The sequence below is a fragment of the Nitrososphaerota archaeon genome (assembly GCA_029785825.1).
Classification (GTDB): Archaea; Thermoproteota; Nitrososphaeria; order Nitrososphaerales; family Gagatemarchaeaceae; genus UBA183.
In genome coordinates, this window is sequence record JAFLYY010000001.1 from 114214 (window position 1) to 170658 (window position 56445).

The window sequence follows — 56445 nt, forward strand, 5'->3', positions numbered from 1 at the left end:
ATCTGGCTGTGTCTCCGACGAAGAGTACCTTCGACTCCCTGTCGAGGAGCGAGATGCTCCCTGGGGTGTGACCGGGGGTATGGATGACCGAAAGCCGGCCCACGGCGTCTCCGTCCTTCAGCCTCCTTTCGGGCTCTACGGGCTTGACGCCCATCATCGATGACGCCACCTTGAACGCTAGCCCGACAGCCCCGCCGGGCGAGGGATATTTCGCCTTCCCTGAAACGAAATCTGCGTCTGCCTCATGGACAGCTACGCTCGCCCCAGTCGCAGCCTTCAGGGCAGCCAGCCCCCTGACGTGGTCGATGTGGCAGTGGGTGATGACTATCGTTTTCACGTCCGAAGGCTTCCGATTTGCCGCCGCGAGGAACTCCAGGATCTTCTTCCCGTCTCCCTCCATTGTCGCATCCACAAGCGTCAGGGTGCCCCCTTCCTCTTCCACCAGGTAGGAGTTGGCGTTGGTGCCGTCGACGTACTGGATCCCCTTCACTATCTCGGTCAACGTCTCTCCCTCTCTCGGGTCCGGCCTTCCTATAAACAGAGGGGTGAGTCAGCTGTGCCCGGTCACAGGCTGAGGGAGATACGGCTCCTCGAGGTACTTCGTCTCGCCTTCCGAAAGCTTCACGTCCAGGGCTCCTGCCATCTCTTCCAGGTGCTCCACCTTTGAGGTCCCGACAATGGGGGACGTCACCCCTTTCTGTAACAGCCAGGCCAGGGCGACCTGGTTGGGGGTCGCACCCTTCTGCTTGGCCGTCTCCACAAGTCTTCCCACTATCGTGTCGTTCTGTGGCTTGCCCACATACCTGCTGTGGCCCATGGTGCCGGGGGCGACTCTCCTGCTGTCTCCTTCCTTCGGCGCCAGCTTTCCGTTCTCGAGATACTTCCCCGACAGGAACCCGCCGGCGGTCGGCCCCCAGGGGATGAGGGCGACCCCCTCGGACTTGCAGAGGGGTATCATCTCCCTCTCCTCTTCGCGATAGAGGAGATTGTACAGATTCTGCATGCTGGCGAAGCGCTCGTACCCTTTCATGTCGCTGGTGTAGATCGCCTTCGCGAACTGCCAGGACCACATGCTGGAGGCGCCGATGTAGCGCACCTTCCCGTTCCTTACTAGGTCAGTCAGCGCTGAAAGCGTCTCCTCTATGGGGGTCTCGTAGTCCCATCGGTGTATCTGGTAGAGGTCCACATGATCGGTCTTCAGCCTCCCGAGCGACTCCTCCACCTGCCACATAATGTGGCCTCTGGACAGCCCGCGCCTGTTGGGCCCCTCGCCCATCCCGCCGCGGACCTTCGTCGCCAGCACCGCATCGTCCCTTATCCCCTGGAGGAACTCCCCGACTATCTCCTCAGACCTCCCGTTCGAGTAGACGTTCGCGGTGTCGTAGAAGTTGATCCCCATGTCCCAGGCGCGTTTCAGGACCTTCTTCGCCCCTTCCCCGTCCACCATCCACGCCTCTTCATTCCCGAATGTCATGCACCCGAGACAGATGCGGGAGACTTTGATGCCCGTCTGCCCTAGCCTGACGTATTCCATGATTCTGACACTGCTACCTTTCGTAGGTGCCTACGAGGCGGGCCTGCTCCAGGATGGAGTCGGAGATGGCGTCGAGCAGCTGGGAGCGGGCCAGGCCCGGTCCCAGCTCCATCTCCTTCCCCAGCGCATAGATCCAGAAGTAGTAGTGGTGTACGCCGTGCCCGTTCGGCGGATAGGGCCCCATGTACCCAGCCTTGTGGGTCCCGTTGACGCCTCCCACGAAGGCGTCGGGCCCCTGACCCTCAGAGAGGCGGGTGACGCTAGCCGGAATCCCGTACAACACCCAGTGGGTGAACCCATGGGGGAGCGGCGCGTCGGGGTCGTGACAGACCAACGCGAACTCCTTCGTTCCCTTGGGGGCCCCGCTCCACTCGAGAGGCGGAGACTTGTTGCCTGCGTCACCTCCGTACTTCTTGTCCATCCGTCCGGAAGGCCCGAAGGCGGGGCTCGTAACCCGGAAACTACCAAGTTTGAGGCTCATAGGTCAGGGACGGGGGACCAGAGCGATAAAAGACTAGTTGCCCGGTGCTATAGCGACTTCGGGCCTTCTGGTCCCGATGACTCTCGTCGCGCCGTAATGCAATGGCAGTCGCACTTCGTCCAGGTCAAGCGGCCGAAGGAGACGATACCGGCTTCGACCTTCCAGTGCTTTCCGGCGCTGGCGCAGTTCAGGCAGGCGTCGTTGGTCCCTTCGGTGCGCGACCGCCTAGAGTCCCGCGTCGCGCTCTACGGCCTCTCTCAAGGCTTTCAGAGGGATCGCCCCTCTCCCCAGTACGGAGTCGTGGAACCTCCGCGCGTCGAACTTCGGCCCGAGCCGCTTCCGGGACTCGTCACGGAGCTTGAGGATCTCCAGCTGTCCGGTCTTGTAGGCGAGCGCCTGGCCGGGCCAGGTGATGTACCTGTCCACCTCGTTGACGATGTTGTTCTTGGCCAGCGCTGTGTTTTCCATCATGAACTGGATGGCTCGATCCCTGCTCCAACCCATCGCGTGCATCCCGGTGTCCACGACTAGCCTGCAGGCCCTCCAGGCGTCGTAGGAGAGGATGCCTATGCGGCTGAGGTCTGAAGAATACAGCCCCATCTCGTCCGCGAGTCTCTCCGCATACAGCCCCCACCCCTCTATGAACGCGGTCACCCCGCTGTTCTTCCTGAACTCCGGGACCCCTTCCAGCTCCTGGGCTATGGCGATCTGGAGGTGGTGGCCGGGGACCGACTCGTGAAAGGCGAGCGCCTCAGCCTCATACCTCGGCCTGGTCCGAGGCTCGGAGGTGTTGATGTAATACCTCCCGGGCCTGGAGCCGTCGGCGGCTGGCTGCCGGTAGTACGCTATAGTCGAGTGCTTCTCTTCATGCTCCTCCATCCTGGCGACCTCGCAGGGGGTCTTCGGAAGTCGCCCGAACCACTTTGAAATCGCAGCGTTCGCCCTTGAAAGCGCGTCCACGGCCGCTTCCTCGACCTCGTCTCTGCTGTCAAAGTACAGCGACGGGTCTGTCCGCAGCCTGTCGAGTGTCTCCTTGAGCCCGGATGCCCCGAAGACCATCTTGCCGAGCCGTTCCATCTCCCTGTCAATCCTCTCCACCTCCTTGAGCCCGGTCAGGTGGACCTCCTCCGCGGCCAGGTCCAGCGAAGTGTGGACCCGAATGAGCTTGAGGTATGCCTCCCTCCCTCCGGGGACGTGCATGATGCCGGCGCTCTCCTGCGGCCTGGCCCTGGGGAGTATCTCCGCCTTCAAGAACTCGAGATATCCCGCGAAAGCGGGCCTGGCCTGCCTCCCGACGGCGCTTTCCAGCCCCGCCCTGAACTCGTGCCTCTGCCCCTCGGTCCAGTCGTCATGGGAGACCGAGAGGGGTCTGAGGAGAGCCCAGTCCCTGTCAGGCTTCGTCAGCAGGTCTGCCAGCTCATCCACCACCTTCTCCACTTCCTCCCTGACCGCCGTCTTCCCTGTCGACGCCCCCGCCCTGAGGTTGGCGACGTGCTGAGCGAGGTACGCTCCGATGGCCTGCCACCGCCTTATCATCGAGGTCCCCTCCTCGAAGGTCCGGACGGGCTGATACGACTCGACGTTCAGGAGCTCCACCTGGGGTCCGCCCAGGGGGTCGACGACCCAGTCGTCGAGGCCGCACGAAAGATAGTCTGCCGCGGCTCGGGCATCTACTGCGAGCGCGGTCCTGGTGAGGCTCTCCGCGGCTGGCAGACCGTCTTCGGGGATGGCCTCGCATCTTCGTACCACTTCCTCATACTGCCTGCGGACCCTGTCCCTCCCTTCTGGGGTGATGTCTGGGAGCCTGTCGTCGAACCTGCGGTCGCCGAGGGCGGTCGCCGAAAGCGGCTCGTTGGCTATCCTCTCCTCCCAGTAGCTCTCTGCCAGTCTCGAGAGGGTCTCGCGGGGGTCTTCTTGACGCTCCATCTCACTACCAGGGAGCCACACGTCCTAAACTGTTACCGAAGCAGACACGAGCGACGGCGGAGGGTTGACGGCCTTCGCGCAGGAAACGGCCCCACCAGGGACTCGACGGTCATGCCGAATCGGGGCCCCTCGTCGCTCCGCTAGCTCCTCGCTCTCTGGACCAGTTCGAGCGGCTGCCTCCCACTCGATGCCGGCAGCCCTGTGATCCCTCCGACGAGGCTCTCCGCGGCCACCCCCTTCCTCTCCAGCGCCTTCGCCATCATCAGCGAAGTGCCGCCGGCCATGCACACCAGCAGCAGCGGTTTCCCGTCCTTCGGAAGGAGTTCCTCGAACTCTCCTGAAGGCTCCGACCCGTTGAGGACCGCCTGGACGTCCCTCGCGTCGGCGACCTTCACCGACTCCCTCTTGACCCCCAGCGACGATGCGATGATCTCGACGCCCGCGTCCCTGGGCGTGAAGCTGTTGTGCACCCAGAGCACCGCGCCGTAGTCTCCGATGCACGATACCGCCTCGTTGAGCCTCACCTGGTCCCTCTTCCCCTTCCTGGCCACGGCCTGCACCTCAGAGATGTACTTCGAGGAACCGTCGGCCACCATGACCACGAACTTCTTCCCCACTCCGTAGTTCAGGAGCTGCATCGTGGCGTACAGGGCGAGCGCCCCGCTCTCGCCGACGTCGTACCCCTTCCGGTTGAAGAACCCGAAGACCTTGCTCGCTTCTTCGAAGTCAGCTTCGTGCTCTCCGGCGTAGGCCTCCGGCTCGTAGAACTTCAGCCCGGCCGCCTTCTGCTTCGTCCGGATGCCGGCGACGTCCTGGCCCGAAAGCGGGAAGACTACCCTCGTCCCCTTCCTTCCATGCCGCGAGGCGACATACCTGCTTATCCCGGTGGCCGTCCCTCCGGTGCCGAACGCGCAGACGAAGTCGACCTCTCCGAGGGTGTGCCCTCGCTCCCCCAGCTGGGCATCGACCTCAGGGCCGGTCACCGTCCTGTGGACTTCCACGTTCAGCTCGTTGTCGTACTGCTCGGTGCAGAACCCGCCGTATGCCCGGGCTAGCACCTTGGCGAGCCCTATCGCGTCCTGCCGGGCCAGGAGCGCCTCCGCTTCGCCCCTGACGGCGTCGAAGCGCTTGGGGTCGAACCCCAACTCCCCGAGCTGCTGTCTGACTCCTTGGGCGACGCCCTTAGCCATGGCCATGTCCTCGTCACCGACCATCCCGGGCGCCGGGCATATGTCGATGTCCAGGTTCAGGAGCCTGACCCCTCCCGAGCGCAGCCGCTCCGTGACCCCCTGCTGCAGCCTCCTGGATACTATGGCCACCACGTCCAGGCCGAGCTTCCCGATCTCCCCGAGGGCGAGGCCGAAGTTCCCCGACGTAGCCTCGAAGACCGTCTGGCCCTTCGTCAGCCTCCCGCTGGCTATGGCTTCACGCAGGATCGCGACCGCCGGCCTGACCTTGACCGAACCTCCGGCGAGTCTGGAGTCCATCTTGGCGAACACCCTGACCCCATCGGAGGCGAGGTCCAGCCCGTACTCAGCCTTCGCGCACTCGAGCACTGCGTCGGTCACTTCAAGCAGCGGGGTCGGGTTGGCGGCCTTCCCGCCCGCGAGGTGAGGCACCCGTGCCAGTACCTCCGAGTCGAACCGCCTGAGAAGCTCCATGTCGGAGTCTGCCATCTGCATATGAAAGGGCTTTCCGGGTGCCTCCTTATATAACATATGTTATCCCTCGGCCTGTCGTCGTCCTACCTGTTGGGGTCGCCCTTGCCCGTCGTTATCAGGCTCTTGAGGCTCCCCCTGATGTACGAGCCCCAGGCGTCCGTGCAGACGCCGTAGCACTCGATCCGGGGGACGAGCCCCTGGTGGGTGAACCTTACCTCGGTCTTCTTCCCCTTCCTTGGGATGTCGAAGACGATCTTGGTCCCTGTCCATTCACTCTTGTCCTTTACGAAGTTGAGGTATCCGTCCATGACGTCCCAGACCACCTTCTTCCCCGGGACCATCTCAGTGATCTTCTGGGTGCTGCGATGCACGTCCTCGTAGCGCTACGTCCATACGCTCCCCACCTTGTCTGTGCGGCCCTCTATGTCCCCAGACCACCACCCACGGACGTTGTTGATCGCCACATAGGCTTCCTCGGGGGACTGCTCTACTAGGAAGGCAGTAGTGTAGCTGTCTCCGGCCATGTCCGGCGTCGGCGGGGGCCCGGCCTAAAAGTCGTTCTCAGGACGGCGCAAAGAGGCGGCCTTCCGTCCCGGTACGGGACCGAGCGGTCCCCAGCATCACGCCTCCAACGGACGTCTCGGGACGACCTGAACAGGCGGGTCCGTGCCAGACTGAGGGTCTAGGCTGACCGGGTGAAACCGCTTAAATCGGATTCCGATGCGGTGCGGGCCGTAAATTGAAGGGGATCCCGTGGAGGAAGGGATGAAGGGCCAGTCCTTCCACCGGCGCAAGGTCAGGGTCCAGGAAACCCCGTCGTTGAACTTCGACGAGTTGAGGGCCAGGACCGTCAACGCCCTGGACAAGCTCGGAGGGCAGAGGTTCTCCGCCGAGCCCGGCGGATACTCGCTCGAGAACTGGTCCAGGGGGGTGAACGTCCTTCTCGACGAGTTCGAGGAAAAGGCCGGAGCCGCGAGACTTTCGCCCGAGTACCTGTCGAAGCGCCGCGACCTGAACGCCACGTTGTCAAAGCCGGTCGTAGTCGCATCGATAGATGACCGCATCTCCGAGCTCAGGTCGAGCATCGCTGCCGTCGAAGGGAAGATAGAAACCGAGAGGACCACGAGGGTCAGAAGGGTCGCAGAACTGAAGACGGAGGAGGCGCGATGCTCGGGGGAACTGGAGGAGGAGAGGAGACGGGTCGCTGGCGAGGCTCCGCCCCTACCCAAAGGCTCGCTCTTCAGCCGCCTCCTGGGGAGGTCCAAGACCCCCGCAAAGGTCTCTGAAAACAGGATAAGGGAGCTTGGCGCAAAGCTGGCCGCCCTTTCCGAAGAGATCGCCGAACAGAAGAAGCAGCTGAAGCTGGTCGACCTCCATACGCCTGGGTCGCCTTTCGTCGAGGACTGGACCCAACTCGATTCGATGCAGACCAGGCTGAAGGGCCTTGAGGCGGAGAAGCTCGAGAGGACCCAACTGGTCGCAGAGAGGGCGGAGATGATGGGGTCGATGGCAGAGGCTATCTCAAGGATTGAGTAGCCTGGCTCCGGGCGCGGCCAATGCCTGAACAATGGGCGTCTGCCGCCCTGCGGATTCAGCGGCTGACATCTTCACACGCGGGCCGAGAAACCATCAACTCGCAGGGCTGTTAACAAACGCTAAGAGCCTGGAGCCCTCGAGGCGAACGCGGCTTGGCAGGAGAAACGGCGCCTCTCTGGGTAAGGAACGGCCCCGACTTCCCCTACGACCTCTGCTTTGACTTCGAGAAGAGCCGAGTGCTGGTCCTCAGCGCTGGGAGCCTTGCCCGCGGCCACGGCTACCTAGGCTCCTTCCTCGGGGGAGGGAGGCGCGCGCTGAAGGGGCAGTACGAACTTTTGCAAGAGCTCACGATAGAGGAGAGGCTATCGGCGGACACGGGGAGCCTCCTCATCCCATTCAGTAGCGTCGTCAGGGTCACGCTGGCCAAGCCGTGGGGAAGGGCGCCCGTCCTCATCCTGGCGACAGCGCTCGAGGGACAGTCGAGGCAGACTTCCAACGGAGACCAGTACGTGATGAGACGCGAGTTCAGCCTCTCGAGCAACAGGAAGCTGCAGAGCCAGCAGATTAGCGAGATCAGGGAGGTGCTCTCTCGCTCCGACCTCGGTACGAAGTTCGAAGACAGGACCGGGTGAGCTCGCCAGCCCTACCCCGAGGCAACCTTCGGGGGGCCCGTCAGGGGTGCAAGGTCTAGAGCGTCGGCAGCGAGGTTGGTGTTCTCCCCACGGGTCCAAAGCCTCATTGGGGGGCTGTCCCCACGTCGCGCGATGGCGTCCTATCGCAAGCGGATGGAAGAGAAAGAGCGGCTGAGGGACACGAAAGGGCACAACCACCCTGCCGGCGAGAAATGCGGCCCCCACTGCCCTAGAAACGAGAAGTACAAGGGTCCGGAGAAGAAGCCGAACATACTTTACAGGAACAGGCGGTAGCAGGCCAAAGGCGAGGCGCGGTTCGGTTAGCTATCATGCGTCGCGTCCTCGGCGAGACCCGGGTCTAGGGCGGGTTCAGGGACCTGGAGCATAGGCATCGGGTATAGTGCCGCGGGTCGGATTTATCACTACCTAGGTGGGCTCAAATCTCAACCGCGATATCTATCCCATATCCTATAGTAGTATAGTTTATATGTCTCCAATATCCATCAGATATCTGAAAGCCATGTCAGATTCTGAGCCGCCTAGCTTCGTCCGAGTCACGATAGACGTGCCACAGGATACTCTAAACACACTGGACAGAATCAAGGAATTCGCAGGTTACTCAAGCCGCGGGCGGACGATCCAAGCCCTGATTGACGCAATAGGAGAGATGAGTGTGGATTCTCAGAATATCAACCAGGCAAGACAGGAATTCAGTCAGCTTGGACAGAAAAACCTTCCATCAGCCGAGCAACTCGTAGCGTTCTTTGCCACGTTCGCGAAGTACGCAAACCAAGTGGATAATCTCCTCAGAAGACTGTCACGGTTCGCAAAGGTCTCGTGAACAGAAATTGTCTAGCGAGGAGCAAGAAAGTGAGGACAGGCGTTTTCGAATCATTGTTGGGGGTCCCCCGAACTCAGGGAAAAGCACTTTCGTCGAGGATCTCAAGCGTGCTTTGGAGGATGAAGAAGTCGATGTCGATTCAGTAGATTTCGATGTCTGGTCTCCAACTCTCGATTTAATACAAGGGAAGGAAAGTTCAGAACAGCGAGCATCCCACAAGAAGAGGGAAGTTACTGAGAAGGACATCGATGATGCGAAGTCGAGACTGGAAAGAGCTTCTCTGGTTCACCAAGTTGTCCTTATGGATGGGCCAGGAAAGATATCGGAACAGGGCGCAGTTCTGTACAGAAGTGCTACACATTCGATTATCGTCTGTCAGGAAGCTGCCGAATCAGAAGGGAAAGACTGGGCGAAATTCCTTTCAAGTCTGGAACTGGAACCTGTGGCAGTGGTTCTAACACGCCTTGAAGGAAGTCAGGATGAAGAGAGGCTCGAACCCGGCCCACCTATCACCGCACTTCTAATCGGTCTTAACAGGCAACCTAGGGTCACTCCAGTTATTCGAAGGCTCGCTTCGCTCGTCAGACGCAGGTTAGGCGTCTAATTCTTCCAATTTGCGTATTGCCGCATCTACCTGGCGAAGCTCGTTTCTTCTATCGTTTAGTCTGATGGTGATGGAAAGACCTACATTCTTCTTCAATTCGTTGAACTTTCTGAACGCGCTTGTTTCATCGATTTTGTAGACTTCGGATTCTTTCAGAATCTTAACGACGTCCAAATCGCCTTCGACTCTTACAATTGCATTGAATTCTTTGGCCAGTTTTTCTTCTAGTTCTTTCACACGCCTGTACGATTGATGATTGACTCTATCCCACATCCTAGTGAGTGTTACATGCCCGATTGCATTTCGCGTTGCAGTATCTCTCGTGTAACTTATCGAAAGTGAATCTCTCTTTGCTTCGAAAACCAGAAAATCATCCGTGGCCTTGTCGTAGACGATCTTGAAATTGCGATCCAACACCAGACCACGGACATCACCCAAGTCGAAGTTGCGAAGGTTCTTCCTGATTACGATTTCGGCGTTGTTGTCGAGAATCCTCGTTATCACTTTGACGTTATCTCCTATGTCGACATACACCCTGAACTCTTTTGGTATGTACGCTGCGGCAGATCCTCCACTCTGCACAATCCTTCGCGGATACTCTCTTTCGTACTCTAGAGTCAAACGTTCTGCCTCCTGCCCACAGCTTCCGCATTTGCCATTTCTACCACCTGTGACACTACTGCCATACACTACCAAAATAGTAGTGTATAAGGTCTTGGAAGCTTTCCAAAGGGTTTAAATCATTAGACTTAGAAAGCTTAGAATATGCCGCGCTATAGTAGGCCCGTATGGCAGATGATAAAGGAGGCTGTGGAGGAGCTGGGCGACATCACTGGCCCCACCACCGTTCAATATGTCCATGACCACTTCCCGGACGACAACGTAAACAGCAATACGATTCAGACACAGTTGATCGCATGCTCAGTCAACCATACCTCGGCGGGCAAATTTGACGACCCGAATAGATTTCTGTGGTATCTCGGAAACGGACGCTACAGGGCTTACGACCCTGGATCAGACAGGATTGAGGTGAAGGAGAGGTGGAGAATTGTTGAGGTGAAGCGCAGACCTCCCAGAGTGCCGCCATTCGACGAGGTTCCGTTCAGCAGGGTCGAAGGGGGTAATCGCATCGCCCTGCCGACCGCAGTAATTCAGGGGTTGGGCCTTGGTCCAAACGACATCGTCGTATTCGTCAGTGAGAATGGGGGCTTCCACCTAAAGAAAGGGCGCCTTAGAATCGAAGTCTAGTACTCCGAGAAGACGGACTAGCAGAAAGGCAAGACCAGGGTGTGGTTCGTCGGATTTATCACTACCTAGGTGGGCTCAAATCCGAGTCGCATAAGGCAAAAGCCGAATGATTATGTGGCTACTGACGTATCGATGAGTTCGAGTCAAGGAGCAACTAGCTTTCGAACGCCCAAGTTGAAGGTTGTAATCCTCGAAGTCTGACCCCATTTCTGACCCACCGCTTGATAAATCTCGACTATGGCGTTCGAGATGTGGGTTGGCGCGAATTCATAGGCCTCTCACAGCTGGTGCCGCCTTTGCTCCTTGGATGGTAATTGGCTTGGCGGACTTCCAAATGTGGTAGAACGCTTCTCTGAATGTCCTTACTAAAGCGCCAGCCAAGATGAAGCCCGCTTCGAAATTGGCGTAAAGTGAATTCATTCTCAGCTCGGCGGAACCCACGTAACACAAGCTGCTGTCAGAGATCATTATCTTGGCATGGACCGACTCATAATGGAACCGATCATCCACGGAGGGGAGGGAAGCAGTGACGTCTCCCAACTGAACATGATATTCCCTAAACTGAATCCGCGATGGGTCACCCCAGGATAGATAGATGTCAGAAAGTCTCCTAGCCGCTTTCTGGACCTGAAGATTCGTGTCGTATTCTCTGGTTAGGCAACGCACAAACACGCGATTGCGAGCCAACCGCCTAAGCAAGTCAGCGTAGAGGAGAACGGCGTGCTCCTCAAGGAAAGGCGCTGAAATGAGTAGTTCCTCCTTTGCTGAGTACTGTATGACCCTGAACGCAACGGCCGTTGGGACAACGCCTGGGAACTTCAGCTGAAATCCCGATAGTTGTGCTTCGGGCATGGAAAAGACAGGTACGACGCCCTCTTGCTCGACTCTTCGTATGAGCTCGTCCGCTACCGAATCGGTATTGGACGTGTCAAGCATTAGTACCGACCCTCCATAGTTTGAGCACGTCCTTCCTGCTCAGGAGGTTGTTCGGTGTGTAGAACCGGTCGCCTCCCTCAGCAGGAATCAGCGGGTGACACAATGCGTCTCGAACAAAAAGGCACTTCACGCAGGCGGTTTGGCAATCATAACGACAGTCACTCACCTTGATCTGAGCTGTTGAGAGCCACTCAGTCAGCTTACGCTGTACTATGTAATCTACTCCGCTTGTTTCCACGTCCTCCCTTTCTGCGATTAGGACACCGCAGTCGCGTAGCAGGATCTTTCCAGCAAATGCGCTGTCAGCCAGCCCCGTCACTAGGGATGCTTGCGAAATCAACGCGTGTTCCACCCCATGGAGTATGGGGATCAGTGTGTCCCCTCTCTCTTTGAGCTCACGCGAAGATAGGTTCTTGACGCTGAGGACGCTGTTTGATGCCACGCTGTTGTATTCTGCCGGCTTGATGCCTATCACCTTGGAGACGGCCTCCTTGTTGAGCTTGACGTACAGCCCCTTTCCTTCTGCCCCCACGGCATACGCCTTGTAGGACGGCCTCTTTGTCCTGGGGTCGATGCTTGAATAGAGTCTTACTTTCAAGTCCGGGTCATAGCTTGCGAAAGTGTACCCATAGTTGATTGTGTAGCTCCGGACGCTATCGACCACCCAGATGTCGTCTATGGCATATCGCACCAGTAGTTCACGCTTCTCGTTCCACTCATCTCCCTCCTGGCCGCCTAGTTTCCACGACGCCGCCCCAGCGAGCAACTCCTCCGAGATATCCAAGGTGGACCCCACCCTCATCAGCGAGAGTATTCTCGGGCGCAGGTAATTGGACGACGCCGCTCTGAGCCTCATCATGACTGGCCTTCTTGGCTCCCCGTTCTTCCCCCAGGTCGAGCATTCCGGACAGAACTGGTTCACCCTCCTGCTCTCACTTCGAAGGCATTGGTGTGACGGGTCACTTGAACACTCCCAGCTCCACTTCGTCATCGGGCCGTCGACGTTGAGTCTAAGGGGCTTCCCACACTCTTCGCATTCGAACATTGCTTTGGCGTTTTCGGGCCTCACGAAAGGAGGGCAGATCTCTTCTTGCCTTGCGCAGCGTGGACACACGAAGAGTATGCTCAGCTGATACAGCCTCAGGTTGCCCGTCGGGAACCCACATGCCGCACAGGGGTCTTGCCGGGGGACGGGTCGGTTCTTCCTGGCGCACTTCGGGTTGCGACAGGCGGAGTACTTTCCTCTGCACCAGGGACATTCGAGGCTCTTTAGGACGCCAGGGGAAGCCAGCCGGTAGTATCCGCAGTTCTTGCAGAACCATGTCCTCGGGTATATGTCGACCTTCCCCTCCAGAGGCACCTCGACTAGGACCTCTCCGGCACCCGCGTTCTCCAACTGGGGCAGGACAATCGGGGTAGCCTCCTCTCCGTCGAGTCCGAGGGCCTCGCTCAGCTCGTCCACCTCTTTCGGGAGTGTGGTCGTGTTCAGGCTCCGTTCGACCTCTGCCGTCACTTCGGCTTCCGTCTGCTTGATCACGTTTGAGACGACCGGTCTCAGCAGAAGTGCGTCTTCATCCGAAATAGGCGGGCCCTCCAACTTTGATACTCTGACGCTCCGGTTCCTGTAGTGGAAGGTGATATTGTCAAACCCTCCATAGATTGCCTCGAAACTCGTTTTGTTTATCTTCTCTTCATCTTCACCGAGGGCCGACATCACGCCTTCACCTCGCCAGATGTGTCCTCATCTGATTCAGGAGGCGTCTCTTCGGAGCGTGATTCGTCGATTAGAGCAGTATCTTCCGTCTCGTTGTCAACTTCGATCGAATCCATCACCTGATACTGGATTGTTGGGCTGTACTCGACGAACCGAGATTCGCCCCTCAGACTTGTCAGCAAGAGGCCCTTGTCCCTGAGCATTCTTACGAGGTCCTCGTTCTTCGACTGGCATGACGAGAAGAGAAATTTCAGTCTCTCTCGGATTATGCCTCTTATGTCTGCCATTTCCTGTGCCGTCGCGAAGGATCGCTTGTAGACATCAACTACATCGCCCATTAGAGCTTCGGCATTCCTCTCCTTGACGTAGTACTGGTACGTCTTGTCGCAGTACCTGACAGAAGGAACCTTGTCGCTCCGCGCCAGGATTAGGCCTAGAACGATGTTCAGAGAGGACTGGTAAATCGCGTATCTGTTCAGCGCGTTGATCGGCGTCGGTTCAAAGTGGACCCCTGGTTTCGCCATTATCTGATCGAAAAACTCGTAGACGAAGTTGTCCCGGGGGTTGGGTGGATAGAGGTGTAGGAAGACCAGCGCAGGGAGGCCTGTCCTCCCAATCCTGCCAATTATCTGAATCAAGTCAACAATCGTGTCAGGCACTCCGAAGAATTGGAGCACATTCAGGTCTCCGAAGTCCATTCCGAGTGAGTAGATTTTGGTCGCTATGACTACCGTTGTTCTGTGCTCGATCACTGCTTTGCTCTTTAAGGCGAGTTGCCTGCTCGAGTCGTCTCCGGATACGAAGGTGGTCTGGGGCGGAGCGGAGAACGTCTCTGTAATCGTCTTTTGGAGGGTGGACCCGTCCTTCTTCCGATTGACATAGACGAATTGTTGCTCATATTTCGCCTCGAAGCTGGGATTGGATTCCTTCAACCTCGAGACTAGTGTCTTGATCTCCTCGGATGCAGCTGATTTCACGCTCCTCAGGTATTCGTCGTAGGCTCCGATCCCCCTGGAAACCAAACTTCTCGTCGCTCTGTCCAGAGGCTCGGTAACCACGAACCTGTACTGCAGCTCGTCGGACTCGACAAAATAGTTCCCGAAATCCTCCTCTGAGGGGAAGACCTCTGGCTTGGTGTCCACCAGGTTCAGTAGGAGGGCTGATTCGTTGGCTACAGTGGCTGTCGCCCCGATGACCGCGATGTCGCCGTTCCCGAACTCAGCATTCAGTTTCTTGAGGAGGCTGATGAAGTGAGCGGTCAGGTTGCCCGTCGTAGCATACAGGGAATGGACCTCATCGAAAACTAGGAGGGCTATCGATGATCTCGCAGTTTTGCTTGGAAGTGTAGCGCTGCACTTCCTGCAGACCGCGTCGTCGCCCGCGTATTTGGCGAAAGATTTCAGGTGCCAGGTGCCGCAGTTTCCGCATACGCGGGACTCGGCACCGAAGAGCGTGTATGAGAAGAAGCTTTGCGAGACTTCGTACGCTAACTTGTCAATGGTAGCAATCAGGATATCGGGTGGTCTCTGCTCGGCCGCCGAGTCTGACAGGGCGACGAAATCCAGTTGCGTCCCACAGTTGGAGCACTTGGGGACAACCAAGTCGTCTTCTGGCTTGTGCGCGACTATGTCCTTTGCATGACACTCCGGGCAGCGGGTTATGTGGGGTAACGGATCCCCTTCGGTCACAAACTTGGGGATAACTGACCCCAGTGTTCCTCCCCGGCCCATGTAGAGGGCAACCCGGACCTTCTTTCCGACCTTCATGTTGAGCCTGTAGAGCATTGCGATGAACTCGTTGAGTTGCTGTGCCGTGAGGGCTCTTGTAGGGAAGGTCAGGATCACCTTGGTCCCTTCGCTGCCTGAGAAAAGAGCCGTCATGATGGACGCAAAAGCGAAGACCAGAGTCTTCCCCTTGCCGGTTGGCGCCCTCAAGATGAATGGGGTCGACTCTCCTTTCAGTTGTCTTACAATAATCCGTTGTATGGCATCGAACTGCCATGCATAGAGTTGCTTCACGTGGGGCAGAGCTTCGGACATCGAGGCAAGGATTTGTGATATGCTCTCCACTTGACCCGATCCTTGCAGGTTCCTCTTGTCTCCGGCGCTGAGCGCTGCGAGTTCAGAGAGCAATCCATGGGGAGTCGACAGTTTCTTGAATTCCGGACCGGGGACCGGATCAAGCCTGGGGACATCTAGAATGGCTACCGGGGAGGCGACGAGAGTTTCTCCCTTCATCTTCGCATGAGTGTTCCGGGCCCGCGCGGGGACCTCCACTCCCCCTACCTTGATCGGCATGAAAGTCGCTCCTTCAGTATTGACCACAATGCCCAAGCCATAGATTGTGCCCCCTACGGTTCTGATATTGCTGCTCGATTGGTTACGAAGGACCAACGATACAGTGAATACCGAACCTTCGAACCTGGTCGACGTTATTTCGTATCGAACCTTGACTTCGGGGGTGGTGATTGTCTCCCTACTCGAGGATGTCTCTGTCTCGACTATCTCCTCCTTCGACCTCGTGATCCATCCGGAAGCGGACTCTCCCAACTCCACTTCGAGGGGCTTGTTGGACTTGATCCATCCCATGTAGTGGAATTCCCCAACGGCCCTGGCGGTAGACGGGTACTTCTGCCACTGGTCCACTCCTCGCTTGCTTACCGTCTTCTTGGACGTCATTCCGATCTTCGGGATGGAGAACTCAACGAGGAAAGATACCTTTGCCCCTGGTTTCGCCTTCTTCACCCTGAACGTGATGCTGTGGAAGGATGGGGTGATGATGTTGGGGATATGCTGGCGGTTCTCACTGTAGGAGTCGGTGAACATGCAGCCAACTATTCCCAACTCTTTGAGCGGCTTTCTGATGTCGAACGTCAGTTCTCGAACCACCTCTTCCGTCGCCGAATCCACGAATGGCCGGACCGGCGACTTCAGGCCCGACATCTGGCCTTCAACCAAACCCATCATACCCCGTGCATATCACCTCGCACGGTTAAAGTGCGCGAAATCGATAAACTTATTTCGCTTAAACTAAATAAGTTGATGGGAATCGCGATGGTGACATTCCTCGTCTATGATGGGTCCTTCCCGATGGACCCGGCGCTCCGTATCCTAGAGAGTTATCGAATCAAGGCAGACCTAGGATTGTACGTGGAGAGGAAGGCACCGTTAGACGAAACAGGTACTCAACTCGCTCCAACTCTGACCGTCGATCAAGTCAGACATTCGTTTGGTCTGTCACGCATTCTAGCGGTGGGAGAAAAGGATGTCCAAGAAGCGGGCGATATCCGCGGTGACCTTAACTTCAGCTCGCCTGTAGCTCAGCTTGTTTCGCAAGTACTGGCTACCAGCCAACGAGACTGCGAGCTGGTCTACCTTGTCCCGCCACGCCCTGACAATTTCTATTTGGTTGATATCATGTCTAGGTTGCTAAACGTCTTTGGGATTAACACGGTGGGTTCGCTTGCTTTTAGCATTCAAACAGAAACTGGCATAACTTCAGAGGGTCTTCTTTCCCTCCTGCCTGCTCCAGCCTTCGAGGAGCTCATGACCGACACCGACACCGTGAGTCTCGTCATCTTCTTCGACCTCCTCGGTAGGCTCGCATCGCACGACTGGAACGTGACCGATTACCCGCTTACTATCTCCAAAGTCAGCACGATTGTCCAGCCCGCTCTTCATCCGCAAAGAGGAAAACACAGAGGGTTCCAGGGAACATATCAACGGCTGACTGTACAAGCCGAGGAGCTAAGGAAACAAGGGATATTGTCGCTGACTTTGAAGGATAACTTCGCCTTTTACTCCCTGACCCGCTTCGGTCGCATCGTAGCGCGAGTCCTTCAAAAAGAGACCGTCCTAAAGCACTCAAACGAGCCTGTCCGAGAGATGTTCCTCACCTCGGAGGAAGGAGAAGAGAGGCTAAGAGTAGACAGTATCCTGGACTTGGTCAAGAAGGCGAAGACCCTCGGGTGGATCAAACCTTGAGTGAGGAGAAGATCTATGACTGCTCCTTCGTCTACGGTCCTAACGTTCCTTACGAGGCCGATGTTTGTGAAAGGTTCCGCCTTTGCTTCACGACCCCGAAGTACTTGATTGCAGGACAATACGGGTTCGTCCGCCAGACCTTCGAGAAGTTCGGAGGGGCACAGGAGATGAGAACATGGCGGTTCCCGTACGAAAATGTGGAACCCATGATCGTCGAGTTAGAGCGAGGAGGGTACGCTGTTGATACCATAGCAAAGGCCATCGCATGGCTGAAGAGTATGATGTACAATTCGTCTCTTCGGCGAGACCCTGGCGAGGATGTCTTCACGAAGCTTCCCGATGTCCCGGGCATCGACTGGTTCTATCTCGATCCCGGAAGCAGGTCATGGGGCCCAATCAGGATAGAGAAAAACCCCGAGGAGGGCTCCTTCTGCTTTGTCCCGAGCGGAACCGCACTGAAACATCGCTATGGGGGCGATGATTCGTATTATCGGGTCCAAAAGGGGGTCGACCTTATCCCTGTCAGCAAGAGAGCCGCTATCGTCTTTGCATCAAGAACATTCAAGAGGAGAACAATTGGGTATTCTGTATCAGGGGACTACCTAGCCGTTCGGCGCGACGAAGTCGGCGTCCTCCCTGACGACGTTTTCTCTCTCGCCGTACGCATGAGGCCGACCAAAGAACACAAGAATGACTTGTACCTGTTTCTATCGAAAGATCGCGATATGGTCTCCGAGCTATTCTCTCTCGTGAACCTGTCAATCGAAGAAGGTCCGTTCAGAATGGACAGCAGAAGGAAGTACGCCAAGCGCCGGGGTTTCTCCTATAAGGACGACGAAAGAGAATTTCTTCGGGGGAGAAACTACTAGAAGCGCGTGGTTACGTCCACGTCCCCGTTTCTTCTACCGATTCGCAGTCTGGGTTTGCGACAATCATTCACCGGCTAGACCTCCGCAGAGGCCTTGTGGAACTGATCAGCACCCTCGACAGTAAGGATCATGTGATGTATCCGACCACTAGCCAACGCACGCACTACCTTTGGCTGTGATTTCACGCATGTGTAGTGGTAATGAAGCCCACCGTCACCAAGGTCTCCATAGTACACTGCAGAAGGGCAGTCAGGAAATGAAGCACATTTCGAGTCTAGCTCCTGCAAATTCGAGTTGACAAGATCTATTTTCTGCTTGGAATACTCTTCGATTGTGGTCTTACAATAGAGAATCCATTTGCCGCAAGCAGGGCAGCGGTAGGACGCGTTATTAATTGGAGAATTCACGAGCAGAGTTATGACTGGTGCTCCTGTACTAGCCATGAACGTGTTACCCTGCCCCACTTTCCCTATTCCGCCAGGTCCGGCGCCAACCTCGAAACCAAACAGCCTGCCCCTGCGAATGAGAACGAAATCTGGCGGAGCGATTACATCACCTTGAGGACCACGTACTCTCTGGTAAGTTAACAGAGGTAATACATACCCCCACTGGGAGTTCACCAAGTAAGCGAAGACAAGGAGCTCACTAGCGGTGCCAAGTGATTTCGGCAGCAGAGAGTCGACTACTCTGTATAGAGGCTTGCGTGCCCCATCTACATCAGAGTTTGGTGCAGTTTTTGCCAGGGAGTACTTGCTCTTCCAATCTGAATCTGGACCTTTGAAGAAGTTCCTTTTCCCTTTCGCTTCCATGGAGTCCATGAACTTCTTTCGGAGTGAGGGGTTTCGAATCACATTCTCTTGAATCAAGACTTGATTCGCCATGTGGAAGAGGATCTTCACGTACGATTCGGGTTTGGAGTACCCCGTGTAGAGTAGCCTCCCGGTAATCATATACTCTACAACGTCGCCCAAAATCATCTGTCGGCCATCTTGTCCAAAATAGAGATCAGCCATAAGATCATTGAAACCGGGAATGACTCGTATGGACTCCTCTTCCACCCTGTAGTTGGAGTCATTGAGCATGAAAAAGCGGTCCACTTCCGCCAGATGGTGCACAGATTCGGACATCCTATCTAAGAGCCGACGCATCTCCAACGCTAAGCTGGCTCATCTTATAACCAACTCTTCGGCTTCGGCCCAGTCAAAAGCAACGACTACGCCTGGGCTTCCATAGGAAGACGGTCCTCCATTAAATATCGCGGGCAAAGCCACTCGGCCGCGACATCACTCTTGCAGAGTTCCACGCACAGGGAAGTTGTCCGAATCGTCTCGTCATTCATAGATGGCATTCCCCAAATCGATAGGAGCCAAATCGAGTTCATTCGAAGAGCGTACCCATTCCATGCCGCCATCTTCAGCGAAGAGGCCATCCTTTATTCTAAGCAAGAGCGAAGCATTGTCACACGAATGGGCATGACGCTTTTCCCAACACTAGCTAAGGTCATAGCACTTGACTCGCACAAGGATGTTCAGAGTAATTACAGTATTAGAGGAACTATTGACGCAGGTTCCTTATCGCAAATTGATACCATCATGAACGAATTGAGGGAAGGCGGAGGCAAGAGGAGGCCAAATCATCAGAAGGAGACCGAGTCAATAATTGCCAACAGGACTGGAAAGACAACAGAGGCCCGAGTTATAGCAGACCTTTACATCGGCGACCATGAGGAAGGGCCAGTTTTCATGGAGATCAAGAGCCCCCTTCCTAACATCGATGTAGCAGCGGAGAGCAAGAAGAAGATTCTCATCTTTGAATTGATGAAGGGCAAAGAGAATGGCCGTGGGTATCTCGCTTTTGCCTACAATCCATTCATAACCAGGGAGAAGTATGCTCATTCGTTCACGAAGGCAATTATGGACATGGATGAAGAGGTCCTGATGGGCGTCGAAATGTGGGACAAGATTGGCGGAACAGGCAGTTACGACGAACTAATCAAAGCAGTAGATGAAGCAGGCGAAGAGAAACGAAAGGAGCTACTTGGCAACAATACCGGGGAAGGAAGGCTTAACTAGGGATAACTGTATCCCACGGTGATACTTAAGTGCCAAAGGACACGAGGGCTAACATCAAGATAAAGCGGGAAACCCGCGACGAACTCTCCAGGTATGCGCGCAAGCTTGCCGTCGAACTTGATCGAAGGGTGACGATCGACGAAGCGATTGTTCGTGCGATCAAGGCTGTTGAGGGGAAGCATCAGCATTGACCCAAGTAGTTACGAGGTTCGTAGAAGAGCTCAGTTGGAAAGAGAGGGATCTACCCCAAAAAGAGCGAACAAAACACGTCCATGGGATTCATCCGTACATGGGCAAGTACGTTCCTCAGCTCGTGGATTACTTCCTAGACAGACACTTCAAGATAGGTGACACAATTCTGGATCCATTCGTAGGGTCAGGAACTACTTTGATAGAAGCGAACACGCATTCGATGAATGGTGTTGGAATTGATATCAGCGAATTCAATATCCTGCTCTCTAAAGTCAAGACTGATTCGTATGATCTCCCCCTTCTCAAGAAAGAGTTTGCGGACATAGTTCGCAGGGTTAAGGAGGACATCAAGACAAACAATATTGAGACGAAGATAGATGATTTCTTGTCAGGCAATCCAATTGGCGAAAAGCAACCTTCAGTAAGGATGGAAGAAGCAAGCGAGTATCTTCGAACTTGGTATCACCCCATCGCCCTCTATCCTCTATTGGCTATGAGAAACATGATTCAGGAGTATCACTATCAAGACGCATTGAAGGTCCTGCTCTCAAGAACAGCTAGGTCTTCGCGGCTTGCTCCACATTACCAACTTGACTTCCCAGACCATCCGTTTACCGAAGATTACTACTGTCACAAACACGCGAGGACGTGCCACCCGACAACCAATGCAATGGGCTTCCTTGTTCGATATTCAATCGATACTTACAACAGAATTGCGGCATTTCAGAAACTAAGGACCAACAATAGCGTATCGCTGATACATGGAGATTCTCGAAATGTGGACCTTCCGAAGAGCTCTGGTGTCATCACATCACCACCATACGTTGGGCTAATTGATTACCACGAACAACATAGGTATGCTTACGAACTCCTGGGACTACAGGACAAATCTGAGAAGGAGATAGGTGCCAAGAAGGCCAAGAATGGAAAGAAGGCAACCGAGGCGTATAGGGATTCAATAACAAAAGTAATTTCGAGATTAGGTAGGTCTACCGAAGGGCCAATCGTTTTCGTCGTTAATGACAAGTATGGATTGTATGAAACAATATCTCAAGATGCAGGTGTGCGCATAGTTGAGAGATTGAAACGAAAAGTGGACAGGAGAACAGGACGGCGTTCCAGTGGAGACTTCTTCGAAGATATGATTGTCATGATGCCCCCATAGGATGGCACTCCAGCGAACCTATGGATCCCATGGGCATTACCAGGAAAGTCGAGATAGGAGCAGCTCAGGTGTTGCTTCCCCCATTATTCCCTGATACTTGACGATTCGATATTCCGAACTATCACTGGGCTCAAAGCACTGATCCTGCTCGCTCCATTTCATCTTCGCCCTGAGAAAAGCCCCTGTGACCTTGAGTGCTTTCTTGTTCGCATCCAGTTCATGCTGAGCTGAGACTATCCCGAGTTGCAGATACTCGTGATCGCCATCCAATATGGAGAAGGAGAATAGGAAGTTCTTCATTACAGTAGTAATAAGGACAATTCATTTAACGAACAATGAAGTTATGGACTCTCCACTCTGGGTGATTCTCGAAAGCGGAAAGAACGCTTCGAGAAAGCTGAAAAGGCCTGCTTGTTTCAATGGAAGCGATTCCCTGTGAGGGGAATAGGATGACATGCAGCGAAAGTGATATCGATTCTTAACATATTCAAGAGGCCCCCGCACTAGCAACCAGTGCGTTTGCCTGTCGGCCTCAGTCTCCCCTTTTCTGTCGATGCCCTCTCGCGAGAGTCCGCTTACCGGTTCCTCCCAATTACCGTCGCCCGAACCTGAGATATCGTGGCGTTAATCATTCGTTAGCTCTTTGATAACTAGATCAATATCATTCGTTAAGTGACCTGTTGTGAATGTCGTGGGACGCCATAAGCTTCGTCCTTCGGGGCAAGAACCGGAAGGCGGTCTTAGTCAGCCTCGCCACCCCAAAGACTCCGACGATTCTTGCTTCGGAGCTTCATACAAGTATCCCAAACATTAGCCGGACGCTGCGCGAACTACGGTCTAGACATCTGATTGAATCTCTCACCCCTGACGCACATGCTGGGAAATTATACGTTGTCACAGACCAGGGCAAAGCTGTTTCGCAGAAGGTGGAAGAAATCTCAGGTTCAGGGGGCCGAAGGCAATAACCAAGAAACTCCTTTCACCCTCTGAGATAGAACAACTAGTGCAACTGCTCAAAGGAGTCTTTGCTCACATCGCGGATTTGAAGGCCAAGAATCCCCTTGCAGCCCACATCCAGTACCCAAAGGTGCCCCCTAGTTTGACGGAATCATTGGCGATTTACCTGCTCCAGACAGGAGTGATCAAGGGATTGGGCCAGTGCCAGTTTCAGTTTGGAGGAAACGAGGCCGACATCATTGGCATGAATACGCGAGCCCGATTTAGAATTGAAGTTAAGGGGACAACAAAGGGTTTCGAATACTTTGGAGAGAAAGACGTCAAGTCCGATTATCTAATGTGGTTCGATCTTGCTGACCTCCTAAGAGGGAACGGTAATGATCATCTACGACTTTATCTAATCTCTCATCCAAGCGACCACTTCGACAAACCCGTCAAGATAGTGATTTCTAGGCTGAAGCAAATCGTTCAAGACGATGTGTCTTCGTTCGACTATGGGCTGTCTGCTCTGCTAAATCAGCTGGCTAGTACCCAGACCCCCCAAAGTGGAGAAATGAAGCTACAGAATTGGACCTAAGTCTGCCAGGCTATCCCTCCACTCTAACCAGTCGGCCACAAATTGCGCGTATTTCGACAGAAGGTTGGACCCTAAGGAACTTCTATTGCGCGTCTTGTGGGGCGGGACTATCTTCCTATCCTGTAGGCACCCCTCTTTACGACTTCCATTCTCCGACATGCAAGGAAAGATTTCAACTGAAGGCATCTAGTAGGCAATTTGGTAGATCCGTGTTAGACTCGGAGTACCACACCGCTCTCAACGGAGTCCTCAGAGATGCTTATCCTTCTTTGATTCTTATGCGTTACGACCCTGCAAGATGGGCCGTTTCTGATTTGGAGCTTGTCCACAGGGCGTGTATCACCACGAGTTGCTTGGTCCGTCGAAAGCCGCTTGGCTCCGGAGCCAGGCGTGCAGGGTGGGAAGGGTGCACGATCTCCTTGGCCAGTATCCCATCCCTTGGGCGGATTGGGGTTGTCCGGAATGGGGTGGTTCGTCCGAAATCGGCAGTTCTTGAACAGTGGAATCGCAGCAACCGGCTCTTGGAGACCGAACCTAACGCGAGGGGTTGGGTGGCTGACGTGCTAGTATGCGTCGAACGGCTATATTCGACATTTACCCTGGAGAACGTATACTCGTGCGAAGGCGAGCTTGCTGCAAAACACCCAAGGAATCACTTTGTCAAAGCAAAGATTCGTCAACAGTTGCAAGTTCTTCGTGAGCTTGGCATTATAGAATTCATTTCGCCTGGCGTCTACCGGCGTATCAGATAGAGATGTTCTTCTTCATACTGGCTAATCTCTTCTTCGAAGTCAATGAAGCGTGAGGAGGTTGCAACGGTCCAAAGCCCTACGTTACGACTTCGCCAAGTCGTAAACTCCTACTAGTACCCCGAGGATGAGGAAGACGTTGATGACGTAGAACCACGGGCCAAGGACCCATGAAGGTATCGCGAAATCAAGGATCAACAGGAAGAAGACGATGAACGCTACCGATCCGGCCGTGCTGCTGTCGAGGGCTGATTTCTTGGCTTCCCACTCTCTTTCTTCTTCGCGCCTGGCCGTTTCCTGGTTCAGCCGGTAGAACAGGACCTCCCGCGGGTCGTCATACTTCTCGGGACCAAGCACATCGTACAGCCTGCGCTTCTCGGGATTGGAGAGGACGAAGTAGGCCTCCGAGATCTCCTTGAATCTTGCCTCCGCTTCCGGAGAACTGTTCCGGTCCGGGTGGTACTGGGGTGCCAGCTTCCTGTAAGCTGCTTTGATCTCTACACCCGAAGCCGTCTTCGGGACGCCAAGGATGCCGTAGAAGTCCCTCTCGATCATCCTATGATATACACGAGAGTATAAGCGTACGTATACCTATAACGACCCCCATTCCGTGTACCGAGGTGTTATATCATGAGCCTACGCAAAGCCTTCCCGTGACAGCGCAAGCCAAGGTCAAAATCTACGTGTCCGGGGGGAGGCACAGCATCAACCTCCCCGGCGAGTTCGTCAGGGACAGCGCCTTCCCGTTCAAGCCCTTGGAAGAGCTGATCGCCAGGATAGACGGCAAGCGGATAGTGATTGAAAAGCCGTAGGGTTCACTAGGCCTGCTCCGGGAAATTTCACCCAAATGGCAGCCTGGTAATCACCTGATTTGCCCTTAAATCCAAGGGACTCGCATCCCTCACAATTGAGGATTCTGAGTAGCCGGGGAGGAATCGGCGGCTACCAAGACCGGAACAGGAAGGAAAAGCATCCCCTACGGGACAAGATAATTGTTGCAGTGATTAGCGCCATATTGGGAGCCGGTGCGGTTGGGTTATATTTCACGCAAAATGACTTCTTGGTTACCTCGAACAATTCTAACGTGTTCACGGTGACGAATTCGGGTTCGACTGAGACCATCCGCGAGACTGTCACAGTCACCAATACGACAGAAATCAATCGGTTGAATCAGCAGATTTCAAATCTGCAAAACGAGGTAAACCAGTTGAACCAACAGGTATCGAGTCTAACTCCTGTGGCCATCTTTGGACCAGTTAATGTCACCGGCTGGTTCAATAGCGCGTCTTCAATTAGCTTCTCTTCGCAAGGAATAACCTACACTGTCACAATCGACTCCGGCTCTTTCCAGATCTATTTGCCGAGAGGGCAAGTGTACCAAGTCGTCGTCCATGGGACTGGATGGTTTGGGGTAGGGTGGGACCAACCACCTGCATCTTCACCGCAATTGGACCTTACCAGCTATTCGCTAAGAAGCTACCATGTGTCGTACATCGTTCACAGATAGGTCTCCATTCGAACTGCATGTTTGTCAGTCTCCATGTATCACGAATCAAGAAGTTGGTTTCCTGGTTGGTGGGACGAGTCATAACGCCGGGTATAGGGTTCATTGCGCTCCGCCGGGAAACGCCTTACTTTGGGATGAAGGAGCAGTTTGATGCGCATTTGGCCTAGTCGTCCCTTCGCGCGTAGACTCGTGAATAGTAGACCCAACCCAACACAATCAACAAAGGGTAGCCAATCAATAGTACCAAGCTGATATCGTTCTCCAAAGAGGTTTGGAAAGCGAAGTTCAGCAGAGAACCCAATATCGCGGTTGTAAAAATGAGTTCGATAAAAGCAACAGCTCTCAACGTTTTGAATTTGATGCTGAAGGTCTTGCATATCCGGTCAAAGAGATGGTGTTCCGTGAAGTCAGTAAGCATGTATGATGCGACAGCGCTCAATCCATAAGACCAGAAGAAATAGAACCAGCCGACATTCAAGAGCAACCAAGCGGTCGCAGCTACCAAGCCTATGTATCCAAGGACCACCAGAATCAGAATCAACGGTCCCAGAAAATAACGGCCGGCTCTGGTCCTAGACAAGGAGAACCACCGTTAGTGTGATTACGACAAAGAGGATAGCACGCGCAGACTCGCCAAGCAAAGCCCTGGGCAATCTCCGAACGGGTGGAGTACCTAGCTCAGTCCAAAGAAGAAGGGATGTTAGGGCAAGGCCCCCACCAGTCAAATGAATCATCCAAGAAGGGTTCTGCCACAGGTATCCGTAGAAACCTACAACCAGACCCAGGGTCCCCATTATACTAGTTGCAAGAAATTTGACGAACTCTTTCATACCTGGCCCGCGATCTCCCTTTCGCCTTCGGGACTCGTACAGGTCGGCGAACGCGGTGCATGACAAGGCTGTACAGAAACAGAAACCGATGATTGAAGTTCCGGTGGATGGTAGTGGGGTAACCTTCCATACAACATCAGCCACAATGTATGTCCCAATCACGCTCGCCCCGAATATTGATGGTACAGATACAAACCGCCTTAGGCGGCGCGATAGATTGATGTTGTACAACATCGCAAAGAGCATCATGGCTGATGGGACGAAGAGGTTGTTGATTAGACCCTGAGTGGTTTCCGAAGGGGTTTTTCCGACTGCTTCGATGAAGCTGAAAGGACTTGTAACCAGCATCATGATTCCTGTCTCGTACATGTCCAAAGAACCATAAGGCAGAAGATTGCCCAATTCTATCGCAGCCAAGTAAAGAACCCAGAACAGGACAAATGGGTATACCTCGAAGCCTATTGACCTGAGTGCTCGGACAGATTCCCCTAGGATGGCGTTGCTTTTCAACGGTATCTGTGGGGGTCATCGTTGCCGTACATGGGGTTCATTGCGCCTCCACCGGGAATACCTCATCCTGCATTACGCTAAGCAACTGTGTCGTCGACCCTCTTTGAGTCTTTGATCTCCGGACGATACCTTGGTCTTCATCCGCGGAAGTCACAAGCTAGAACCTCAAGTTTCGGGCAATGGTCATGACGATGAAAATCAACCAGATGACGAAACAGATTATGAAGATAGGCTCTCCAACGGCCGCCATCTGCGACCCTACTGAGTAGTCATATGACTTGATGTAGATTCCTCCGAGCCACGCTAGTAAACTAACGGCGGTGAGGAATGCCAAGAGGCTCCGTGGCTGGTAACTGATCTTTGTCAACTTGGCTTGTCTTGCATATCTCGTGGAACCGATGTATTAAGGACTTGGAGTCATTGAAAATCTGAAATTCATTCGTTCAGAAGGGGGCACCGTGAATAAGGTTCTTTGTACTTCTATTTCTCTCGGCGACTTGGTTCGACGAATGGGCCATATTCTGGAAAGAAGGGGTGGCAGATAAGGAGGTGTGGGTGCGCGGATTGTCGCGAAGCGGAAGGTGGCCAAAAGGAGGCTCTGCTTAATAATAAAGAAGGGTGTGTCACTGGTAGCGGCCGGGCAACATAGGACAGCTTTCGCCTGTCGCGACAATGCCATGACAATGACATGCCGACTTCTCAGAGCAGGTTGAGCGCCATCTGCAGGGTCTCCTTGCAGGTCTTCTCCGCCTGGGGGTCGCCCTCCACCAGCATCGGCGGGGTGGTCTGTCCGGTGAAATCCTTCAGCTCATCCACTGGTATGACCTTGGTCCATATCCTCCCGTTGGTGAAGTTCATGACGAATAGGATCATGGGGACGGCGTACTTCGTCGCCATCCTCAGCTCCGCGAGCACCTTCCTCCTGGGTATGTGCCTCTGCCTCGTCCCGTCTTCTCTCAGTGTCAGCGCCTTGAACGCGCCGACGGCCTTCGCCTTCCGTGACTCGGGAGACCCGGGAGCCCAGAAGATGTAATCAGGGGTCCCTTCCCTTATGCTGTTGTCGTACAGCTTCCCGGCTCCGCGCAGGACCTCCTCGGCGAACTTCAGCTGGGCCTTGTTCCCCCTCTCCCTGTTCGCCATCCCTTGCAACTTGGTCAGCTTGCCATGAATGACCGGAGGAGTCTCGCCGCTGATGGGCGGGTTTGCAGTCTGCCCTTGTGGAGCCCCAGCCTCGGTCTTACCAGCCATCCCCGGCACTGGCGGTTCTGGCTCCACCAGGTCGATGAAGTCGTCCATCTCGTCCATGACGATGTAGCATCTGTTCAGCATTTCATCGGCTTCCAAGATTAGGTCCTTCAGCGCCAGGTCGGCCTCTGCGCGCTTGTTGTACCATTTCTCGTATTGGACCGCGATGTCCCTGTAGGAGGCCTCCCTCATTTGGTACTGCTCGGCAATCTCGTTCGTAGCCTCCGCCTGGGATGACACGGTGGCAGTGAGGGCGTCGGCCGAATTGGACATCTCCTCCACTTTGGGTCTCAGCGCCGAGACCTCAGACAGGCCGTTCTGGACCCCGACTATTGCACCCTCCAACGGCTTCAGGCGGCCCGCCAGCTGCTGGTCGATGTAGTCGGCCACCTTCACCTTGTTGGCTTCTTCTCGCTTCGAGGTGTCGCGGGCAGCACCAAAGGAATCTGACGCCACGATGATGAGGATGATGGTGGAGGCGGGCTGTATGATGAACAGGGCGGACCCTTGGAGGAGCCCCCACGGGACTGAACTGGAGACCTCCGAGACGATCGCGGTCAAAGCCATGGAGTACAACACGACCATGGCGGATACCGTGGCCACCCTCCTTCGGGTCTCGTGGGCGGTTCCCTCCTCCAAGCGAGCTCCGATGTCCTTCGCGATGTACCCGAGTAGGGGGATAATGGTGACAAGAAACAGCAATAGGTCGTTCATGGTCGGTCCTCCAGGTCCTCCCTGAGGACCGTGAGCCAAGTTCCTACCTTCCCCACGATCTCCGTAACCGGGACGAAGTCGGGCTCCACCAGCATCACCTTCCCGATGAGCGAGTGCGACCCGAACTTGCTGGCAACCCATCGCTTCAGCGCCCTGATGTCCACTTCGCGTCTATCGGCCGAGACGCTTGTCTGGCCAGCGACCACGCCTTCCTTCTGCGCCGATTCTCCTGGAGTGGACGCGGACATCAGGAGCCTGCGGCCTACGGGCGTATTTGGTAATGCGTCCGTATGATTTGAGCGTGGGCCGTGCTCAAACTATCCGTATCCACCAATGACCGCGGTGTCCGACCAGTGCGGGGGGGCGAAAGGACCACTGCGCGTCCGCCGGGACAGGCTCATCCAAGTGTTGGGCTATGATCATCCGTCGGGCTGAACTGGATCCCACCAGAGGCGAGCTCTCGGCAAGCGCCGAGCCACCTGGTCGCGGATTCGATCATGGCGTCTCTACAAAGACGCTTTGGAATAAATTCCAAAGTCTTAAGTAGGAGCCCTAGGCCTGGCAGGCAGGTGACTGGAGAATGAAGGTCAAGTACGAAACCGCTGGTCCGTTGTCTTCCGTCTTCACCAGCCCCGAAGCGCGGATCCTAGACCAGGCTTTCCTGGTCGGCAACATGAAGCAGACGATTCCTATGCTCGAGGAGTCGACCGGCTTGAGCTTCAAGACCGTCCAGAAGGTCCTCCAGAGACTCTCTGGAAAGGGCTTCGTGGCTCCCGCAGGGAAGATCGGGAACGCCAAGGCCTACCAGTTCAGGGTCGAGAACGACCTACACGAGCTGATCGAGTGGGCGACGAAGTACCAGTTCGCTAGGACTGACTAGACAGACCCAAGTCGTCCATCATCTTCTTCGTCCTCTCGCGGTACTCCCTGGACCTCTTCTCTTTGTCCGATTCCCGACTAGTAGCCGGCAGCTTCTCCTGGGACAGACTGCGATCCTCCGTGAAGAAGCGGTTCAGAGGGGGAAGGCCTACGCCCTTTCTGTACCTGTTGCATAGCTCCAGGCCTTCCGCGACCGCGTCGTCCTCGTTCAAAGCGCAGATGTGGTCCTCGCCGGTGGAACGGAAGACCAAGACGAGCCTGTTCTTCATCTTCTGGCACGCCGAGTTCACGTGTCCCCTCTTGTCCGGAGGGTAGCCCTTTTGCATGTTGCTCAGCTCCGTGTGCCTCCCATGCCTGAGGTCGTTCCTCTTCGCGAAACACTTCAGTGTGTAGAGTTTGTTGAGGACGAAACCTGCTGCGGTCTCTTCTTCCCTGTCCGAGAAGGCGACAAGTGGGACCAAGATGCGCGCCTTGCCTAGTTGGGAAGCTTCAGCACGACCTTTCCGGTAGGCAACGTCGCCACGTACTCCCACCCCTCCGTCAGATAGGCCTCGACCTCGCTGACTGGTATGGCCCTTTGGTGATTCCCGTTGTTCGCCGTAGCCCCAAGCAGCCTTTCCCGTACCATCTTCTGAATCGTCGTGTCCCCCATTTCTGCAAGGTTGAGCTTATCGATTTCCTCCTTGCTGTACCCACCCACCTTGAGGAGGATCTCCCGCTTGAACTCGGCATTCCTGTCTCCTCTCTCTCCCGACCCGCTGAGGATCGTCAGGTTGGGGATCGCCTTCACATATTCGCTGACCATCTCATCCTGAGTCGGCTTCATGTAGCTCCCAGACACACCGATCGTGTGCCCCATCAGCATCTCCGTAATGATAGGCTTGACCCCGGACATCTCCATCCTTGTCTTGAAGAACTTCCTGAAAGAATGGCACTGTTTCCACTCGTAGCTCCGGTAGTTCTTGGTGTCGGTGAGCTTCTCCCTCATCTTCATCTGGTTCAGGAGCTCCCCCATCTGGTTCTTCAGGGTCCTGACGCCGACCGGCTTCACCTTGCTCTGGTCGAACCGCCTCTTGTTCACTTCTCTGACGAAGACCGGGGACGAAGGGGTGATGACCTCCCCCACTTTCTCGCGGATCTCCCGGTACTTCAGTAGGTAATCGTAGCACTCCGGTGAAGCGAAGCTGTCATACTCCTCCGGTTCGCCCCTGTAGATCGTGACATTGGCGAGCTTCCACCCCTCGAACTCCACCTCCTGTATGTCCCTCCACCGGAGGTACTCCGTCGAACCAATCCTTGCGCCGGATGATGTCAGGAAGAGTATGAGGCACTTCGTCCTGAGGTCTGCGACCGCCACCACCTTGCGGATCTCCTCGAGCGTCGGCGCCCTGTCCTGGCCCGACTTCCTCACCTTCGGGATGAACTGGTTGACGTAGTCCCAATCGACCCCCTTCACCCTGTTGATCTCAAGGAACCTCCGAAGGGAGTCCCGCCAGAACGCGGTGGTGGAAGAAGCCGAGCCCCTGCTCACCTCGGCGATGAACCTGACGAAATCCTCCTCGAACGCCTTCGGGTCTGTACTGACAGTTTGGATGAATTGGTCGGGGGACATCCCCACCCGCCTGAGATACGCCCTTATCCTGAGGATGTAGTTCTCCTTGGTCTGATGCGCGAGCTTCCCCGACGCCCTGAGGGTCGCGACAGACGACTCTTCTAACTGGTCCATGCTCTATAAGCTGAACCGGATATATAACGACCAATGCTTGGACACGCATAGGCGTGCCGCAGGCATCTTTCGATGTCAAGAACCACGCCAAACACGGAAGCTTTTCTCATCCTTTGGAATGGGCATCTTGGAGGACGAATCATGTGCGACTATCATGCAGCAGGAAGGGGGACATTCACTAGTTCGTCATGAGCCGGACTTCGATCACAATCGGGTTCATCGTCGATATCCACGGCAAACCGGAAACGATGACCTGGCTGGAGGAGTCTGTGCATAGATACGACGTGGTCGCAATAGGGGGTGACATAGGAGAGTTGTCCCTCCTCTACAGGATCGTCGATTTCGCCATCTACAAGCCGGTGTTCATTGTGCTGGGCAACCACGACTACCCCGTAAGAGAGATGTTCGCCGCAAAGAAAGTCCTGCACGGGACCTCAACCAGGTTCGGTGGGTATACAATAGGTGGGCTGGGAGGCTCCCTTCCTGTCCAGGGAGGGCCCCTCGAACTGGACGAGACGGAGTACCTCGTCCTGACCAAGAACCTTGGACCTGTAGACGTCCTGATATCGCACCAGCCGCCAATTAACACCAAGACCGACCTCTCTTACGATGGTTCGACCGAAACAGGCACAAGAAACATCGGATCGATTGCCATAAGGAAGTACATCGAGGAGACTCAACCTCTCCTGGCCCTCGTCGGGCATGTCCACGAAAGCCCTGGAGTCGACACGGTAGGGAGGACAACAATTGTCAATCCAGGGCCTTTCATGACCGGCAACTATGCAGAAGTGGTCCTGACGAACCAAGACAAACCCCGGGTAGAATTGAGGAACAAGGGGGCCGGAGCCTCACAAGAACGGCCGAAGTCTTGACAAAGTTAGACGCAGACTGATTAGGGGGTGTCTCTTGCCTTGACCGTGGGCGTTCCTGATTCTAGGGCGGAGCAGGACAAGTTTGACGAGCTCCTCAGGGAGATTAAGACAGGCAACAGGGTTCAGCTTCTGATGTCGCTACTTGCCCTAATCCCTGGCGTAGTCGCAGCAGTCGCGCAATCGGGGATTACCATCGTCGCTCTGGCCTTCGTGCTTCCTGTGGCGGCAGTCACCTCTTACCTCTTCGCCTATCCCTCAGGCTCGCGAGGAACCGGGAACTGGCGCAACCTGACCCTCGCGCGGGAGCGGCTCAGGCTCTTCGATAGATACTACAAGAAGCATCTCGGGGTCGCTGGCTATCACGACGCCTATCTTATGGTTCTCCGCACGCACTATCAATTCGCCCTCGCAGAAGGGAGGAAAGACCTTGCAGAGTATCTGAAGCAGGAACTCGACAAAGAGAAATCTAACTAATCAGAACAGCGGTTGTTTCGATCGGAGGCGACGCCCTAACTGGGAAGTCAGAGGACTCTCCGGTATGCATTTTATAGCAATCCAAGACCCAAAGCAACCTCGTGTACCCCAGGGTTGTCCTGGATCTGGTTGGTTTTTGGTTCCCATTCTTTGTCGCGGCAGATATTGTAATCATACTCGGATACAGAATCAGGCGACACATCAGCCGAATGGGTCTAGCCAAGTATGTAGGTTTGGTCCTTTGGATATCGATGCTCACAGACCTCTTGTTTCTTCGGTCGGGCAATTCTGAAGGGCTCCCGCAGAGTTCCGCGCGACTCCTCATACTTGTTTCCACGCTGTCGTACGGAGTGTTGTTCTACAGGAGCAAGCCCGTAATCTCGTCTGCATTCGAATGTTACGTGGTAGGCGTCTACGCAGAGATTCTCAGTGACTTCGAGGTCATACATAATCCCAGTCGCCTTCTCCCCAGTCTACTGGGGTGGGGCGGGAACCAACGATCTAATCTACCAATTGGGCCTCCTGATGGGTCTCCTCTATCTCCCGAGTGCGTTGATTCCTACCTTCAGCTATGCAATCATAAGGAGGAACGCGAACATCTTCATTGAGAAATTGATTGGGAAGCAGGCACTTGAATGGCTTTTGAGGAAATATCCACATCCCATTCATTGAGCTGACGCCGGAGGTCGCACTCGCGAACTGGCAGAACAAAAGAGCCCGAGAGAGCGCGTTTGTATGTATGAGGAGGAATCAGGCCGCGCCGAATATTTGTCTGTTGACTCTTACATTGTTCAGATAGAAGAGTACGTCGGTGGCCCTTCTTACAGTCCGTGGGATTGTCAAGACAAGAAAGAGGTGGAGGTCCTTCCTCACCCCAAGATGTTCCAACCCATCTTGTATAATCTCTGTTATCCTAATCACGTTCTCTCCGTCCTGATTGGTTGGAACAATAAAGACGAGCTTCGAGATACCTGGACAGAGATACGCCCTGAAGATATCTGCTTCAATCTCTCTGAACTTCCTAGTCTGAGATTCGAGTACCTGAAATGCGACTTTAGTTCTGTCGCTAAGAGTGAATGTCCTGTCTGGTTTGAATGTGATTGGCATTAACGGCTTCGTCCCATGAGCGATTGCGAGTCTCTCGCCTCCCCTTGAAATACTGAGCACGCTCTTGCGCATGTGTAGATTACCGTATTCGGAGATGCCATCTTGGATCACCCTGTGATACGTTAACAAGAGCAAACCACCCCATCAGGATGCAAGGAAGCTTACCTTCTTTCGCCGCTTTCCCCTGCGTTTGACGTAGAAAGTCACCCGTCTGCGCCGGGCCATAACAAGAGTATTCCAAGGCTGGCTCTTATTCCTTCGTGCTTTTCCCCGTCAATGAACCCTTAAGAATCGAGGGCGGTCGAACGGTACGAGGACATGGAGAGCGGGCAGCCGCAGAGACCGATTCCGAAGAAGGTTACATACGTATGCCCGTCTTGTGGCAACGAGCTTGAAGTAGGCCTCGTCAACGGCCTGCTGCCTGGCTCCGCTCAGTGCTCGAAGTGTGGGACAGTCTACGTATTCCCAACGCGTGAGCAGCCAAATCCACAGCAACAGCAGTGGAAGCCCGAAGATGTCGAGAATCTAATCAAACTGATTGACACGCTTGCAGCCAAATATCTTACCTACAAGAAGGACGAAGCAGAAGCAGGCCACAAAGACCTCAGAGCGTTGACAAGATACAACACAATCCTCACATTCACCCTATCAGCTTTCCTTGCTGTAATCATTGGCCTAATGAGCTATTTGACTGTCAGAGGAAGTGTTAGTGGTGATGCCTTGCTATTTCTTGTGGGAACCGTAACGGGGTATATCCTTCTCTTTATTCAGCGGCTCACCAAGAACGCGCTAACCGAAAGAGAGCAGGAGGAAGAGGATTGAACTCTGACGCGCCACAACCTACAGTCGCTGTGTCACCGCCTATGTCCCGTCGCCCCTCCGGCGTCGGGCCCTTTAGAAGGTCTGCAGGACCTCTAGAGTGAACTTGGATGCATAGACGGCGTGAACGAAGGAAACCACCGCGGCGTGAGCAGGGGCATTTCGCCGTGACTTGAGCCCGTGCCTGAACCTGCCTGCAATCAGGGAAGTTTCTGTTTGACTTTCGACAGAATCCTGCCCGCCCTGGTAACGGCGTCTCGTGCCTGAGAGGGCTTCATCAGGTCGGGCTGGTATTCGGCTTCGTTCTTCAGGGCAATCAGACCTCCGAACTGCTTGGACAACTCCTTGAATTCGGACGAATCAACCGCCCCCTTGACGGCACCTACTGCTCCTTCATGTCCTCCGCTGTGGCGTTTCCCAAGATAGAAGACAGAAAGTGCGTCTATGGCATTGATCGCACAGTGGACAGACGCCGTAACTGCGGCATTGTTCTTCGACTGTTTCGCAGCGTACTCCGCGACGTCGAGCATCTCCTCTGCCTTCTGCAGGTAGTTCCTGTAGAGGCTCTTATTGACGGTCTTGGACATCTCCTATCTTCCTCAGGTCTTTGCCCCAGACCATCCTGTAGGACTCGAGTATCGACCTACCCAGATCCTTGTTCTTCTTTCTGGCGAACGTGGCTTCGTCCATGATCAAGGGAGACAACCCAAATCCGAACTTCGAAACAGTTTCGGCGGAGGCGTCCGCAACGCGCTCGCTGGCGAGCTGTCTGTCACCCGCTACGACGAATATGTCGATGTCGCTCTGCTTCCCCTCGAGTCCCTTCGCAGCGCTCCCGAAGACGGCCACCGATCTGATCGACCTGTCTTCAAAGAACGGCCTGATCGTGGACAAGATCGCACTGAGGGTATCTTCCTCGGCTTTGATCGCGGGCCAGACTATCGAATTCAGCACGTAGCTCTCCTCGTTCAGGATGACCTGCTGGGCCCTCCCAACAGGTTGGAGCCTCACAACCCCTCTTTTTTCCAGAGTCCTGGCCACAAGGGCGACTTCGGGGTGCGACAGGCCAGCCGTCCTCGCCAAGTCCCTCATGGTGAACACCTTCCCCCTGTAGCGGACCAAAGTCTTGAGCACTCTAATGCTGGCCTTGCTGCCCAGGACCTCGGTCAGGTAGTCGTGGAGGGACACTATCTCGCAGGGCAGGGATACTGGTAGAAAAACATTCCATATGGTAGGGAATACTGCCATAACGGGCGATTTGAACACGCATAGGCGTGCCGCGGGTCGGATTTGAGCCGACGACACTCCGGTCTTCAGCCGGATGATGAAGGGAGGTTTCAACTCCTCTCTCCATAGCCCAAGAGTGTCAAACTCTAGCCAGGCTGAGCTACCGCGGCACCGAGCACGCTCCTTTCAAGAGCAGAATTAAGAGTTTCATCAGGAACTTGCTTGCGCTCGCCCTGCTCGAGAGGAAGGCCAGAGCGCTGCCGCAGTAGTTTAGCCAGACGAGCCTGACCGTGAACAGATAGCTCTTCGCATCACCATCGCCTTCATGTTTTGAGACGCGGCTCCCGCCCGTCAGACGAGGTTCAAGCCCATCAGGAACGAGCTCGCCTTCTGCGAGCCGAAGACGAAGCAGTGGACAGGGAAGCCGAGGTTTAAGGGGACACCCCATGACCCGTGCGCCTCAGGACAGCCCAAGTTGAAGATCAGGTTCCTCGTGGCCGGAGAGAAGGGGATATTCGAGCGCCTGAAGGGGCTCGCCGAAAAGGCGCGGGAAGAGACACCGCTCGCCACCAGGCTGTTCCGGGAGCGCCTGGACGACCCCAGCGTGCTCGAAAAAATCAAAGCTCTAGAGAAGGAGAGCGACGAGCTGACCTTCAAGCTCAGCGAGGACATCATGAACGGCGCCGTCAACCCGTCAGTCCTCAGGGACCTCCTCCACGTGTCCGACCTGATGGACGGCATTTTCGACGACTACTACTTCGTCGCCCGCGAGGTGAACAGGATCGTGATGAGCGGCATCGAGCTCCCGATGCTCGAAAAGATGGTCCAGACCTTCGTGAAGATGATCGGCCTCGCCGACAGGGAGCTGGAGACGTTCGAGAAGCTCCTGGAGGCCGGAAGCATGGAGGAGGCGAGGTCGCTCAGGAAAGACATCGAAGCTCTGGAGGAGCAGGGGGACGAGCTCAAGGACTCCGGCTTCGACTCCTTGTACGCGAACCGCGGCCTCTTCGACTACTTTTCGTTCCAGCACTACACCGAAGTGATGAGGAAGCTGGACCACATACAGGACGGAGTGGAGGACATGTCCGACCTCGTCATCGCGATCGCTAACGCCATCTCAAGGTGATGGATTGGACGTCCTCGGAGCCCTCCTGCTAGCGGTCGCCACCCTTCTGGTTCTCATCGTCTCGGGGAACAACGCCCAGGCGTGCGTGGGGAACCTCATAGGCGCACGGGTGGTCAGGAGGAAGACGGCGCTGGCCCTGGAGGCGGCCGGGGTGTCTCTCGGGCTCCTGTTCCAGGGGACCAGCATGGCGACCGCCGCCTCTCATCTGGCCAGGGGGCTCTCCGCCGAGGTTCTCCTGGTCGTCTTGGCGCTGAGCCTGGTGCTCTTCACGGCCGCGCAGCTCGTCCGGCTCCCCCTCCCGCTGACGCTCACCCTCCCTGCGCTCCTCGCGGGGGTCTCCCTGGGATTCAGCGAATACTTCTTCCTGATGATACTGGTGTGGGTCGCCGCCCCCGTCGCGGCGCTCCTAGCCACCCCCCTGATCACAAGACTCGCGTCCAGGCTGGGGGCCAACAGCTTCTGGACAAAAGTGGAGGCATACAAGGCGCTCCTTCTCCTGGTATCGTTCGGGTTCGCCTTCACCCTGGGGGCGAACACGATAGGGCTGATAGTCGCGGTCGAAGGTTTCGGCGCGCTTTCGGTCGCGCTCGCGATAATCGGAGTCGTCCTCGGCACCTTCTTCCTCAGCGCCGGGGTGATCAGGAGGGTGAGCACCGAGATGTTCGACCTCGGGTACTCGAACGCGACGTCGTCGATGCTGACTTCTGCTCTCCTGGTGGAGGCTTCCACCCTGGCGGGGATCCCCATGTCCAACACCATGGTCCAGAACGCGGCGGTCTTCGGGGCAGGGCTCTCGTACAAGACCAGGTTCTTCTCTGCCAGGCCGTTCTATCTGGTGGCCCTTGGGTGGCTCGTCTTTCCGGCCGTGGGCATCGCCGCCGGTGTGCTTGTCTCCCTTCTCCTGTGAGCGGGCCCCTCGAGTAATGCGCTTCATCAGTGCGAACCCATAAAAGCCCAGAGATTTGTCAGAGCGAAGGGCAGGGGGATTGGCAGGGGTGTTCTGTCAGAGCTGCGGGAAGGAGATGCCTGACGGCGCCGCTTACTGTCCCGGCTGCGGGGCCCAGGCGAGCGCCTCCTCAGGCGCTTCTCCGACATCCAGGGGCTTCGACGCGCTCACAAAGGACCGGAAGGCCCAGGAGTACTGGTTCGAGAGGCTCCTTGCATACGTCGTGGACGCGATCATCGTCTTCGTGGCTCTCGCCATAGTCGGGGCCATCGTAGCGTTTCCGCTCTTCTTCGCCGGCGTTTCGGTTCGTTCCGCCTTCGGTCCGTACGCCATCGTCGGAGGCCTCATCTTCGTCCTCTACTTCGCCCTGATGGAGTCATCATCGGGGGCGACCTTCGGCAAGAGGCTCTTCCATCTCAAGGTCGTCTCGAAGTCCGGCTCGAACCCCACTCTGGGGGAAGCCTTCGTCAGGAACCTAAGCAAGTTCTATCCGCTCCTGCTCCTCCTGGACGTCATAGCCGGTCTCGCCCTGTCGAAGGGGTACCAGCAGCGCTTCAGCGACCACTTTCTCGGGACGAGCGTGGCCCACGCCTGAGCGTCAGGGAACCGTTTTACGGGGCTCATTTCACGCGCGTCTGGAACCGGGTTTGGGAGCGGAGTTCGGCACCAGGGCGATAGTGGTCACCTACCCCGACGAGTTCGCCAAACGCGAGATACTCGAGCTCGCGAAGGCCGGCGGGTACGAGGTGGCAGAGGTGGTGACCCAGAGGGCGATCATCCGGTCCGAATACGGGGTCGGGTCGGGGAAGGCTCAGGAGCTGGAGGGGAAGGTGGCTGAGAGCAAGGCAGACGTCATCATAATCGACGAGAGCGTCACCTCCGCCCAGGCGAACAACCTGTCGAAGCTGACCCATGCGGCCGTCGTCGACAGGGAGAGGCTGATACTGAACATATTCGCGAAGCGGGCCGCGACCACGGAGGCGAAGCTCCAGGTCCAGCTGGCCGAACTCCGCTACGAGCTCCCCAGGGCGAGGGACGAGGTGCGCCATTCGACCAAGGGAGAGCAGGCGGGGTTCATGGGGATGGGGGAGTACGAGGTCGACGTCAGGTTCAGGACCCTCAAGCGCCAGATGGGGTTCATCAAGCAAAAGCTCGAGAAGACCAGGACGGTCAGGGACCTCCACGCGGCGGAGAGGAAGAAGCTCGGCGTCCCCTTCGTGTCGCTCGCGGGGTACACCAGCAGCGGAAAGACCACCCTCTTCAACCGTCTGACAGCGGAGTCGAAGGAGATTTCACCGGACCTCTTCACAACCCTCACCACCACTATCCGCATGGTCACTTTTCCAAAGTCGAAGAACAAGGTCCTCCTCTCCGACACGGTCGGGTTCATCTCCCGGCTCCCGGCCTACCTCGTCGAGTCGTTCAAGTCGACCCTGGATGAGCTCAGGCACGCTGACCTCGTCCTGCTCATGGTCGACGCGAGCGAGAGCCCTGAGAGCATCGGGATCAAGCTCACCAGCTGCAGGGACACCCTTAGCGAGCTCGAGGTCGACCCGGCAAAGGTGATCCTGGTCTTGAACAAGGTGGACCTGCTGGACTCGAAGACGAGGGCGGGAATCCAGGCAGACCCACTCTTCAGCGACTATACCACCGTCAAGGTGTCTGCGGTGAGAGGGGACGGGATGAGGCAGCTCAGGAACAGGATTCTGGAGCTCGCCGGAGGCCGGCGGGAATCCAGGGCGGCCGTTCAGGGGAAGCGGTGAAGGGCGTGGCAGAGTCTCCCGGGAGCGAAACGGACGACTCCTTCGAGCCCCTGGCTCCCCTGACCGAAGACGTCCCGGCGGCCAAGAGCGTCCCCCGGCCTCCTATCTTCTCGATCCTGGGCTCCATCGACTTCTCGGGGCACTTCGTACTGCTCGGCGATGTCGGGACGGGGAAGAGCACGGTGGTCCCGATACACGAGTTCGAGTCGGCCGGGCGGACGAGGACCATACTCATCCGGGAGCCGTCCAGGGCTTCTTGCAACGCACTCTACTACTCCCTCTCGGCTCTCCACCCGAAGGTCAAAGACGAGCTGGCGGTCATCACCAAGGACACCAAGGTCAACACCGGGGGGAGGGTCAAGATCGTCACCGACGGCGTCCTCCTCAGGATGCTGGCGGAAGGGTCGGTGAAGGGGGCCTCGATCTACTTCGACGAGAGCCATCAGATGACCTCTCAGCTCGAGCTCTGCATGTCCCTTGCAAAGAAGCAGGAGCATGAGGCGGGGAACCTGTTAAGGGTCATGAGCGCCACCATCGACCCGGCCGAGTTCCTCTCGTTCCTGGGGATCAGGAACCTCTACTCGGTCTCAGGGCGGAGGTTCCCGGTCGGCATCGAAACAGTCCATGCTAGGGACCTCGACGGGATGTTCGACGCGCTCGTCAGGTTCCTCCACACCAGGCCCCGGGGGGAGTCCTGGCTGGTCTTCCTTCCCACCAGGCGCGTGGTAGAGAAGTACGCCCGGAGCGGCGACGGGGTCTACATCCACGGGGGGCTCGACGGGTCCGAGGTCAATAAGATACAGAAGCGGGCCGAGACCGACAGGAGCCTCAAGGTCTTCGCGACCAACGTCATAGCTTCGTCAGTGAACATATACCTCGACAACGTCCTGATCTTCAACGACGCCATAGAGAGCAAGGACAGTCTGGGGAGGAAGGCGCTGCGGTACGGGAGCATCGACAACAACACGCTCCTGCAGATGATAGGGAGGATAGGCCGTTTCAAGCCCGGGAGGGCGGTCATCATCTCCGACACCCCGGTCCCGAGGGACATCGCACCCACCGCGGTGAAGAAGGCGCTCGAGTTCGAAACCCCCTTCGACCTGGTCCTCCTCATGTCCAAGTACGGCCTGAAGTTCTCGGAGCTGGAGCTGATGTCGAAGGTGAGCAGCAAGGAGGTCGCCTTCGCCGAAAACTGGCTCGTCGACGTGGGCGCTATCCATCCTCTGACGCAGAACATAACCAGGAAAGGGGTTCTGATGAGCGAGATCCCGTACGACCCGGACTTCGCTCACATGGTCGCTTCGGCCATCGTCAGGAGGGACTATCCAGCCGCCAGGTTCTTCCTCGCCTGCGGGGCGTTCGGCGACTCCCTGAACCACGCCTACAAGATCGACTTCGAGGTCCAGGCCCGCCAGTTCCTCTACGCCTTCGACAACTCCAACGAGCTCAACATCAAGGCCCACCTGCTGAAGAGGTATTCTGAGGACAAAGAGGGCGCCTTCGCCGGCCGCCTGGCGTCCAACGGCATATTTCCGAGGTTCATCGAGGAAGCCCACAAGAACTATAATGCCGCCAGGGACTCGCTGAACGACGTCCTCGAGTCGTCAAATCAGGAGCCTCTCCCCGAGGAGGTGGTCGTGGACCCGGACGTACGGGGCCTGGAGCCCTACTTTGAAGAGTGCCTCTCCTTCGAGAGGTTCAACGAACACGAGAAGAGGGAGCACGACCTCAAGAACCTATACATCGGGGGGCCGTTCTACGCCAGGACGCTCACCGTGAACTTCAGGACGATACTCTACGACGTGGTGGCCCTGGACAGGAAGAAGGACAAGAAAGGGCACAGGTGAGTCCGCGGTCTGCCGCTGGAGCCTCCGTCTAGGCGGCGAGTACGAAGAGCTCAACCTGGAGGCGTGTCGTGGACATAGCGTCTAGCCCGACTTGGCTGCGGACGCGCTCCCGATGGGGCCCGCGTTGCGGCCGAACCGACGTCCTGGAAAAAGAGCGTCCTCCGGTTCAGCCCTTAACCTGCCTCGAGAGCAGGTCGTCCAGCTCCTCGAAGTATGACCGTACCCCCTGAGGCATGGATTCTACGTTCTTCCTGATGGCGTCGACTAGGTAAGGGATCGCGGTCTGAGAGACCTCGACCGCCTGGCCTTTCTTGCCGATGCCGACCCTCGGGACCTTGACCCTCTCCCTCACCTCCGGGGGCGCAGCCTCCCTGGCGTCGTCCTCCACGGTCTTCAGCCACTTCTCCAGTTGGTCCTGGTCAAGCCCCTCGACCATGCCGCTCAGCTCCCGCACCAGCGGTCCGACCGACGCGAGAGTGCCTAGGTCCAGGCTCTGGCTGGAACCCAGGAAGAGGCGGACCCCGGCGGCGGCGACGACGTTAGTGAATACGATCACAAGAGCCGCTATCGGGAGTATCTGTGACGATCCGCTCACGGCGTCGGCGATCAGGGTCGTCGCGAGGAGGGCCGGGGTGAGCCCCTGGGCCATCATGGACACAATGAATCTCCTGTCTCCGACGGCCATCTTACGGTCCACCAGCTCGGTGCTGATGTACCTGGCCACCAGCAGGATGCCGAGCACCGCGAGCGACTCGAAGTAGACGCTGGAGCTCGACAGGACGCTCAGCGGCATCGAAAACCCGAGGAAGAAAAGGAAGAAAGTCCGAAGGAAGAACGAAATCTCGGTCTGGAAGGCCGAAATGTAGTTCAGCGAAAGAGCAGGCATGACGTTAGGCACGGCGAGGGGTCCAGGAAGGTCTGCGAAGTTCTTCATGACCAGCCCTATGGCAAGCGTCGTGATCACGCCGCTCCCTCCGATCTCCCCGACCAGCACGTAGGTCAGGAGGACGTAGCCCACTGTCGCCATGTAAAAGAAGTCCGAGTGGCCGAGGCTCTTGGCGACCCGGACCCATGCGAGCCCCAGCAGCACCCCCCCGACTAGGCCGATGGAGAGCTCCTCGAAGAAGCTCTTGGAGATCACCGAGAGCCCCTGCAGGTCCAGGGGAGCACCCTGGTTGTACCCGTTGAGCAGGACTGTGAAGAGTATGATGAGGACCAGGGAGTCGAACACGGACTCGAGAGCCAGATTGGAGACCAGGCCGCGCTGGGAGATCCGCCTCGCGAGATAGGGGACGATTATCATGGATATCTCCCCGCCGACTATGGACCCGAGGAACAGCGACTGGTAGAGGCTCCAGTGGAGGCCCCCTGCGAAAAAGAGGGTTACCCCCATTATCGAGAGCAGCATATAGAGCGACGAGCGCGTCACCGCCGACCTACCCTCCAACATTATGTCGCGAAGCTTCAGGCTCATGCCGATGTCGAAGACCACCATCGCCAGTGTGAGGTCCGACAGGATCGGGAGCATCGCGTTGACGGCGGTCGTCGGCAGGACGGCGAACCACCGGGTCGCAATGCCCGCCGCGATGAGGAACAGTGTCTGGGGGATGCCCTTCTTACTGAGTAGGATGTTCCCTACGAAGCCGATGAAGATGATGGCTGAGATTACCAGCAGGAATGTCTCCGCGGAGAGCGCCATGGCGCGTCATCCTTCTGGTCCAGTCGGCCGCCCCTCTTTGCCCTCCCTATGACCGGGCCGGTTCCGCGATTCCAAGCACAAAGGCAATCACGGGTTCCGTATTTGAACATGGAGACGTGGGGCTCTGCAGAGGCCCTCGCTTCAAGAGTACGTCCGGGCGAGACACCCTTTCGCGGCAGGCTCTGGTCTCTTCCAGGCAGCGGCATTTGCCGTCCTTCCGATTCAGTACAGGGGGAGAAGAAAACTGCGTTCTCTTTCGGTTCAGAGGCACCAGCAGATGCGGGTACTATGTCGCCAAGGGCAACCTGCCCAAGATGCTCGGCAGCACGGTCGCCGAAGTCCCAGGCCAGGTTGACCCTTCAAGAACCCGTAAATGCAACACATCGCCAGAAGCTAGCTAATGCCCGCTACCCACTTGAAGTGCCCCAACTGCGGAAGGGAGTTCGACTACGTTATGAGCGCCACATCATATCTGGTTCACGCTCCGGGCAACGCGACCATAATAACCTCAGACGGGCAAGAGCACGTGGCCACATCCGGTAAGCTGTGGAACAGGCACCACATCAAATGTCCTTATTGCAACAAGGCCTCCTGGCATCGAGTCAATATCTGACGCACAAACCCTGACGGTACGAACCATGGCTTAAGGCAGAAAGTACATCCATCCGCCGCACAAGAAGAGGACAGAGGAGGTAGGGTGAAAGCCCGGCGATGCGAAAGTATCACGCCTGGTTTGGGGTCTCCTGATTGAAATCAGCTAAACCGTCATGTCTGATTTATGAGGTGATCGACCTGGTCGGAGGGTTCTGTGTATGGCGGATCCCCCCAATCTTGTCGGGGTGCTTTCATGAGCCTCGGGTTCGCTTCCTCCCTGAAGCGGGCCGCCGCGCCCCGGGATGACTCACCAGCGCCTGGTGTCCTTTCAAAACTGATGGAATATATATCCCGGCAAAGATGTCCGTCAGAGACTTGAAGACCACAGTCGTTGCCGCGATAGTCGTAGTTGCCGTCGTGGTCGTCGGGGCAGCCGCCGCAGTCTTCCTGATGGCCCCCAGCGGAAGTCTGATAGTAGGAGTGACAGATGCGCCGTCGACTGGGGCCGTCTCTCACATCTATCTTACAATCACGGATATCACCCTCCAGGGCGCGGGTAACTCCAGCACCACCTTCAAGGTCAACGCGACGACCTTCGACTTGCTGGCGCTGCAGAATGTGACCAAGATGCTAGGGAAGAACAGCATCCCCGTGGGCAACTACACGATGGCCAGGTTTGGAGTCACCGCTGCGATAGCTACGGTGAGCGGGAAGAACGTGACCCTCACAGTCCCAAGCGGCCAGATCAAGGTTCCAATGCACTTCGCAATCGCTGCCGGGAAGACGACTACCATCGTGCTCGATATCACGGCAGACATGACCGCCATCAGCGCCTCGAACAACCTCAGGCCGACGGTCACGGGTGAAGAAACCGTCCCGCCGAGCTGAGGGTCGACCGCAGGTTCCAAAGAGAGAAACAAAGGCGCGCGCTCTCTCCAGTGGGCTGAGAAGTCAACTGCCGCAGAGTCTTCCAGAAAGATCACAGCAGCTGGGTCAGAAGACTAACCCGACTACGGACACGAGCCGGACGTTGAACCTCAGTTTCACCTTCCTGGCGAGGGCCGCCTGCTCTCTGGCCATCGCCGGGTCGGTGTGGGAGAGGGCCACGGCCGACTCGATCAGGAACCTGATAGATGCTGCAGCGTCATCCTTCGCGCCCCTTCTCTGCCTCGCGGGGGCAACACCGGCCCGTCAGGTCTTAACCGTAGTCACTGGAGTTGGGTTGTTCGGAGAACGGGACAGAAGAGGCCCCCGCGGATGGACCCACGGCCGTTCAGCTCTCCACGGAAGAGAACGGCAGTTCACTTTATTAGGTCCCGCGGGTTCGAACGGGGCATGTCGTTCCTGAAGAAGATGAAGGACAAGACTGAGGAAGCCGCGAAGAAGGGCGTCGAGGTAGGGAAGGAAGCGGGAGAGAAGGGCGTAGACGTAGGGAAGAAGGGTGTCAAGAAGACCGACGAAGCCGTCAGAGGAAAGGACGACTAGACAGGCCGCCGCTCGGGCCACGAAAGCCGACCCCTAAGAAACGCCTAATCGTGCTCGGCTGACACAGCATCTGCATTGCTCGACCTCATCTTCTCCGAGTCTGCGCTCGAGCTGACTCCCAGGGAGGTGGCCCGAGAGGGCGCGCGCATGTGTGCATATCAGCATGTGTCTGAGAGAGGACGACTGCGTGGGCCCCCCACAGGCGCTTCAGCGCCCGCTCGCATGTTTCTGATCGCTCGCTAGTACTTGCGTCTGTGCTTGCTCGCCTGCCTGTCCGCCTTCCCTCTTATCCCGTAAGTGGAGGAAGAGAGAGAGGAAACAAAGGTGCGCGCTCTCTCTCTCTCTCTTTGTAGGCTGAACGCGTCAGGGGCGTTGCTGTGTGTTTGTGTGCCTGTGGTGAGAGGTCCAGCCAACTGCTGCAGAATTTTCTGAAAAATTTCAGCACATGTGTCAGGACTGACTGCTGCAAAAAATTACCTGAAAGAAATAACAGGCAGTTGGGTCAGGCTACTAACCTATGCCCCGGAGAGCAACTGTTTGACTCGTCCTCGGATGTTATCTGACACACTTGAGAGCTTCTTCTTCGCTCCTCCCGTCAATAGAGCGGTATGCATTAAGGCGTCGCGTATTGGTTTGTATTCTGCCGCGTCTCTGGAAAGCGCAGCTTCTTTCGTTGGACTCCGGGTCTTGTCAACCAGATTCGCCAGGCCATCCATTGAGAGGTAGCTCGTGTCGTCCGGCTTTGTTCTGATTTGGATACTGATATTGCCTTTCTCCATGTTCGCTTTCTCTTTCCCTCTCATTTCCTCGATGTCTCGAACGGCTTCCTTGCTGCTAAGACCTTTGTCAGAGATGTGTTTTCTTATCAAGTCCGAAGGCATGGTCAAAGGAAAGAGGGTCGGAAGGCAGAACCAGTGGATGTTGACTGACGAAGGAAGACGGGTTAGACTAACCAGCTAGTCTTGGTATTCGCGAATTGTTGCCGACGCAATGAATTACTTAAAGAAGCGAAGTTGATTGCCGCGTCCGCCATAGGATGAAGAAGAAGCAGATTGGGTTGCTAGTAACGGAGATCGGCTTACCCATAGGTATGGGGACCTTAATCTGGGCAGTCTTCAACGAACCTGTTATCGCTGTTACTTTCGGCTTCCTGTTATCCATACTGTCACTCCAAGTGAACTCTGTTTTCAATGAAGAGCGGAGTAACATTACTTTTGCGACACCATCGCTCAGGAATGTTAACGACCATGTGACCAGATTACTGAAGGATTCCTCGGGTAACAAACTCTTCAGCGAAGTAATGGGTGCCAAGCTGAGCAAGTTGGACTCTGAAATAGGTTCGTCGTCCATCGAGTTTGCCCAAGCAGACATAGAGCCGAAGGCAAAGCTAATGATTGAGCGGTGCGAAAAGGGGGGAAGAGCTACTTCTCTTGTGAATCTTGGAGAATACTGGACAACAGTGGGAGATTACTTCGAGCTATGTAGAAAGGCTACAAAAGAGGGCAAGAAAATCACAAGAATGTTCATACTTCAAAAATCTGTTCTTGCGGAACAAACGCAAAAGAAAACTAGAGAAGCCCTTCTAAAGCAGATTAGTGAAGACAGCCAAGCTGGCATCGAAGTCTATGTTATAGATTCAGACATGGTAGGGGACGCGGAAGCAATCCAAGATTTCGGGATTTGGGACGAAAAAGTACTCTGCCATGTTCAGCCAACGGGCCGAAGAAGCAAGGAGGTCAAAGCGACATACTCCGCAATTCAAGAAGACTTGGACAAAGCTAACAGATGGTGGGAAGTCTTGGTCAGAGCCAGAGTTGCCCCAATGCAAGCGTTAGATTCATTCGTTGATTCCAACTTGAAAGGTTCGGGCTCTTTCTTATCGAAGGACGCAGCCATTGAACTTCGAGATACGGCGAAGAAAACGGAAGAACTATCGAAGGGTTGCCGAAGCACTTTCCTGAGTGGCGGGAAAAGCGAGAGTTGCTCATGGTATCACGGTGCCTGGCAATACCTAAGACTCTTGGACATGGTATCGACACCAGACTGGCACGCCGAGTTCTATCACAATGCATTAACAACTGTCATGCAAACGAAGCCAGGTGCAAGTATACTGATTTCTGGACTTGCAGATTATGCTATGCTTGGACACGTTAGACAGGCGGTGCGATATGTGAATGCCAACCCGAGCATAGTGGTCACAGACATCTGTTCTACCCCGCTACGAATGTCCGAATGGTACGCAAACAAGTACGGCTTCACCATTCAGACAGTGGAAGGTCACATAGTCAATACACCTGCACTCAAGAACTCCTCATTCGATGTAATTGTTACAGACGCGTTTGTGACGCGGTTCCGGCAAGACGAAACTGAAGATGTAATCAAACGCTGGAAGAACCTACTCGTTCACCATGGCAAGGTAATCACTACAATAAGGATATCAGATGAGAGCCGTTCGTTTACTGCAACACAAGAACAACAGTCCGAATTCGTCGACAGAGCCTGGTCCAGAGCGGTGGACCGCGGTGGGTTGGTTCTCGAGGCAATTGGCTATGAAAGGCTCAAAGAAATTGCCAGAAGCTACGCGGCGAGAATAGGGAGTTATCCGTTCAAATCGGATGAGGCTCGGAGTCTCTTCCTGAAAGAGGGATTTACGCTAAAGTTTGACGAGAGAACGACCCCAGGCGAGTTTGAACCAACAAAATACCTAGAGATTATTGCAGAGAAGTCCTGATTTTGTAACGAAGAGGACTTCATTGCCTCCGCAGGCTCGAATCTTCGCTCCATAGACACATTCCCCTTGTAGCCTGACCCAACTGCCTGTTATTTCTTTCAGGTAATTTTTTGCAGCAGTCAGTCCTGACACATGTGCTGAAATTTTTCAGAAAATTCTGCAGCAGTTGGCTGGACCTCTCACCACAGGCACACAAACACACAGCAACGCCCCTGACGCGTTCAGCCTACAAAGAGAGAGAGGAAACAAAGGTGCGGTCGCCGGGATTTGAACCCGGGTTACCAGCTTGGAGGGCTGATGTCCTGGACCAGACTGTCCCCTCGGAGAGGACTGGACGACGACCGCACGAGCGACCGAGCGTCCCAGACTGTTTTTAATCCTTGAACCCTTCCACGGCCTTCTCGATCTCGTAGAGCACTCTCGCTGCGACGACGTGGGCCTCCAGCGGCTTCGGGTGCACCCTGACCACCTCGTCCAGCGCGGCCGCCGTCTCCTTCGAAAAGTGCCCGCGGGGGAACCCTCCGACCACCACGACCGGGTCGTCCGACGCGGCCGCCTCCTCCGCGAACCCCCTGGGGGTCGACCTCCGCCCGAGCACGGACAGCCCGAACACCCTGCCGCCCCCGACCCTCCTCACAAGCTCCTTCACCCCCCAGTCATGGACCCGGAGCAGCCCCCCCTCAGAGCCCCCCGTCAGGGCTTCCTCCATCAGGCCCCTGAACCTGATGTAGTTCTTGGGGATCCGTGTCTTCTCGGCCACCTCGACCACCCTCCCTGGCCATGTGTGGACGTATGCCCTCGCCTTCCCGTCCAGGTATAGTGGGGTCCCGGTGACGCTCAGGAGCGCGACGTGGACCAGGTCAGGCCTCCCTCTCTTCTCGGAGTCAGGGAGCCTCTCCATGGCCGAGTGATGGAAGCTCCTGTCCAGGAGTATCTCCCCTGGCTCCTTCCCCCTCCGCGTGGCGTCGCTCGCGACCGCCGGCCGCCCCCATATCTCCCTGGGGACCAGCTCCAGGGCAGACTCCGCCAGCACGAAGCTGATCAAGCCGGCCCCGAGGGTCCGGGAGCACGGTTAAGACCTTCGCCACACGACAGGGGCTGTGAAGTCCCGGAAGGGGGCCAAGGAGGAGGCCGCCGAAGTCGTCAGGTTCCTGACCGAGTCGGCCGTGGCCCTCTCCCACACCGACCCGGCGATGGCCAGAGAGCAGGCGGCCCTCGCCAGGAAGGTGAAACTGAGGTTCAACGTCCGGCTCGACCCCTCCCTCAGGAGGTTCACCTGCCACGGGTGCAAGGAGCTCCTCGTCCCCGGCGTCAACGCCAGGGTCCGACTGGGTCACGGCAAGCAGGCCGTCATCAGGGTGACGTGCGCCGATTGCGGCCACGTAAACCGAAAAATCGTCGGAACGCCTTAAATACAGTTGGAAAGGGCTCGGAAATCCGCTTCGTGAAACGAAATGGTGAACGCCCACGACGTCCCGTCAGGCAAGCTGATATCCGCCTTGGCCGAGCAGATGAAATCGGTCTCCGCTGTCCAGGAGCCCGACTGGGCGAAGTACGTCAAGACAGGCTCCCACGCTGAAAGGCCCCCTACGAACTCCGACTGGTGGTTCACCCGCGCTGCTTCGCTGCTTCGGAAGCTCTACCTCCACGGCCCGGTGGGCCTGGGGGACCTCGAAAGGGCCTACGGCGGCACGAAGGCGCTGCACTATTATCCGAAGCACCATAGAGACGCGGGCGGCTCCTCCATCCGGAAGATCCTGAAGCAGCTGGAGCAGGCTGAGCTCGTGTCCAAGACCCCCAAGGGGAGGGTCCTGACTTCGAAGGGGCGGGCGATGCTGGACAAGACGAGCAGGGAGGTCTTCACGACGCTCGCCGCCGAAGACAAGGCGCTCGCGAGGTACGCGTAGCCATGTCCGAGCAGCCCCAGAAGCAGCCCGACAAGGAGGCTTCCGAGAGGAAGATGATGAGGGAAGGAGCCCTCAGGATGGCGCTCACTTCTGACGCGAGGCAGCGGCTCGCGAACGTCAGGATGGTCCGCCCAGACCTAGCTTCCTCCATAGAGGAATATGTCATCCAGCTCGCATCGTCCGGAAAGCTCGCGAAGCCGGTGGATGACGAGCAGGTCAAGCAGATGCTGACGGCGCTGCAGGGCAAGAAGCGCGAGATCAGCATCAGGAGAATATGAAATGGCCCGAGTGAAGGACGCTTCGAAGAAGAACAGGCTGACCAAGGCCACCAGGCAGGCGCGTTCCGTCCCAACCTGGGTCATAGTGAAGACCAACCGCAAAGTCCGGTCCAACCCGCAGCGGAGGCACTGGCGCCAGCGGAAACTGAAACTCAGGTGATAACAGTTGTCTGAAGATAAGAAAGGAGAGTTGACCAGGACCTACGTCGTCCCGCTCGGCGTGGTCTATGAGGCCCCGCCCTACCGGAGGGCGAAGAAGGCGGTGGCGGTCATAAGGGAGTTCGCGACCCGCCACATGAAGGCCGAGCAGGTCAGCATCGACACCGAAGTCAACGAAGTGATCTGGGCGAGGGGGATCGAGCACCCCCCGAGGCGCATCACCCTCGAAATGGAGCGGGATGAGGACGGCGTCGTCAAGGTCAGCCTCCCCCCAGCGCCAGAAAAAGTGTGACCCGATGGGTCTCCACCTGCTGGACATCTACCGCAGCCCCAACATAGGGATCTTCATGCGGGCCAACGACAGGTTCCTCCTCTTACCCAAGGGGCTCGCCCAGACGAAGTCTGACAAGCTCTGCGAAGCGCTTCAGGTGACCGCCGTCCCGACTTCGATCGGCGAGTCGAGGCTCCTGGGGGCGCTCGCGTCCATGAACGGCAACGGAGTGCTTGTCTCCAGGCTGGCTGAGGACGCCGAGATCGCTGAGATCAGGAGCGCCACCGGGCTGAACGTCTCAAGGCTAGAATCCAAGCTGACGGCCGCGGGGAACCTCGTGGTAGCCAATGACAGGCGGGCCATCGCCTCCCCTGCCCTCGAAGCCAGGGCGCTCGCCCAGGTGAAAGACGTCCTGGGGACCGAGGTGGAGAGGGTCCCCATAGGGGAGTACCACCAGGTGGGGTCCCTAGCGGTAGCCACCAACAGCGGCGCTGCCGTCTATCCGGGGCTCGACGAAGCAGAGGCGGCCCGGTTCGGGGAGCTGCTGGGGGTCGACGCGTATCCGACGTCCGTGAACGGCGGGGTCCCTTACATAGCCTCGGGGCTGGTTGCCAACTCGAGGAACGCGGTGGCCGGGAGCCTGACGACCGGACCGGAGCTTGTGTTTATAACGCGGGCGCTGAGCGTTTGAAAATCCTGAAATGAGCCAGCAGCCTTCGGCCGAAGAGGCGGTCAACGAAATACTCGTTGAGATCAGGGTCCTCGAAGGGACCTACAACGAGCTCACAGCGAGACAGAACCTCCTCGAGAGGGCGCTCCTGGAGGGCCGGGCAGCCCTCGACGCGATAAAGGGGCTCCAGGAACAGACCTCAGAGGTCCTCACGCAGATAGGGGGAGGGGTGATGCTGAGGACAGAGCCGCCGGCAACCGACAAAGTGCTCGTGCAGGTTGGCGCCAACATAGTGCTCGAAAAGCCCAGGGAAGAAGCGGTGGCCATCTTGGAGGAGAGGAGCCGCGACATCGAGAAGTCCCTCGTGGCCATCGTGAGCCAGAGGAACGAGATCGCTCAGAGGCTGAACGCAGACAGGGAAGCGCTGAACAGCCTGATGGGCCGAAGCCAGTAGGGGTCCCGTTGTTCGACCGGCTGAAGCAGGCTTTCTCGTCCATAACCAGCGCGGTAAAGGAGAAGGAACTCAGCGGCGAAGGCCTCGACAAGGCAGTGTTCGACTTCCAGCTCTCGCTCATCGAGAGCGACGTAGCTCAGGGGGTGGCTGAGGCGCTAACCACGGAGGTCCAGAAAAGCCTCGCCGGGACCAAGGTCGACCGCTCGGTGGACCTCTCCGAGGTGGTCGGGGAGAGGCTCACGTCCGCCCTGAAAGCCGCGTTCGAGAAGGCGGGGACGGTGGACCTGGCGGCGAACGTCAGGGAGAAGTCGAAAAGAGGAGAGCCCTACGTCGTCCTGTTCCTCGGGATAAACGGGACAGGGAAGACCACGTCGGTCGCCAAGCTCGCCAGCTTCCTGAAGAAGAGCGGCCTGTCTGTGGTCTGCGCGGCCGGGGACACCCACAGGCCCGGGGCCATAGAGCAGCTCACCGAGCACGCTGACAGGCTGTCGCTCAAGGTGGTCTCGCAGCGCTACGGCGCGGACCCGGCGGCGGTCGGAAGGGACGGGGTCCTGTACGCCAGAGCCCACCACGTCGACTGCCTCCTCATAGACACCGCCGGGAGGATGCAGACCAACCAGAACCTGATGGAAGAGATGTCGAAGATAGCCAGGGTCGTCAAGCCAGACTTCCGCATCTTCGTCGCCGACGCCCTGACCGGGAACGACGCGGTGTCCCAGGCCGAGCTCTTCAACCAGCACGTCGGGTTCGACGGGGCCATCCTCACAAAGTCTGACGCCGACGTGCGGGGAGGCGCCGCGCTATCGATAGTCTACTCCACCGGGAAGCCGGTCATCTTCCTGGGTGTGGGGCAGGGGTATGACGACCTCGTCCCCTTCGACTCACAGAAGTTCCTCGGCTCGCTGCTGCAGCGCTAGTCCGGCTCTAGGGCGTCCCTCGGGTACGTCTTCTTGGCGTCCCTGGCCACCTTCCCGTCTATCTCGACGGTGGCGAAAGGGCGCTCCCTGCTGGTCGTCGCCAGGACGTTCCCGTCAGGGTCCACCGCCCATCCAACCCCGCCAAACCTCGCCGCCCCCCGCTTCCCCGTCCTGTTCGAGGATATGCAGTAGGCGCCGGAGACCACGGCCGCGACCTTCCCTCCGGCGAGCCACTTGTCCGTGCTCAGCCCCGTGCACCTCGGGACGGCTATGAGCCCAGCCCCCTTCTTGCCGTAGGACCTCGCGTCCGCCATCGACCAGAGGTCGCTGCAAATCAGGAACCCGACTTTCCACCCTTCTGCCTCGAACAGAGAGGACCTCCTGCTCCCCCTCGCATACCATCTCGCTTCGTAGAAGCCTTCCTGGTCGGGGAGGTACCGCTTGCGGTGGGAGGAGACAAACCCATCCGGCGTCCAGGCGAACCCTTCGTTGAACCTCCGCCCCGCCGACTCCACGGGCCTGGAGCCCAGGACGGCGCGAGCTCCCAGCTCCGGCACCCTCCGCGTCCAGCTCCGGTGCGCCTCGACCGCCTCGCTCCACGCCTCTTCGTCATACCTCGCCCCGGCGAAGACCCATTCCATGAAGGGGACCTCTGGGAGGAGCACCATGTCCGACGACTCCTCCCTCACGTGCCTGGCCAGCCTCAGCCACTCGGAGGCGAAGGCTCCCCTGTCGTCCGGGAGCTCACAGACGGTCACCCTCATCTCCGCCCTCTCCCCGGGTCCATCACTTGTCCCGCTCCCCCAGCTTCCTCTGCTCCTCCCCCACGAGCTCGGTGAGCGCCTCGAAAGCCCTGCTCGCGTCCTTCATCTCGACCAGCATGATGGTGTCCGTGTAGCAGCTGACCGTGTCCTCCACGTTGATGCGCCTCCTGAAGAGCTGGTTGTAGAAGGCGCTGATGCACCCCGGGGTCGTCACTATGGCCTCCGGGCTGTGGACCGTTATGGCTGCCTCTCCCTCCCCCTCGTCCAGCACCTCAGCGGCCGCCAGAGACCGCCTGACCCTGGCGTGCAGCTTCTGGTCGAAGATCAGGGTGATGTAGGACTGCGACTCTGACACCTGGATGAAGTCCTCTTGGTTCCCCGAGAGCAACGCAGTGACGGTCTGGAGGGTCCTCCTCGTCCTCTCGACAGAGAGGCGCGAGACGTGGGTCCTGACGTTGACTACGCTCTCGGCGATGACCCTCCCCACTCCGGGAGACGGGACCGAATAGGACCTCCTCAGGCGCTTGAGCGCCGTCGCGACCCCCACCTCGCTGACCCCCTTCGCCTTCTTCCCCGTCCTGGTGGCCACCTTGGGGACCAGGACTCTCGCGAGGGCGCTCAGGTTCGCATAGTCCCTGGCCATGGCGTCCTGTATCGACAGGTCGGAGTCGACCTCTTCCTTGACGGCCCTGGTCACCGAACGGGCGTTGACCAGTTTTGGGTCATGTTTGACCAAAACATGTTTTTCCTGTCCATAATCTATAAAAATATTGGCTCGGCCCGCGGTGAAAGAAGATTGCGCAGAACCGTCGTCCTTGCTTTCTCAGGCGGGCTTGACACCTCGGTTTCGGTAAAATGGCTAGGTGAGAAGTATGACGCCGACGTCGTCACAGTGACCCTCGACCTCGGCCAGCGCGACGACCTGAAGGAGGTGGAGCGGCGCTCCAGGCAGATAGGGGCGCGGAACCACTACACCATTGACGCGAAGTCGGAGTTCCTCAAAGACTACGTGTGGCCGTCTGTCATGGCCAACGCCCTCTACGAGGGGAAGTACCCCCTCAGCACGGCCCTGGGGCGTCCTCTGATCGGCAAGAAGCTGGTGGAGGTGGCCGAGAGGGAGGGAGCTGACGCCGTCGCCCACGGGTGCACGGGGAAGGGGAACGACCAGGTCAGGATCGACGTGACCGTGAGGGCCATGAGCCCGGGGCTCCAGGTTATCGCCCCCGTCCGTGAGTGGAACATGAGCAGGGACGAGGAGATCGCCTATGCACAGAAGAGGGGGCTCCCGGTGAAGCCTTCGAAGTCCATCTACAGCGTCGACCAGAACATCTGGGGGAGATCCATGGAAAGCGGCCCCCTGGAGAACCCGGGGACAGAGCCCCCCGAAGACGCCTTCGAGTGGACCGTCTCCCCGGAAGAGGCTCCCGACGAGCCGGGGTACCTCGACATCGAGTTCCGGGAGGGGGTCCCCACCAGGGTGAATGGGCGCTCGATGGAGCCGCTCAAGCTGGTGAGCTACCTGAACGAGGTCGCAGGCTCGCACGGAGTGGGGAGGATAGATCACATAGAGGACAGGCTGGTGGGGATAAAATCACGCGAAGTCTACGAGTGCCCCGCCGCCTCCGTGATCCTGGAGGCTCACAGGGACCTGGAAAAGCTGGTGCTCACCCGCCACGAGCTCGACTTCAAGGCCCAGGTGGAGCGGGAGTGGGCCTGGCTCGTCTACGCGGGGCTCTGGCTCGAGCCCTTGCGCACGGCGCTGGACCGGTTCATCTCAGCGACCCAGCACAGGGTCACCGGCTCTGTCAGGGTGAAGCTCTACAAGGGGTCCGCCAGGGTCGTGGGGAGGTCGTCGGAGTACTCCGTCTACGACGTCGGGCTCGCGACATACGGCCGCGGGTCCAAGTTCGACCAGAAGAGCGCCGTGGGGTTCATCGAGCTGTGGGGGCTCCAGTCGAGGGTCGCCGCGGGATTGAGCTCGCAGGTTGAGGAAGGCAGGAAAAATGGACATACGAGGACCAAGGCTAAGGAAGCAAAGTGACGAGGCCCTCAGCTTCACCTCATCTATGGCGGACGACGGACGGATCGCCCGCCGGGTCGTCGAGGTGAACATGGCCCACATGGCAGCCCTTGTGAAGGCCGAGGAGGTAGACCGCCAGGTGGGGGCGAGATGCCTGAAGTTCCTCCTCAGCGCGTCGTCCGAGATCTCCCCAGGGGCCAAGGCCGAGGACTTCCACCAGCAGCTTGAGCAGGACGCCGTCGACGCACTGGGGGTCGAGACCGCCGGGTTCCTCAACTACGGCAAGAGCAGGAACGACCAGGTCGCCACCGCCATCAGGATGGAGCTCAGAGCGGCGATAGTCGAGCTCGTACGGGCGATCGGCGCCCTGCAGGCGGCGCTCCTCGGGCAGGCCAGGAAGAGCGGCGTCCTGACGCTCCCGGGATACACCCACCTCCAGCGGGCCCAGCCCGTCACCCTCGCCCACCACCTCTTCGCGCACTTTGACGCCTTCCAGAGGGACGCCGAAAGGGCGCTCCAGCTCTACGGCAGGGTGAACCTCTCTCCTATGGGGTCCGCCGCCATGGCCGGGACCTCTGTCAGGATAGACAGGGGGTACGTCGCCCGGCTCCTGGGGTTCCCGGGGCTGGTCGCGAACGCCATGGACGGGGTGTCGTCGAGGGACACGGCGGTCGAGTCCCTCTCGTGCGCCGCCATCGCCATGCTCGACGCGAGCCGCCTCGCCGAGGAGCTCATCCTCTGGAGCTCGGCCGAGTTCGGGCTCGTCGAGCTCTCCGACTCCTACGCCGCCTCGAGCAGCATAATGCCCCAGAAGAAGAACGCCGTCGTGGCAGAGATGGTCAGGGCCAAGGCGGGTTCCGTGATCGGGGACCTGGTTGGGGCCTGCGTCATACTCAAGGCCCTCCCCTATTCGTACAACCTCGACCTGCAGGAGGTCACCCCCCACCTCTGGCGGGCCCTGGACGACGCCACGGACTCGACGCGCCTCCTCGCCGGGATGGTCGGCACTGCGATGTTCAGGGAGGATGTCGCACGGTCCGCCGCCTCCGGAGGCAACTCCACGGCCGTCGCCCTAGCCAACCACCTGGCGAGCGAACAGGGGCTCTCGTTCCGACAGGCGCACGCCGTAGTCGGCCAGCTCGTCCGAATCTCAGAAGAGACCGGGGAGCCGCTCCAGGAGACCGCCGCGAAGCGCCTCCCTGAAGTCTCCTCAAAGTTCGGAAAGAA

At 57.2% G+C, this 56445-nt stretch carries 61 protein-coding genes, 2 tRNA genes and 1 pseudogene (2 of these 64 cut by a window edge); 36 read left to right on the top strand and 28 right to left on the bottom strand.

Annotated elements, in window-relative coordinates; genetic code table 11:
- The 6 genes and pseudogenes from JRN21_00590 to JRN21_00615 form a co-directional block, all read right to left on the bottom strand.
- On the bottom strand, window positions 1-502 hold the 5' portion of the coding sequence (locus tag JRN21_00590; GenBank protein MDG6987809.1) for an MBL fold metallo-hydrolase. The gene continues 179 nt to the left of window position 1, outside the view; the window shows 502 of its 681 coding nt (coding positions 1-502); the start codon lies at window positions 500-502; its stop codon lies off the left edge, out of view.
- Window positions 503-550: 48 nt separating this feature from the next.
- Entirely contained in the window at window positions 551-1534 is a 984-nt protein-coding gene (locus JRN21_00595) for an aldo/keto reductase (protein ID MDG6987810.1), read from the bottom strand.
- 13 nt (window positions 1535-1547) lie between these two features.
- Window positions 1548-2015: a YbhB/YbcL family Raf kinase inhibitor-like protein gene (locus JRN21_00600; protein ID MDG6987811.1), complete on the bottom strand. Its 468-nt coding sequence runs from the start codon at window positions 2013-2015 to the stop codon at window positions 1548-1550.
- Between the two features lie 225 nt (window positions 2016-2240).
- Window positions 2241-3941 carry a DUF885 domain-containing protein gene (locus tag JRN21_00605; protein MDG6987812.1) on the bottom strand — a complete coding sequence of 567 codons (1701 nt, stop codon included), beginning with the start codon at window positions 3939-3941 and terminating at the stop codon, window positions 2241-2243.
- A 140-nt stretch (window positions 3942-4081) separates the two neighbouring features.
- Window positions 4082-5623: a pyridoxal-phosphate dependent enzyme gene (locus tag JRN21_00610; protein MDG6987813.1), complete on the bottom strand. Its 1542-nt coding sequence runs from the start codon at window positions 5621-5623 to the stop codon at window positions 4082-4084.
- Window positions 5624-5685: 62 nt separating this feature from the next.
- Window positions 5686-6126 (bottom strand): annotated as a pseudogene (locus JRN21_00615) (SRPBCC domain-containing protein).
- A gap of 241 nt (window positions 6127-6367) precedes the next feature.
- On the opposite strand from JRN21_00615, the gene JRN21_00620 reads away from it, so the two are divergent.
- The 5 genes from JRN21_00620 (at window position 6368) to JRN21_00640 (ending at window position 9215) form a co-directional block, all read left to right on the top strand.
- A complete protein-coding gene (locus JRN21_00620) occupies window positions 6368-7138 on the top strand; it encodes a hypothetical protein (GenBank protein MDG6987814.1) in 771 nt (256 codons plus the stop codon).
- Between the two features lie 152 nt (window positions 7139-7290).
- Window positions 7291-7770, top strand: coding sequence for a hypothetical protein (locus JRN21_00625; protein ID MDG6987815.1), 480 nt, complete (start codon window positions 7291-7293; stop codon window positions 7768-7770).
- 132 nt (window positions 7771-7902) lie between these two features.
- Window positions 7903-8064: a hypothetical protein gene (locus JRN21_00630; GenBank protein MDG6987816.1), complete on the top strand. Its 162-nt coding sequence runs from the start codon at window positions 7903-7905 to the stop codon at window positions 8062-8064.
- 226 nt (window positions 8065-8290) lie between these two features.
- Entirely contained in the window at window positions 8291-8611 is a 321-nt protein-coding gene (locus JRN21_00635) for a hypothetical protein (GenBank protein MDG6987817.1), read from the top strand.
- A gap of 7 nt (window positions 8612-8618) precedes the next feature.
- On the top strand, window positions 8619-9215 hold the full coding sequence (locus JRN21_00640) for a hypothetical protein (GenBank protein MDG6987818.1): 597 nt from the start codon (window positions 8619-8621) through the stop codon (window positions 9213-9215).
- Here the strand turns inward: JRN21_00640 and JRN21_00645 are convergent.
- Window positions 9204-9836, bottom strand: a complete 633-nt coding sequence (locus JRN21_00645; GenBank protein ID MDG6987819.1) for a hypothetical protein — start codon at window positions 9834-9836, stop codon at window positions 9204-9206. The two genes, JRN21_00640 and JRN21_00645, sit on opposite strands and share 12 nt — an antisense overlap.
- Window positions 9837-9980: 144 nt before the next feature.
- Here JRN21_00645 and JRN21_00650 point away from each other — a divergent pair, with 144 nt between their 5' ends.
- Window positions 9981-10463, top strand: a complete 483-nt coding sequence (locus JRN21_00650) for a hypothetical protein (protein MDG6987820.1) — start codon at window positions 9981-9983, stop codon at window positions 10461-10463.
- Window positions 10464-10730: 267 nt separating this feature from the next.
- Here JRN21_00650 and JRN21_00655 read toward each other — a convergent pair whose 3' ends face one another.
- From JRN21_00655 to JRN21_00665, 3 genes are read right to left on the bottom strand one after another with little or no spacing between them, the layout of a single operon-like run.
- Window positions 10731-11399, bottom strand: a complete 669-nt coding sequence (locus JRN21_00655; GenBank protein MDG6987821.1) for a phospholipase D family protein — start codon at window positions 11397-11399, stop codon at window positions 10731-10733.
- Window positions 11392-13113, bottom strand: a complete 1722-nt coding sequence (locus JRN21_00660; protein MDG6987822.1) for a hypothetical protein — start codon at window positions 13111-13113, stop codon at window positions 11392-11394. The genes JRN21_00655 and JRN21_00660 overlap by 8 nt, the downstream gene beginning before the upstream one ends.
- Window positions 13113-16070: a DEAD/DEAH box helicase gene (locus JRN21_00665; protein MDG6987823.1), complete on the bottom strand. Its 2958-nt coding sequence runs from the start codon at window positions 16068-16070 to the stop codon at window positions 13113-13115. The genes JRN21_00660 and JRN21_00665 overlap by 1 nt, the downstream gene beginning before the upstream one ends.
- 96 nt (window positions 16071-16166) lie before the next feature.
- Between JRN21_00665 and JRN21_00670 the strand changes: the two genes are divergently transcribed.
- Together JRN21_00670 and JRN21_00675 are read left to right on the top strand one after the other, a co-directional pair.
- Window positions 16167-17096, top strand: a complete 930-nt coding sequence (locus JRN21_00670; protein ID MDG6987824.1) for a hypothetical protein — start codon at window positions 16167-16169, stop codon at window positions 17094-17096.
- Window positions 17093-17965 carry a hypothetical protein gene (locus JRN21_00675; GenBank protein MDG6987825.1) on the top strand — a complete coding sequence of 291 codons (873 nt, stop codon included), beginning with the start codon at window positions 17093-17095 and terminating at the stop codon, window positions 17963-17965. Before JRN21_00670 ends, JRN21_00675 begins: the two co-directional genes overlap by 4 nt.
- 74 nt (window positions 17966-18039) lie before the next feature.
- Here JRN21_00675 and JRN21_00680 read toward each other — a convergent pair whose 3' ends face one another.
- Window positions 18040-19062 (bottom strand): hypothetical protein, encoded by a 1023-nt coding sequence (locus JRN21_00680; protein MDG6987826.1) that lies wholly within the window; start codon window positions 19060-19062, stop codon window positions 18040-18042.
- Window positions 19063-19254: 192 nt separating this feature from the next.
- On the opposite strand from JRN21_00680, the gene JRN21_00685 reads away from it, so the two are divergent.
- The 3 genes from JRN21_00685 to JRN21_00695 are packed head-to-tail and all read left to right on the top strand — an operon-like array spanning window position 19255 to window position 21394.
- Window positions 19255-20037 (top strand): TdeIII family type II restriction endonuclease, encoded by a 783-nt coding sequence (locus JRN21_00685; GenBank protein MDG6987827.1) that lies wholly within the window; start codon window positions 19255-19257, stop codon window positions 20035-20037.
- Window positions 20038-20066: 29 nt separating this feature from the next.
- On the top strand, window positions 20067-20228 hold the full coding sequence (locus tag JRN21_00690; GenBank protein MDG6987828.1) for a hypothetical protein: 162 nt from the start codon (window positions 20067-20069) through the stop codon (window positions 20226-20228).
- Complete coding sequence (locus JRN21_00695; protein MDG6987829.1) at window positions 20225-21394, top strand: DNA adenine methylase; 1170 nt, start codon at window positions 20225-20227, stop codon at window positions 21392-21394. Before JRN21_00690 ends, JRN21_00695 begins: the two co-directional genes overlap by 4 nt.
- 36 nt (window positions 21395-21430) lie before the next feature.
- Here the strand turns inward: JRN21_00695 and JRN21_00700 are convergent, their stop codons facing one another.
- Entirely contained in the window at window positions 21431-21694 is a 264-nt protein-coding gene (locus JRN21_00700; GenBank protein ID MDG6987830.1) for a hypothetical protein, read from the bottom strand.
- A gap of 742 nt (window positions 21695-22436) precedes the next feature.
- Between JRN21_00700 and JRN21_00705 the strand changes: the two genes are divergently transcribed.
- The gene (locus JRN21_00705) at window positions 22437-22928 is read left to right on the top strand and encodes a hypothetical protein (GenBank protein ID MDG6987831.1); all 492 of its coding nucleotides are present in this window, start codon (window positions 22437-22439) and stop codon (window positions 22926-22928) included.
- The gene (locus JRN21_00710) at window positions 22919-23680 is read left to right on the top strand and encodes a restriction endonuclease (GenBank protein MDG6987832.1); all 762 of its coding nucleotides are present in this window, start codon (window positions 22919-22921) and stop codon (window positions 23678-23680) included. Before JRN21_00705 ends, JRN21_00710 begins: the two co-directional genes overlap by 10 nt.
- Window positions 23681-23761: 81 nt before the next feature.
- Here the strand turns inward: JRN21_00710 and JRN21_00715 are convergent, their stop codons facing one another.
- A complete protein-coding gene (locus JRN21_00715; GenBank protein MDG6987833.1) occupies window positions 23762-24232 on the bottom strand; it encodes a J domain-containing protein in 471 nt (156 codons plus the stop codon).
- A 98-nt stretch (window positions 24233-24330) separates the two neighbouring features.
- Here JRN21_00715 and JRN21_00720 point away from each other — a divergent pair, with 98 nt between their 5' ends.
- Entirely contained in the window at window positions 24331-24489 is a 159-nt protein-coding gene (locus JRN21_00720; protein MDG6987834.1) for a hypothetical protein, read from the top strand.
- A 1267-nt stretch (window positions 24490-25756) separates the two neighbouring features.
- Here JRN21_00720 and JRN21_00725 read toward each other — a convergent pair.
- The 3 genes from JRN21_00725 to JRN21_00735 form a co-directional block, all read right to left on the bottom strand.
- Window positions 25757-26524 carry a hypothetical protein gene (locus tag JRN21_00725; protein MDG6987835.1) on the bottom strand — a complete coding sequence of 256 codons (768 nt, stop codon included), beginning with the start codon at window positions 26522-26524 and terminating at the stop codon, window positions 25757-25759.
- A 699-nt stretch (window positions 26525-27223) separates the two neighbouring features.
- Window positions 27224-28483: a hypothetical protein gene (locus JRN21_00730; protein ID MDG6987836.1), complete on the bottom strand. Its 1260-nt coding sequence runs from the start codon at window positions 28481-28483 to the stop codon at window positions 27224-27226.
- Complete coding sequence (locus JRN21_00735) at window positions 28480-28731, bottom strand: hypothetical protein (protein ID MDG6987837.1); 252 nt, start codon at window positions 28729-28731, stop codon at window positions 28480-28482. The genes JRN21_00730 and JRN21_00735 overlap by 4 nt, the downstream gene beginning before the upstream one ends.
- A 332-nt stretch (window positions 28732-29063) precedes the next feature.
- On the opposite strand from JRN21_00735, the gene JRN21_00740 reads away from it, so the two are divergent.
- Complete coding sequence (locus JRN21_00740; protein ID MDG6987838.1) at window positions 29064-29363, top strand: hypothetical protein; 300 nt, start codon at window positions 29064-29066, stop codon at window positions 29361-29363.
- Here JRN21_00740 and JRN21_00745 read toward each other — a convergent pair.
- Window positions 29350-29823, bottom strand: a complete 474-nt coding sequence (locus JRN21_00745) for a hypothetical protein (protein ID MDG6987839.1) — start codon at window positions 29821-29823, stop codon at window positions 29350-29352. The genes JRN21_00740 and JRN21_00745 overlap by 14 nt on opposite strands.
- Before the next feature lie 14 nt (window positions 29824-29837).
- Window positions 29838-31088 (bottom strand): site-specific integrase, encoded by a 1251-nt coding sequence (locus JRN21_00750; protein MDG6987840.1) that lies wholly within the window; start codon window positions 31086-31088, stop codon window positions 29838-29840.
- Window positions 31089-31276: 188 nt separating this feature from the next.
- On the opposite strand from JRN21_00750, the gene JRN21_00755 reads away from it, so the two are divergent.
- Both JRN21_00755 and JRN21_00760 read left to right on the top strand, forming a co-directional pair.
- Window positions 31277-31960, top strand: coding sequence for a metallophosphoesterase family protein (locus JRN21_00755; GenBank protein ID MDG6987841.1), 684 nt, complete (start codon window positions 31277-31279; stop codon window positions 31958-31960).
- Window positions 31961-31999: 39 nt separating this feature from the next.
- Window positions 32000-32434: a hypothetical protein gene (locus tag JRN21_00760; protein MDG6987842.1), complete on the top strand. Its 435-nt coding sequence runs from the start codon at window positions 32000-32002 to the stop codon at window positions 32432-32434.
- A 750-nt stretch (window positions 32435-33184) separates the two neighbouring features.
- Here JRN21_00760 and JRN21_00765 read toward each other — a convergent pair.
- Window positions 33185-33613, bottom strand: coding sequence for a hypothetical protein (locus tag JRN21_00765; protein MDG6987843.1), 429 nt, complete (start codon window positions 33611-33613; stop codon window positions 33185-33187).
- 246 nt (window positions 33614-33859) lie between these two features.
- Between JRN21_00765 and JRN21_00770 the strand changes: the two genes are divergently transcribed.
- Complete coding sequence (locus JRN21_00770; GenBank protein MDG6987844.1) at window positions 33860-34363, top strand: hypothetical protein; 504 nt, start codon at window positions 33860-33862, stop codon at window positions 34361-34363.
- 197 nt (window positions 34364-34560) lie between these two features.
- Here JRN21_00770 and JRN21_00775 read toward each other — a convergent pair whose 3' ends face one another.
- The 3 genes from JRN21_00775 to JRN21_00785 all read right to left on the bottom strand — a co-directional run bounded on the left by JRN21_00775 (window position 34561) and on the right by JRN21_00785 (window position 35757).
- Window positions 34561-34947 (bottom strand): HEPN domain-containing protein, encoded by a 387-nt coding sequence (locus tag JRN21_00775; GenBank protein ID MDG6987845.1) that lies wholly within the window; start codon window positions 34945-34947, stop codon window positions 34561-34563.
- Entirely contained in the window at window positions 34928-35548 is a 621-nt protein-coding gene (locus JRN21_00780) for a nucleotidyltransferase domain-containing protein (protein MDG6987846.1), read from the bottom strand. The genes JRN21_00775 and JRN21_00780 overlap by 20 nt, the downstream gene beginning before the upstream one ends.
- 87 nt (window positions 35549-35635) lie before the next feature.
- Window positions 35636-35757: transfer RNA gene (locus tag JRN21_00785), tRNA-Phe, on the bottom strand.
- Between the two features lie 305 nt (window positions 35758-36062).
- Here JRN21_00785 and JRN21_00790 point away from each other — a divergent pair.
- From JRN21_00790 to JRN21_00810, 5 genes are all read left to right on the top strand, one after another.
- Complete coding sequence (locus JRN21_00790) at window positions 36063-36713, top strand: DUF47 family protein (GenBank protein ID MDG6987847.1); 651 nt, start codon at window positions 36063-36065, stop codon at window positions 36711-36713.
- Between the two features lie 4 nt (window positions 36714-36717).
- Window positions 36718-37620 carry an inorganic phosphate transporter gene (locus JRN21_00795; protein MDG6987848.1) on the top strand — a complete coding sequence of 301 codons (903 nt, stop codon included), beginning with the start codon at window positions 36718-36720 and terminating at the stop codon, window positions 37618-37620.
- 79 nt (window positions 37621-37699) lie between these two features.
- The gene (locus tag JRN21_00800; protein MDG6987849.1) at window positions 37700-38254 is read left to right on the top strand and encodes an RDD family protein; all 555 of its coding nucleotides are present in this window, start codon (window positions 37700-37702) and stop codon (window positions 38252-38254) included.
- A gap of 52 nt (window positions 38255-38306) precedes the next feature.
- A complete protein-coding gene (gene hflX / locus JRN21_00805; GenBank protein ID MDG6987850.1) occupies window positions 38307-39422 on the top strand; it encodes a GTPase HflX in 1116 nt (371 codons plus the stop codon).
- Window positions 39419-41269 carry a hypothetical protein gene (locus JRN21_00810; GenBank protein ID MDG6987851.1) on the top strand — a complete coding sequence of 617 codons (1851 nt, stop codon included), beginning with the start codon at window positions 39419-39421 and terminating at the stop codon, window positions 41267-41269. Before hflX ends, JRN21_00810 begins: the two co-directional genes overlap by 4 nt.
- A 166-nt stretch (window positions 41270-41435) precedes the next feature.
- Here the strand turns inward: JRN21_00810 and JRN21_00815 are convergent, their stop codons facing one another.
- A complete protein-coding gene (locus tag JRN21_00815) occupies window positions 41436-42968 on the bottom strand; it encodes a cation:proton antiporter (protein MDG6987852.1) in 1533 nt (510 codons plus the stop codon).
- A 969-nt stretch (window positions 42969-43937) separates the two neighbouring features.
- Here JRN21_00815 and JRN21_00820 point away from each other — a divergent pair.
- Both JRN21_00820 and JRN21_00825 read left to right on the top strand, forming a co-directional pair.
- On the top strand, window positions 43938-44450 hold the full coding sequence (locus JRN21_00820) for a DUF4382 domain-containing protein (protein ID MDG6987853.1): 513 nt from the start codon (window positions 43938-43940) through the stop codon (window positions 44448-44450).
- A gap of 447 nt (window positions 44451-44897) precedes the next feature.
- Window positions 44898-45047 carry a hypothetical protein gene (locus JRN21_00825; GenBank protein ID MDG6987854.1) on the top strand — a complete coding sequence of 50 codons (150 nt, stop codon included), beginning with the start codon at window positions 44898-44900 and terminating at the stop codon, window positions 45045-45047.
- A gap of 515 nt (window positions 45048-45562) precedes the next feature.
- Here the strand turns inward: JRN21_00825 and JRN21_00830 are convergent.
- Window positions 45563-45850 (bottom strand): hypothetical protein, encoded by a 288-nt coding sequence (locus JRN21_00830; GenBank protein MDG6987855.1) that lies wholly within the window; start codon window positions 45848-45850, stop codon window positions 45563-45565.
- 233 nt (window positions 45851-46083) lie between these two features.
- On the opposite strand from JRN21_00830, the gene JRN21_00835 reads away from it, so the two are divergent.
- Entirely contained in the window at window positions 46084-47778 is a 1695-nt protein-coding gene (locus JRN21_00835) for a hypothetical protein (GenBank protein ID MDG6987856.1), read from the top strand.
- Between the two features lie 252 nt (window positions 47779-48030).
- Here the strand turns inward: JRN21_00835 and JRN21_00840 are convergent.
- Together JRN21_00840 and JRN21_00845 are read right to left on the bottom strand one after the other, a co-directional pair.
- A tRNA-Gly gene (locus JRN21_00840) sits at window positions 48031-48123 on the bottom strand.
- A 28-nt stretch (window positions 48124-48151) separates the two neighbouring features.
- The gene (locus tag JRN21_00845) at window positions 48152-48823 is read right to left on the bottom strand and encodes a ribosome biogenesis protein (protein MDG6987857.1); all 672 of its coding nucleotides are present in this window, start codon (window positions 48821-48823) and stop codon (window positions 48152-48154) included.
- A 55-nt stretch (window positions 48824-48878) separates the two neighbouring features.
- On the opposite strand from JRN21_00845, the gene JRN21_00850 reads away from it, so the two are divergent.
- Genes JRN21_00850 through ftsY form a run of 8 tightly spaced genes read left to right on the top strand, consistent with a single transcriptional unit; the run spans window position 48879 to window position 52434 of the window.
- Window positions 48879-49190 (top strand): RNase P subunit, encoded by a 312-nt coding sequence (locus JRN21_00850; protein ID MDG6987858.1) that lies wholly within the window; start codon window positions 48879-48881, stop codon window positions 49188-49190.
- Between the two features lie 42 nt (window positions 49191-49232).
- Window positions 49233-49685: a 30S ribosomal protein S19e gene (locus JRN21_00855; GenBank protein MDG6987859.1), complete on the top strand. Its 453-nt coding sequence runs from the start codon at window positions 49233-49235 to the stop codon at window positions 49683-49685.
- A gap of 2 nt (window positions 49686-49687) precedes the next feature.
- Complete coding sequence (locus JRN21_00860) at window positions 49688-49963, top strand: DNA-binding protein (GenBank protein MDG6987860.1); 276 nt, start codon at window positions 49688-49690, stop codon at window positions 49961-49963.
- Window position 49964: 1 nt separating this feature from the next.
- Window positions 49965-50123, top strand: a complete 159-nt coding sequence (locus JRN21_00865) for a 50S ribosomal protein L39e (protein MDG6987861.1) — start codon at window positions 49965-49967, stop codon at window positions 50121-50123.
- A gap of 6 nt (window positions 50124-50129) precedes the next feature.
- Window positions 50130-50414 carry a 60S ribosomal protein L31 gene (locus tag JRN21_00870; protein MDG6987862.1) on the top strand — a complete coding sequence of 95 codons (285 nt, stop codon included), beginning with the start codon at window positions 50130-50132 and terminating at the stop codon, window positions 50412-50414.
- A gap of 4 nt (window positions 50415-50418) precedes the next feature.
- Window positions 50419-51084, top strand: a complete 666-nt coding sequence (locus JRN21_00875; protein ID MDG6987863.1) for a translation initiation factor IF-6 — start codon at window positions 50419-50421, stop codon at window positions 51082-51084.
- Between the two features lie 10 nt (window positions 51085-51094).
- The gene (gene pfdA / locus JRN21_00880) at window positions 51095-51517 is read left to right on the top strand and encodes a prefoldin subunit alpha (GenBank protein ID MDG6987864.1); all 423 of its coding nucleotides are present in this window, start codon (window positions 51095-51097) and stop codon (window positions 51515-51517) included.
- Between the two features lie 8 nt (window positions 51518-51525).
- On the top strand, window positions 51526-52434 hold the full coding sequence (gene ftsY / locus JRN21_00885; protein MDG6987865.1) for a signal recognition particle-docking protein FtsY: 909 nt from the start codon (window positions 51526-51528) through the stop codon (window positions 52432-52434).
- On the opposite strand, the gene JRN21_00890 is transcribed toward ftsY, so the two are convergent.
- The gene (locus JRN21_00890; protein ID MDG6987866.1) at window positions 52431-53192 is read right to left on the bottom strand and encodes a carbon-nitrogen hydrolase family protein; all 762 of its coding nucleotides are present in this window, start codon (window positions 53190-53192) and stop codon (window positions 52431-52433) included. The two genes, ftsY and JRN21_00890, sit on opposite strands and share 4 nt — an antisense overlap.
- 28 nt (window positions 53193-53220) lie before the next feature.
- On the bottom strand, window positions 53221-53934 hold the full coding sequence (locus JRN21_00895; protein MDG6987867.1) for a hypothetical protein: 714 nt from the start codon (window positions 53932-53934) through the stop codon (window positions 53221-53223).
- Window positions 53935-53937: 3 nt separating this feature from the next.
- On the opposite strand from JRN21_00895, the gene JRN21_00900 reads away from it, so the two are divergent.
- Both JRN21_00900 and argH read left to right on the top strand, forming a co-directional pair.
- On the top strand, window positions 53938-55239 hold the full coding sequence (locus JRN21_00900) for an argininosuccinate synthase (GenBank protein MDG6987868.1): 1302 nt from the start codon (window positions 53938-53940) through the stop codon (window positions 55237-55239).
- Window positions 55202-56445, top strand: the 5' portion of a protein-coding gene (gene argH, locus JRN21_00905) for an argininosuccinate lyase (protein ID MDG6987869.1). It continues 232 nt past the right edge of the window; 1244 of the gene's 1476 nt are visible here — the first part of the coding sequence; its start codon is at window positions 55202-55204; its stop codon lies beyond the right edge, outside the window. Before JRN21_00900 ends, argH begins: the two co-directional genes overlap by 38 nt.

Bases quoted from the DNA above. Each gene is read 5' to 3' on its own strand.
- JRN21_00835 (MDG6987856.1), top strand. From the start codon at position 46,084: ATGAAGAAGAAGCAGATTGGGTTGCTAGTAACGGAGATCGGCTTACCC.
- JRN21_00595 (MDG6987810.1), bottom strand. From the start codon at position 1,534: ATGGAATACGTCAGGCTAGGGCAGACGGGCATCAAAGTCTCCCGCATC.
- JRN21_00660 (MDG6987822.1), bottom strand. From the start codon at position 13,113: ATGTCGGCCCTCGGTGAAGATGAAGAGAAGATAAACAAAACGAGTTTC.
- JRN21_00600 (MDG6987811.1), bottom strand. From the start codon at position 2,015: ATGAGCCTCAAACTTGGTAGTTTCCGGGTTACGAGCCCCGCCTTCGGG.
- JRN21_00775 (MDG6987845.1), bottom strand. From the start codon at position 34,947: ATGTCCAAGACCGTCAATAAGAGCCTCTACAGGAACTACCTGCAGAAG.
- JRN21_00825 (MDG6987854.1), top strand. From the start codon at position 44,898: ATGTCGTTCCTGAAGAAGATGAAGGACAAGACTGAGGAAGCCGCGAAG.
- JRN21_00700 (MDG6987830.1), bottom strand. From the start codon at position 21,694: ATGAAGAACTTCCTATTCTCCTTCTCCATATTGGATGGCGATCACGAG.
- pfdA (MDG6987864.1), top strand. From the start codon at position 51,095: ATGAGCCAGCAGCCTTCGGCCGAAGAGGCGGTCAACGAAATACTCGTT.
- JRN21_00635 (MDG6987817.1), top strand. From the start codon at position 8,291: ATGTCAGATTCTGAGCCGCCTAGCTTCGTCCGAGTCACGATAGACGTG.
- JRN21_00860 (MDG6987860.1), top strand. From the start codon at position 49,688: ATGTCCGAGCAGCCCCAGAAGCAGCCCGACAAGGAGGCTTCCGAGAGG.
- JRN21_00630 (MDG6987816.1), top strand. From the start codon at position 7,903: ATGGCGTCCTATCGCAAGCGGATGGAAGAGAAAGAGCGGCTGAGGGAC.
- JRN21_00740 (MDG6987838.1), top strand. From the start codon at position 29,064: ATGAAGGTCAAGTACGAAACCGCTGGTCCGTTGTCTTCCGTCTTCACC.
- JRN21_00735 (MDG6987837.1), bottom strand. From the start codon at position 28,731: ATGTCCGCGTCCACTCCAGGAGAATCGGCGCAGAAGGAAGGCGTGGTC.
- JRN21_00655 (MDG6987821.1), bottom strand. From the start codon at position 11,399: ATGCTTGACACGTCCAATACCGATTCGGTAGCGGACGAGCTCATACGA.
- JRN21_00865 (MDG6987861.1), top strand. From the start codon at position 49,965: ATGGCCCGAGTGAAGGACGCTTCGAAGAAGAACAGGCTGACCAAGGCC.
- JRN21_00815 (MDG6987852.1), bottom strand. From the start codon at position 42,968: ATGGCGCTCTCCGCGGAGACATTCCTGCTGGTAATCTCAGCCATCATC.
- JRN21_00620 (MDG6987814.1), top strand. From the start codon at position 6,368: ATGAAGGGCCAGTCCTTCCACCGGCGCAAGGTCAGGGTCCAGGAAACC.
- JRN21_00770 (MDG6987844.1), top strand. From the start codon at position 33,860: ATGGAGAGCGGGCAGCCGCAGAGACCGATTCCGAAGAAGGTTACATAC.
- JRN21_00750 (MDG6987840.1), bottom strand. From the start codon at position 31,088: ATGGACCAGTTAGAAGAGTCGTCTGTCGCGACCCTCAGGGCGTCGGGG.
- JRN21_00830 (MDG6987855.1), bottom strand. From the start codon at position 45,850: ATGAGAGGGAAAGAGAAAGCGAACATGGAGAAAGGCAATATCAGTATC.
- JRN21_00755 (MDG6987841.1), top strand. From the start codon at position 31,277: ATGAGCCGGACTTCGATCACAATCGGGTTCATCGTCGATATCCACGGC.
- JRN21_00765 (MDG6987843.1), bottom strand. From the start codon at position 33,613: ATGCGCAAGAGCGTGCTCAGTATTTCAAGGGGAGGCGAGAGACTCGCA.
- JRN21_00730 (MDG6987836.1), bottom strand. From the start codon at position 28,483: ATGAACGACCTATTGCTGTTTCTTGTCACCATTATCCCCCTACTCGGG.
- JRN21_00670 (MDG6987824.1), top strand. From the start codon at position 16,167: ATGGTGACATTCCTCGTCTATGATGGGTCCTTCCCGATGGACCCGGCG.
- JRN21_00610 (MDG6987813.1), bottom strand. From the start codon at position 5,623: ATGCAGATGGCAGACTCCGACATGGAGCTTCTCAGGCGGTTCGACTCG.
- JRN21_00855 (MDG6987859.1), top strand. From the start codon at position 49,233: ATGGTGAACGCCCACGACGTCCCGTCAGGCAAGCTGATATCCGCCTTG.
- JRN21_00715 (MDG6987833.1), bottom strand. From the start codon at position 24,232: ATGATCGAGAGGGACTTCTACGGCATCCTTGGCGTCCCGAAGACGGCT.
- JRN21_00650 (MDG6987820.1), top strand. From the start codon at position 9,981: ATGCCGCGCTATAGTAGGCCCGTATGGCAGATGATAAAGGAGGCTGTG.
- JRN21_00605 (MDG6987812.1), bottom strand. From the start codon at position 3,941: ATGGAGCGTCAAGAAGACCCCCGCGAGACCCTCTCGAGACTGGCAGAG.
- JRN21_00900 (MDG6987868.1), top strand. From the start codon at position 53,938: ATGTTTTTCCTGTCCATAATCTATAAAAATATTGGCTCGGCCCGCGGT.
- JRN21_00875 (MDG6987863.1), top strand. From the start codon at position 50,419: ATGGGTCTCCACCTGCTGGACATCTACCGCAGCCCCAACATAGGGATC.